General features: G+C 54.6%; 55 protein-coding genes and 1 CRISPR repeat array. Of the genes, 25 read left to right on the forward strand and 30 right to left on the reverse strand.

Annotation, left to right across the window (positions count from 1 at the left end):
• The 4 genes from MVO87_RS00660 to acs all read right to left on the reverse strand — a co-directional run.
• Positions 1-353: metallophosphoesterase family protein (locus MVO87_RS00660; protein ID WP_297551859.1), on the reverse strand; the 353-nt coding region annotated here is incomplete at its 3' end.
• Positions 354-385: 32 nt separating this feature from the next.
• Entirely contained in the window at positions 386-1174 is a 789-nt protein-coding gene (locus MVO87_RS00665; protein WP_297512562.1) for a hypothetical protein, read from the reverse strand.
• Positions 1171-2022, reverse strand: a complete 852-nt coding sequence (locus tag MVO87_RS00670; RefSeq protein ID WP_297512560.1) for a hypothetical protein — start codon at positions 2020-2022, stop codon at positions 1171-1173. The genes MVO87_RS00665 and MVO87_RS00670 overlap by 4 nt, the downstream gene beginning before the upstream one ends.
• A 75-nt stretch (positions 2023-2097) precedes the next feature.
• The gene (gene acs / locus MVO87_RS00675; RefSeq protein ID WP_297551839.1) at positions 2098-3489 is read right to left on the reverse strand and encodes an acetate--CoA ligase alpha subunit; all 1392 of its coding nucleotides are present in this window, start codon (positions 3487-3489) and stop codon (positions 2098-2100) included.
• A 222-nt stretch (positions 3490-3711) separates the two neighbouring features.
• Between acs and MVO87_RS00680 the strand changes: the two genes are divergently transcribed.
• Together MVO87_RS00680 and fen are read left to right on the forward strand one after the other, a co-directional pair.
• Positions 3712-4167 carry a phosphate-starvation-inducible PsiE family protein gene (locus MVO87_RS00680; RefSeq protein WP_297512556.1) on the forward strand — a complete coding sequence of 152 codons (456 nt, stop codon included), beginning with the start codon at positions 3712-3714 and terminating at the stop codon, positions 4165-4167.
• Positions 4168-4265: 98 nt separating this feature from the next.
• Complete coding sequence (fen, locus tag MVO87_RS00685; RefSeq protein ID WP_297512590.1) at positions 4266-5285, forward strand: flap endonuclease-1; 1020 nt, start codon at positions 4266-4268, stop codon at positions 5283-5285.
• On the opposite strand, the gene MVO87_RS00690 is transcribed toward fen, so the two are convergent.
• From MVO87_RS00690 to MVO87_RS00720, 7 genes are all read right to left on the reverse strand, one after another.
• Entirely contained in the window at positions 5282-6181 is a 900-nt protein-coding gene (locus tag MVO87_RS00690) for a transcription initiation factor IIB (RefSeq protein WP_042690374.1), read from the reverse strand. The two genes, fen and MVO87_RS00690, sit on opposite strands and share 4 nt — an antisense overlap.
• A gap of 22 nt (positions 6182-6203) precedes the next feature.
• Positions 6204-6497 (reverse strand): hypothetical protein, encoded by a 294-nt coding sequence (locus MVO87_RS00695; protein ID WP_042690371.1) that lies wholly within the window; start codon positions 6495-6497, stop codon positions 6204-6206.
• Positions 6498-6511: 14 nt separating this feature from the next.
• Positions 6512-6850: a DNA-binding protein gene (locus tag MVO87_RS00700; protein WP_297514813.1), complete on the reverse strand. Its 339-nt coding sequence runs from the start codon at positions 6848-6850 to the stop codon at positions 6512-6514.
• 73 nt (positions 6851-6923) lie between these two features.
• Entirely contained in the window at positions 6924-7376 is a 453-nt protein-coding gene (locus MVO87_RS00705) for a 30S ribosomal protein S19e (protein WP_015858810.1), read from the reverse strand.
• A 3-nt stretch (positions 7377-7379) separates the two neighbouring features.
• Entirely contained in the window at positions 7380-7790 is a 411-nt protein-coding gene (locus MVO87_RS00710) for a YhbY family RNA-binding protein (RefSeq protein WP_297551861.1), read from the reverse strand.
• Between the two features lie 58 nt (positions 7791-7848).
• Positions 7849-8247, reverse strand: a complete 399-nt coding sequence (locus tag MVO87_RS00715) for a type II toxin-antitoxin system VapC family toxin (protein ID WP_297514818.1) — start codon at positions 8245-8247, stop codon at positions 7849-7851.
• Positions 8244-8492 carry an AbrB/MazE/SpoVT family DNA-binding domain-containing protein gene (locus MVO87_RS00720; protein ID WP_297514843.1) on the reverse strand — a complete coding sequence of 83 codons (249 nt, stop codon included), beginning with the start codon at positions 8490-8492 and terminating at the stop codon, positions 8244-8246. The genes MVO87_RS00715 and MVO87_RS00720 overlap by 4 nt, the downstream gene beginning before the upstream one ends.
• Positions 8493-8570: 78 nt before the next feature.
• Here MVO87_RS00720 and MVO87_RS00725 point away from each other — a divergent pair, with 78 nt between their 5' ends.
• Entirely contained in the window at positions 8571-9185 is a 615-nt protein-coding gene (locus MVO87_RS00725; RefSeq protein WP_297551863.1) for a DUF7411 family protein, read from the forward strand.
• On the opposite strand, the gene rpl18a is transcribed toward MVO87_RS00725, so the two are convergent.
• The 7 genes from rpl18a to MVO87_RS00760 all read right to left on the reverse strand — a co-directional run bounded on the left by rpl18a (position 9169) and on the right by MVO87_RS00760 (position 14290).
• Positions 9169-9402: a 50S ribosomal protein L18Ae gene (gene rpl18a / locus MVO87_RS00730; RefSeq protein WP_297514820.1), complete on the reverse strand. Its 234-nt coding sequence runs from the start codon at positions 9400-9402 to the stop codon at positions 9169-9171. The genes MVO87_RS00725 and rpl18a overlap by 17 nt on opposite strands.
• Positions 9403-9447: 45 nt before the next feature.
• On the reverse strand, positions 9448-10134 hold the full coding sequence (locus MVO87_RS00735) for a translation initiation factor IF-6 (protein WP_297514823.1): 687 nt from the start codon (positions 10132-10134) through the stop codon (positions 9448-9450).
• A 27-nt stretch (positions 10135-10161) separates the two neighbouring features.
• Positions 10162-10434: a 50S ribosomal protein L31e gene (locus tag MVO87_RS00740; RefSeq protein ID WP_297514826.1), complete on the reverse strand. Its 273-nt coding sequence runs from the start codon at positions 10432-10434 to the stop codon at positions 10162-10164.
• A 10-nt stretch (positions 10435-10444) separates the two neighbouring features.
• On the reverse strand, positions 10445-10600 hold the full coding sequence (locus tag MVO87_RS00745; protein WP_042690350.1) for a 50S ribosomal protein L39e: 156 nt from the start codon (positions 10598-10600) through the stop codon (positions 10445-10447).
• 80 nt (positions 10601-10680) lie between these two features.
• Positions 10681-12084, reverse strand: a complete 1404-nt coding sequence (locus MVO87_RS00750; RefSeq protein ID WP_297551840.1) for a DUF3858 domain-containing protein — start codon at positions 12082-12084, stop codon at positions 10681-10683.
• A gap of 80 nt (positions 12085-12164) precedes the next feature.
• Complete coding sequence (locus tag MVO87_RS00755; protein WP_297514834.1) at positions 12165-13451, reverse strand: dicarboxylate/amino acid:cation symporter; 1287 nt, start codon at positions 13449-13451, stop codon at positions 12165-12167.
• Positions 13452-13576: 125 nt separating this feature from the next.
• On the reverse strand, positions 13577-14290 hold the full coding sequence (locus tag MVO87_RS00760) for a biotin--[acetyl-CoA-carboxylase] ligase (RefSeq protein ID WP_297551841.1): 714 nt from the start codon (positions 14288-14290) through the stop codon (positions 13577-13579).
• Between the two features lie 93 nt (positions 14291-14383).
• Between MVO87_RS00760 and fba the strand changes: the two genes are divergently transcribed.
• The 12 genes from fba (at position 14384) to MVO87_RS00820 (ending at position 25233) form a co-directional block, all read left to right on the forward strand.
• Positions 14384-15229 carry a class I fructose-bisphosphate aldolase gene (fba, locus tag MVO87_RS00765; RefSeq protein WP_297512688.1) on the forward strand — a complete coding sequence of 282 codons (846 nt, stop codon included), beginning with the start codon at positions 14384-14386 and terminating at the stop codon, positions 15227-15229.
• Between the two features lie 86 nt (positions 15230-15315).
• Complete coding sequence (locus MVO87_RS00770) at positions 15316-17097, forward strand: pyruvate/oxaloacetate carboxyltransferase (RefSeq protein WP_297551865.1); 1782 nt, start codon at positions 15316-15318, stop codon at positions 17095-17097.
• Positions 17098-17268: 171 nt separating this feature from the next.
• Positions 17269-19002 (forward strand): carbon starvation CstA family protein, encoded by a 1734-nt coding sequence (locus MVO87_RS00775; RefSeq protein WP_297551842.1) that lies wholly within the window; start codon positions 17269-17271, stop codon positions 19000-19002.
• Between the two features lie 40 nt (positions 19003-19042).
• Complete coding sequence (locus MVO87_RS00780; RefSeq protein WP_015858559.1) at positions 19043-19324, forward strand: DUF7990 family protein; 282 nt, start codon at positions 19043-19045, stop codon at positions 19322-19324.
• Between the two features lie 9 nt (positions 19325-19333).
• Positions 19334-19615, forward strand: a complete 282-nt coding sequence (locus tag MVO87_RS00785) for a DUF7990 family protein (RefSeq protein ID WP_015858560.1) — start codon at positions 19334-19336, stop codon at positions 19613-19615.
• Positions 19616-19625: 10 nt separating this feature from the next.
• The gene (locus MVO87_RS00790; protein WP_297551867.1) at positions 19626-20636 is read left to right on the forward strand and encodes an ArsA family ATPase; all 1011 of its coding nucleotides are present in this window, start codon (positions 19626-19628) and stop codon (positions 20634-20636) included.
• On the forward strand, positions 20614-20916 hold the full coding sequence (locus MVO87_RS00795) for an iron-sulfur cluster assembly protein (protein ID WP_297551869.1): 303 nt from the start codon (positions 20614-20616) through the stop codon (positions 20914-20916). Before MVO87_RS00790 ends, MVO87_RS00795 begins: the two co-directional genes overlap by 23 nt.
• 18 nt (positions 20917-20934) lie before the next feature.
• On the forward strand, positions 20935-21591 hold the full coding sequence (locus MVO87_RS00800; protein WP_297551845.1) for a hypothetical protein: 657 nt from the start codon (positions 20935-20937) through the stop codon (positions 21589-21591).
• A 58-nt stretch (positions 21592-21649) separates the two neighbouring features.
• Positions 21650-21925 carry an AbrB/MazE/SpoVT family DNA-binding domain-containing protein gene (locus tag MVO87_RS00805; RefSeq protein WP_342765080.1) on the forward strand — a complete coding sequence of 92 codons (276 nt, stop codon included), beginning with the start codon at positions 21650-21652 and terminating at the stop codon, positions 21923-21925.
• Entirely contained in the window at positions 21922-22329 is a 408-nt protein-coding gene (locus MVO87_RS00810; protein WP_297514591.1) for a type II toxin-antitoxin system VapC family toxin, read from the forward strand. Before MVO87_RS00805 ends, MVO87_RS00810 begins: the two co-directional genes overlap by 4 nt.
• A gap of 1 nt (position 22330) precedes the next feature.
• On the forward strand, positions 22331-23113 hold the full coding sequence (locus MVO87_RS00815; protein WP_297551871.1) for an alpha/beta hydrolase: 783 nt from the start codon (positions 22331-22333) through the stop codon (positions 23111-23113).
• A gap of 68 nt (positions 23114-23181) precedes the next feature.
• Complete coding sequence (locus MVO87_RS00820) at positions 23182-25233, forward strand: hypothetical protein (RefSeq protein ID WP_297514588.1); 2052 nt, start codon at positions 23182-23184, stop codon at positions 25231-25233.
• On the opposite strand, the gene MVO87_RS00825 is transcribed toward MVO87_RS00820, so the two are convergent.
• Positions 25226-26245, reverse strand: a complete 1020-nt coding sequence (locus tag MVO87_RS00825; RefSeq protein WP_297514585.1) for an adenylosuccinate synthetase — start codon at positions 26243-26245, stop codon at positions 25226-25228. The genes MVO87_RS00820 and MVO87_RS00825 overlap by 8 nt on opposite strands.
• A gap of 157 nt (positions 26246-26402) precedes the next feature.
• On the opposite strand from MVO87_RS00825, the gene MVO87_RS00830 reads away from it, so the two are divergent.
• Entirely contained in the window at positions 26403-26696 is a 294-nt protein-coding gene (locus MVO87_RS00830; protein ID WP_167728225.1) for a hypothetical protein, read from the forward strand.
• A gap of 31 nt (positions 26697-26727) precedes the next feature.
• Positions 26728-27648 (forward strand): SDR family oxidoreductase, encoded by a 921-nt coding sequence (locus tag MVO87_RS00835; protein WP_297514579.1) that lies wholly within the window; start codon positions 26728-26730, stop codon positions 27646-27648.
• On the opposite strand, the gene MVO87_RS00840 is transcribed toward MVO87_RS00835, so the two are convergent.
• From MVO87_RS00840 to MVO87_RS00850, 3 genes are all read right to left on the reverse strand, one after another.
• A complete protein-coding gene (locus MVO87_RS00840) occupies positions 27633-28994 on the reverse strand; it encodes a DUF2341 domain-containing protein (protein WP_297514600.1) in 1362 nt (453 codons plus the stop codon). The genes MVO87_RS00835 and MVO87_RS00840 overlap by 16 nt on opposite strands.
• Positions 28995-29158: 164 nt before the next feature.
• Positions 29159-31672, reverse strand: coding sequence for a CDC48 family AAA ATPase (locus MVO87_RS00845; protein WP_297551847.1), 2514 nt, complete (start codon positions 31670-31672; stop codon positions 29159-29161).
• Positions 31669-32424 (reverse strand): hypothetical protein, encoded by a 756-nt coding sequence (locus tag MVO87_RS00850; protein ID WP_297551873.1) that lies wholly within the window; start codon positions 32422-32424, stop codon positions 31669-31671. Before MVO87_RS00850 ends, MVO87_RS00845 begins: the two co-directional genes overlap by 4 nt.
• 122 nt (positions 32425-32546) lie before the next feature.
• Between MVO87_RS00850 and MVO87_RS00855 the strand changes: the two genes are divergently transcribed.
• The gene (locus MVO87_RS00855) at positions 32547-32687 is read left to right on the forward strand and encodes a hypothetical protein (RefSeq protein WP_297516220.1); all 141 of its coding nucleotides are present in this window, start codon (positions 32547-32549) and stop codon (positions 32685-32687) included.
• A 73-nt stretch (positions 32688-32760) separates the two neighbouring features.
• On the forward strand, positions 32761-33963 hold the full coding sequence (locus tag MVO87_RS00860) for a molybdenum cofactor synthesis domain-containing protein (protein ID WP_297551849.1): 1203 nt from the start codon (positions 32761-32763) through the stop codon (positions 33961-33963).
• Here the strand turns inward: MVO87_RS00860 and MVO87_RS00865 are convergent.
• The gene (locus MVO87_RS00865) at positions 33960-35045 is read right to left on the reverse strand and encodes an ATP-binding protein (protein ID WP_297551851.1); all 1086 of its coding nucleotides are present in this window, start codon (positions 35043-35045) and stop codon (positions 33960-33962) included. The two genes, MVO87_RS00860 and MVO87_RS00865, sit on opposite strands and share 4 nt — an antisense overlap.
• A 117-nt stretch (positions 35046-35162) precedes the next feature.
• Between MVO87_RS00865 and serS the strand changes: the two genes are divergently transcribed.
• A complete protein-coding gene (gene serS / locus MVO87_RS00870; RefSeq protein ID WP_297512348.1) occupies positions 35163-36530 on the forward strand; it encodes a serine--tRNA ligase in 1368 nt (455 codons plus the stop codon).
• A gap of 102 nt (positions 36531-36632) precedes the next feature.
• Complete coding sequence (locus MVO87_RS00875; protein ID WP_297512345.1) at positions 36633-37889, forward strand: ATP-binding protein; 1257 nt, start codon at positions 36633-36635, stop codon at positions 37887-37889.
• Here MVO87_RS00875 and MVO87_RS00880 read toward each other — a convergent pair.
• Positions 37886-38590 carry a nucleotidyltransferase domain-containing protein gene (locus tag MVO87_RS00880; RefSeq protein WP_297551853.1) on the reverse strand — a complete coding sequence of 235 codons (705 nt, stop codon included), beginning with the start codon at positions 38588-38590 and terminating at the stop codon, positions 37886-37888. The genes MVO87_RS00875 and MVO87_RS00880 overlap by 4 nt on opposite strands.
• Positions 38591-38672: 82 nt before the next feature.
• On the opposite strand from MVO87_RS00880, the gene MVO87_RS00885 reads away from it, so the two are divergent.
• A complete protein-coding gene (locus MVO87_RS00885; RefSeq protein ID WP_297513374.1) occupies positions 38673-39095 on the forward strand; it encodes a hypothetical protein in 423 nt (140 codons plus the stop codon).
• Here the strand turns inward: MVO87_RS00885 and MVO87_RS00890 are convergent.
• From MVO87_RS00890 to minD, 6 genes are all read right to left on the reverse strand, one after another.
• Entirely contained in the window at positions 39082-40272 is a 1191-nt protein-coding gene (locus MVO87_RS00890) for a hypothetical protein (RefSeq protein ID WP_524540262.1), read from the reverse strand. The two genes, MVO87_RS00885 and MVO87_RS00890, sit on opposite strands and share 14 nt — an antisense overlap.
• A 52-nt stretch (positions 40273-40324) precedes the next feature.
• Positions 40325-41344: an L-threonylcarbamoyladenylate synthase gene (locus MVO87_RS00895; RefSeq protein WP_297516505.1), complete on the reverse strand. Its 1020-nt coding sequence runs from the start codon at positions 41342-41344 to the stop codon at positions 40325-40327.
• A gap of 40 nt (positions 41345-41384) precedes the next feature.
• A complete protein-coding gene (locus MVO87_RS00900; RefSeq protein ID WP_297516507.1) occupies positions 41385-42413 on the reverse strand; it encodes a glycosyltransferase family 4 protein in 1029 nt (342 codons plus the stop codon).
• Positions 42414-42434: 21 nt separating this feature from the next.
• Entirely contained in the window at positions 42435-43874 is a 1440-nt protein-coding gene (gene asnB / locus MVO87_RS00905) for an asparagine synthase (glutamine-hydrolyzing) (protein ID WP_297516511.1), read from the reverse strand.
• Positions 43875-43970: 96 nt separating this feature from the next.
• The gene (locus MVO87_RS00910) at positions 43971-44711 is read right to left on the reverse strand and encodes a PRK13768 family protein (RefSeq protein ID WP_297551857.1); all 741 of its coding nucleotides are present in this window, start codon (positions 44709-44711) and stop codon (positions 43971-43973) included.
• The gene (minD, locus tag MVO87_RS00915) at positions 44708-45445 is read right to left on the reverse strand and encodes a cell division ATPase MinD (RefSeq protein ID WP_297513242.1); all 738 of its coding nucleotides are present in this window, start codon (positions 45443-45445) and stop codon (positions 44708-44710) included. Before minD ends, MVO87_RS00910 begins: the two co-directional genes overlap by 4 nt.
• A gap of 69 nt (positions 45446-45514) precedes the next feature.
• On the opposite strand from minD, the gene MVO87_RS00920 reads away from it, so the two are divergent.
• The 3 genes from MVO87_RS00920 (at position 45515) to MVO87_RS00930 (ending at position 48397) form a co-directional block, all read left to right on the forward strand.
• Positions 45515-47323: a PINc/VapC family ATPase gene (locus MVO87_RS00920; RefSeq protein WP_297551875.1), complete on the forward strand. Its 1809-nt coding sequence runs from the start codon at positions 45515-45517 to the stop codon at positions 47321-47323.
• 48 nt (positions 47324-47371) lie between these two features.
• Positions 47372-47740, forward strand: coding sequence for a hypothetical protein (locus MVO87_RS00925; RefSeq protein ID WP_297514763.1), 369 nt, complete (start codon positions 47372-47374; stop codon positions 47738-47740).
• A 99-nt stretch (positions 47741-47839) separates the two neighbouring features.
• Positions 47840-48397, forward strand: coding sequence for a Maf-like protein (locus tag MVO87_RS00930; protein ID WP_297514738.1), 558 nt, complete (start codon positions 47840-47842; stop codon positions 48395-48397).
• Positions 48398-48852: 455 nt separating this feature from the next.
• A CRISPR array of direct repeats spans positions 48853-50092; the repeat unit is 30 nt; unit sequence GTTGCAATAAGACTCGAAGAGAATTGAAAG.
• Positions 50093-50122: the final 30 nt, after the last annotated feature.

Consider the following 50122-nt stretch of genomic DNA (forward strand, 5'->3'; position numbering starts at 1 on the left):
AGGTAACTCCTACCCGTGTCGTCAGTGAAGATTTGCCTCACTGGAAGTCGCCTGAGGAACTCAAGGTTCTCGACTGTCATGACGCGCTGGTGCCACCTTACGGCCTGCCTCGCGTAGGGGTTGAAGCTCCAGTCCGCGCCGAAGGCTATGGCGTTGTCGTGGTTTCCTCTGACGCAGAGAAAGGTTCTTTTCTCCATTTGCTTCCGCACAAACTCAACGACCTCGTTTGGGCTTGCCCCGTAGCCGACCAGGTCACCCATGCAGAGAATCGCATCGGCGTAATCTATCTCCTCCCACACGGCTTCGAGGGCTTCAAAGTTCGAGTGGATGTCACTGATGAGCGCTATGATCAAGGTCATCACCAAATGAAAATGGGAGAATGGACTTAAAACTTCATCCCGTAGGTGAAGAGGGCGATGCCCGCGAGCATGAGGCCGAGCCCAAGGGGAAGCTGGTACTCCGGGGAGCCGCTGGCCCTGCAGGCCTCAACAATTTCCCGGTAGTGCTCGGTGCAGTTCTTGAACTCAAAGTACGCGTCCGGGTCATCGTAGACCACGAAACTGGAGACCTTTGCTCCTGAAAACACCCGGATTCCGGCGAGGGTGCGGGAATAGAGAATATCATCCGTTTGGAGTGTTCCATTGGCGTAGCTTGCTTTCACTTCGTTGAATGCGGGGACGTAGAAGATGTTGAACCAGTCGCTAACGTTGGCTCCTATCAGCCCGGAAGTCTCGATGTAAAACGCACTGAGCCCGAGGGAGTAGTTATCAAGGAAGACGAAGTAATTGCCATCGTAAGTGAGGTTTGGAGGGGCAACGTTCGAAAAGTACGTGCCAACCGCGTGGAGCGTCAGGTTTCCCCTGCATCCGGGAACGTAAAAAACGTCAAAGTACCGCATAGTATCCGCAACGTAGATAGAACCCTCCCTGCGGAACAAGACATGGCCGTTCTCGGAAATTACCTCGTAGACGTCCTTGTCACAGGGGCCCTCAAAGGCAAGGACGTAAGCATGCACGTCCTCCCCGTTTTTTATGTGATAACTCGAAAGCTCGAGTACGGGAAAGACCGCCCGACAGGCTATACCCGAGCAGTTGGGAACGTGATACGTCAATACAAGCAGTGTGCCCAGGAGAAAAACGATTGCCCCCATTTCCTTCAACGTCCTGCCTTTCATCGTTCCCTCCTCCCAATCAGGAACATTGATACCCCGACCATTACGAGGAATGCACCCCTCCATCCAATGGAGTGCCTGGTTTCGCATTGCTCAGAGCTACCACCATCGTAGAGGGCCAGCGAGGCAAACAGAAAACCCTTCTCAATCCTCACGGAGGCTGAGTTATCAGCGGGGACCCTGTGAAAGTACCATTTCGTGGTGCCGTTGGACCTGACGTTAACCCTGATGAGAACGCTGGACCCGTTGAGAACTTCCTTAATTTCAAGCGAAACGGGTGTTCCGGGTATTTCATCGTCAATTGAAGGAAACTCCACCAACTCATTTCCCAGAACCACGGTGAAGTTCTCCTGCCCAATAACTTCGAGGACGCCCTTGGGTTTAGTTATTTCGAGATGGAAACCCCTCCCCACGGGGTATTCGGTCGTGGTAACGTACAGAAAGCCCCTGGGGGTTGGCACGAACTCAGGGACATCACAGGCAATAGCCGTGTACGGATTCTGCCAGTAAACCCTTGCAGTTCCGTTTCCCAGCTCCTTAATCCTGAGCATCTCAAAGGGGCAGGTCAGGTTAAGCGGATAGTAGAGCCCGTTCCTCCGCACGTAGACATCAGAACACCCCGATTCAGGGTCTAACACAGTTACGTTCGGCCTGTCAAGGGGAAGCCCAACGGCCAGGACATAACCCCCGACGAATCCACCGTTGGTTACGTTTATGATTTTTACCTCCATGACCGTTGTTGCGGGGCTCACCGAACAGCCCGCAGTCGTTCCGGAAGTGTAGTCCCATGTGGCCAGAAGCAGGCCCGCGAGAACGAGAACGGCGCCGAGTATGAGAGGACCGGACTTCATGCAATCCCCCTGAGAAATTGCACTGAGGCTCCTAAAAACTTTTTGTAGTAAAGTTGAAATGAAGAGGGTAAAAAATCACCCCTGCTTGGCCTTCCACCTGCTCCAGCGGTAGAGCGCCGCGAGGGCCTTGATAGCGCGCTCGGGCTCGGGGTAGGCAGGTATGCCCTCCTCGTTGAGCCTGTCAATTGCTTCCTTGGCCTCGATTCCGCCGACGATGGCAACGACGAGGGGCTTCTTCCTTCCGCTGGCGTTGTACTCGCGGATGACTATGTCTGCCAAATCCCTCGGGTCAAGAACTGCAGTCTGGCAGTAGAGGACCGCTATACTGTGCATCTCCGGGTGTGCGAGGGCGTCTCTAATGGCTCCCTCATAGCTCTCCGCCCCGGCCATGCCGGTCAGGTCAACCGGGTTCTTGTAGGAACCGAAGGGAGGCATGTGGTTGGCGAAGACCTTGAGCTCCTCAAGGTTGTCGTAGAGGTGCAGACCGGCTTCCTCAGCTGCATCTGTGGCCATGACGCCTATTCCACCGCCGTTGGTTAGTATGACGAGGTTCTCTCCCTCGGGCTCGGGGAGGTTGCTGAGGGTTCTCGCGTAGTCGAAGGCCTCGCCGATTGTGTAAGCCCTTATGACTCCTGCCTGCTTGAACGCTGCATCATAAACCTTGTCGCTTCCCGCGAGTGAGCCGGTGTGGGAAGCTGCAGCCTTGGCACCGCGCTCGCTCCTTCCGGCCTTGATGATGACTATCGGCTTGACCTTGCTGACCTCCTTCGCGGTTTCCATGAACTTTCTTCCGTCCTTGACGCCCTCCATGTAGATGAGTATGGCCTTGGTGTTCTCATCCTCCTTGAAGAACTCAAGTAAATCGGCATCGTCTATGTCGCTCTTGTTTCCAACGCTAACGACAGCTGAGAGGCCGACCTTCTCAAGGATAGTCCAGCCCATGAGGGCTATTCCAAGCGCTCCGCTCTGGCTGATGAGCGCGAGCGGACCCGGAAGGACGTCGGTCGGTCCGAAGGTGGCGTTGAGCTTCTCGGGCGTGTAGACGACGCCGAAGATGTTCGGGCCGAGGATTCTCATGCCGTACTTCCTGGCGGTCTCAACGAGCTGCTGCTCAATTTTCTTGCCCTCCTCTCCGAGCTCGCCGAAACCGGAACTTATAATCGGGAGAACCTTGACACCCTTCTTTCCGCACTCCTCAACGACCTGCGGGACGAACTTGGCAGGAACGACTATAACGGCCATGTCAACCTCGTCGGGAACCTCAAGAATGCTCTTGTAGGACTTGAAAACGCGGTTGCCAATCTTAATCTCAACGCCCTTGATGTTGACGGGGTATATTTTGCCCTCGTAGCCGTACTCCACGAGGTTCTTCATAATCGCGTACCCTATCTTACCCGGCTTCTCGGAGGCGCCTATCACGGCGATGCTCTTCGGCCTGAAAAGGGCTTCGATGTTCGGGTCAACCATTTTTATCACCTCGGATGACATTTACACGTTTACGTCTGTAAAAGGCAGTTAAAACCTTTCCCTTCTCTTTTTGCCGATATCAGACTCGACGGACGTTAAAACACCTGAAGTTCCCAACTGATGTTTCAAAATTCTCGGCGGGGATTTCTTAGGCTTTCAAAGAACCCTTAGGTTTGCCGAAAAGTTTTTAGCGAATGGGCCTAGGATTGGTTGGGTGTGTAAATGGGAAGGAAGCACCATGACGTCGGCATCGTTGAGAACCTCCTCCTGAAGTGGCTCAGCGTGCTCTTTGACATGGTTGTCATAGGCCTTGCAACCATAACTATGGGTTACGTCGTTTACCTGATGTTCAACCTAATCACCGAGAGCTTCCACGCCTTCAACATCGAGGAAATCCTGCACCAGATAGTTCTCGTTGTAATCTTCCTTGAAATCTTCGAACTGCTCACCATGTACGTCAAGGAGCACCACGTCAGCATGAGGAACGTCGTCGAGCTCGGCGTTCTGGCGATGGTAAGGAAGATTATAATAACCCTAGACTACAACCAGCTCGGCTGGCAGACCCTCTTTGGGATGGCAGCCCTGATATTTGTGATGGGCTGGATTTATGTGCAGGAGAGGCAGAGGAGAACAAGGCACGAGGAGTTCCTCATCACCCATGGAATCAAGAAAGTTTAGCCGATGACGACCCTTCCCCTCCCTGAGATGTGATGATAACCCGGTAGGCCGAGGCAAACCCTAAATACTCCTTTCCCCACTTTTCTTTGGTGGTGAAGGTGGGAGTCCAAATCGGCGAGCTGATTCCAAGGAATGAAATCGAGCTGGAGAGGCTTTACGGGAAGAAAGTGGCTATAGATGCATTCAACGCCATGTACCAGTTCCTCTCGACCATAAGACAGCGCGACGGGACGCCCCTAATGGATTCGAAGGGCAGGATAACTTCTCACCTGAGCGGGTTCTTCTACAGGACGATTAACCTGATGGAGGCCGGCATAAAGCCTGCCTACGTTTTCGATGGTGAGCCACCTGCTTTCAAGAGGAGAGAGCTTGAGAAGAGGCGTGAAGCCAGAGAGGAGGCCGAGGAGAAGTGGCATGAGGCCCTTGAGAGGGGCGACATAGAGGAGGCCAAGAAGTACGCGATGAGGGCGACGAGGCTCAACCAGACCCTCATAGAGGACGCCAAGAAACTGCTTGAGCTGATGGGCGTCCCCGTCGTCCAGGCCCCGAGCGAGGGCGAGGCCCAAGCTGCCTATATGGCCTCCAAGAAGGATGTCTACGCCTCCGCGAGCCAGGACTACGACAGCCTTCTCTTCGGGGCACCGAGGCTCGTCAGGAACCTCACGATAACCGGAAGGAGAAAGCTCCCTGGCAAGAACGTCTACGTTGAGGTTAAGCCAGAGCTGATAATTCTCGAAGAGGTTCTCAAAGAGCTTGGCGTAGACAGGGAGAAGCTCATTGAGCTGGCAATTCTCGTTGGAACAGATTACAACCCGGGTGGAATCAAGGGAATCGGACCCAAGAAGGCCCTGACGATAGTCAAGCGCTCGAAGGACCCTCTGAAGAAGTACCAGAAGGAGAGTGACGTTGATTTGTACGCGATAAAGGAGTTTTTCCTGAATCCGCCGGTCACGGATGAGTATGAGCTCAAGTGGCGCGAGCCTGACGAGGAAGGAATCCTAAGATTTCTCTGCGATGAGCACGACTTCAGCGAGGAGCGCGTTAAGAACGGCCTCGAAAGGCTGAAGAAAGCAGTAAAGGCAGGAAAACAGAGAACGCTCGAGAGCTGGTTCCGCTAAAGCGGTATCTTGAGGTTCAGCTTGTCAACGAGCTCCTTGTAGCGGTTCCTTACCGTGACCTCTGTGACGCGAGCGACCTCCGCAACCTCCCTCTGCGTCCTTTTCTCCCCTTCGAGCAGTCCCGCTATGTAGAGCGCCGCCGCGACCAGGCCGGCCGGGCTCTTTCCGCTCGTGAGGCCCTTCTCGTAGGCCTCCTCGAGTATCTGGATTGCTCTCCGCCTCACCTTCTCGCTCAGTCCGAGCTCGTCGGCGAACTTGTTCACGTAATCGGTCGGTTTAACGAAGAGCTTCTTCGGGGTGAGGTTGAGGTGCCTCGCTATGAAGCGGAAGCTCCTTCCGATTTCCTTCTTGTCAACGCGCGATATGTCGGCTATCTCGTCGAGCGTTCTGGGAACCTTTAAAAGTCGGCAGGCTGCATAAACGCAGGCCGCTATGACGGCCTCTATCGAGCGACCCCTTATGAGGCCCTTTCTCACTGCTTCTCTGTAGAGCCTTGCTGCCTCTTCCTCCACGTGCCTCGGGAGCTTGAGCTGGCTCGCTATCCTGTCGAGCTCGCTGAGCGCGAAAGCTAAGTTCCTCTCGGCGGCGTCGCTGACCCTTAAGCGGCTCTGCCACTTCCTGAGGCGGTACATCTTCTCCCTCATCAAGCCGGTGAGGGAACGGTCTATTCCTATGTCGGTCGAGAGACCCTTATCGTGGAGGAGTATGCTCTCCGGCGCTCCAACGCGCGCCCTCTTCTCCCTCTGGCTGGGGTCAAAGGCTCTCCACTCGGGACCCTCATCGACGACGTTTTCCTCGATGACGTAACCGCAAACCTTACAGACTATTTCACCCCTGCTGGGGTCGTAGATGAACTCGGTAGAGCCACAGACGGGACACACTCTCTTCCCGCTCACTCAAACACCCCCGGCCGGCGGGCTATTTTGCAAGCCCCTTATAAACCTTAACTTTTGGAAAGACGAACTTCAACAGCCAGAGCAGGTCCTCCTTCTGGAAGGTTATCCTCTCCAAAACCCGGACGTCCCAGTCGTCCTCAACTATGTTGGCGTAAATCCAGAGGAAAACGGGGTTCTCCTCACTACCCACGTGCCGGTTCTTGTAGAGGACGTCCGCCGTGCCGTCCTCGTTTTTCCTCACGGAGACGACCTTCCAGGTGTCGAGACTGACCTCTCCCTTTTCGTCGAGAATCTTCACTATCTCCCGCGCGTCCATCAATGCACCGTCCGCTACCACTTAATCCTGAACTCCCTTCTCGTCCTCGCGTCAATCTGGGCCAGTATCTTCTTCAACTTGGCATCGTCTATCGGTTCCCTTATCTGGCCGGCTTGATAGAGCTGAACGAGGACGAGCTCAACCTGTCTCGCGAGTTCTGGTCTAACGAGCTTAACGCGACCGAGCCTCTCCCTCGCGTCAGGAGTCAGGATTTTCCTCATTATGGCATCGAGCTGGGCCTGGAGCTCCATCTCCTGCTTTATTGCCTCCTCCTGGGCCTTCTGCTGTTCAAGGTACTTCTTCTGGAGCTCCATGAGCTTGCGCTTCCTAATCTCCTCAATATCCTCGGCCATGCCCCTCACCTCCGGTTCAGGCTCAGAAGCGGGAGTTAAAAAGGTATTGGGTGGGATGTGAGAAAAGGGGAGCTCAGTACTTCTTGAGCTCCGGAATCTGCTCCTCGAGCTCCTTCTTGAGCTCGGTAGCAATCTTGTCAAGGAAGCTCTGGCCCTTCGGGGTTATGACCCTTCCCTCTCCCGGAACCTTCTGGACGAAGCCAGCCGCCTCAAGCTGCTGGAGGGCCTTCCTGATTATGCTTCCGCCAGCCTTGTAGAAGTGCTCCGGGGCGTGTCCGCGGTTCTTCCTGCCTCCATACCAAGTCCTGAGCCTCTCGATTCCGACGGGGCCGTCGATGTAGACCTTTCTGAGTATGCTGGCAACCCTGTAGTACCACCAGTCCTCCTGCTCGGGAAGCCTCTCCTTGTGTCTTCCGGTCTTGACGAAGGGCGCCCACTCCGGGGGCTTTATCTCCTCAATCTCCTTGAGCTTCTGGGCGACCCTCTCGACGAGCAGGTCACCGGGAACGTCATAGACAGTCGCCATCTTTCAATCCCTCCCCTTTCTAAACTTCTTCCTGAAGTTAGCGATGTCGAGCCTGACTTTACGGACGGGCTTCTCCCGCCTCTCAGCCGACGCCTTTCTTTCAAGGCGCCTTAAATACCTTTCCCAGCCTTCCCTCGGTTTGAACAATATAAACCTTTTGCCCCTGACGTCTATCAGCTCGCTATCGGTGAGCTCGGCTACCTTCTCCGCTATGGTCTTCCTGTCCATTCCGGTCGAGATGAGCGCTCCCTTCCTTATCTCAACCTTAAGGACACCGTCCTTCTCAAGCTGGGTGTTTATCTCCTCAATCACGCTCTCGGCGAGACCCTTCTTACCAATCCACGCTCGCGGTTCGATATCGTAGTATCTCGCGCGGAGCGACCTTCTCACCTTACCTGGTAAGCGCTTCTCCATCTCTCTCACCTCTTAACCTCTCGCCCGAAAGGGCCTTAAAAAGGTTGGCCTTTTAAAGCTATTTACCGAACCTCTTCATCGCTTCCGCAGGTGTTATCACGTCGGGCAACCAGGCAAAGTGCCTTTTGTTGTAGGTGACGAGTGGGGCGTTGAGCTTGAGGGCTAGGGCGCCTATCATGTAATCCCTCGCGTTCTTTGAGAAGTCCCAGCGACCGATGGCGCTTTTTGAGGCTATCTTGGCCGACTCAACGTCAAAGGCCACCACATCAATCCCTACAGTCCAGAGAAGGGTCTCAAAGTTTTCCAATGCAATTTGAAAGTCGCCCGTCTTCTTGGCGAGGTGGTACAGGTACTCCGTGTAAACCACGGTGTTTATGACCGGTTTGAGATGCGAGGATTTCAGCCACTTTAGGAACTTCCAGTTGTTGAAGACGTTTGTATCAAGGACGACTCTCATTCTTCCTCCCCCAGCTCCTTCAGAGAGCGTGCAATTCCCCTGGCGAGTCCCTTTCTTACTTCTTCAACTGTTTCGTCCACATCTTTCATAACCTCGGCCATCTCTCGCAGGAAATCATCGAGGGGCTTTATCACGTAGCCCTCCTTTGTCCTCACGAAAACCACCTCATCCCCTGCCTTTATTCCAAGCGCTTCCCTAACCTCCTTGGGTATCGTGACCTGGTATTTCTTCGTGACGACTGGCATTACCTTCACCAAAAGAGTATTACCCTCAACCCTTAATAACCCCTGCGGTCGCTAATAAGCCCGGGAAAGGTGATGAGGATGAAGGTTCACCACTTATACTCGGGCGGAAAGGACTCAAGCCTGGCCGCGTGGATTCTAAGCCAGCTCGGCTACGAGGTCGAGCTCGTAACGGTCACCTTCGGCCTGCTCGACAACTGGAGGTACGCGAGGGAGACCGCTGAAAGGCTCGGCTTTCCCCATCGAGTTCTGGAGCTTCCCCGTGAAATCCTCGAAAAAGCAGGGGAGATGGCCATAAGCGACGGCCACCCGAACAACGCGATACAGTTCATCCACGAGAGGGCTTTGGAGGCCTTAGCGTCCCTTCCCGAAGTAGAAAGGGTGAGCGATGGAACCCGGAGGGACGACAGGGTTCCGCTCCTCGATTTGCCTAAAGCGAGGTCACTGGAGGACAGGTTTGGCGTTGCCTACATAAGGCCCCTCCTCGGCCTCGGCTACAAGACGATACGCGAGCTGACAGAGAAGCTCTTCATCGTGGAAATCAGGGAAAGCGAAGAGCTACAAAAGGCTGACTACGAAGTTGAACTGAGGTATCTCCTCAGGGAGAAGGGCATAGACCCGCTCGAAATATTCCCCAAGAGGCATTACCAGTCGAGGGTTTTGGGGTGGAAAAGAGAAATCAGAGCTCAAGGCTGAGCCTTCTGACTATCGGGTTCTCGGCCTCTTCGGGGCTTATCTCCTCGATGCTTTCAATCCATATCTTGGTCCTCGGAACGCGGTGCTTGCTCCCTATCTCGGAGTAGACGAGCTCCTCCACGTGCTCTGGCTTGAGGGCGCGGTACTCCTTGGTGAAGGGCTGCTTGAGCTTACCCCTCTGGAAGATTCCCTTAACGCGGTAGACCTTGACCTCCATTTCCATCCCTCCTTCAGCGGGCCTTTGAAGGCGAACTTTTAAGCTTTATCCGAGGAAGCCCAAAGCTTCTTCAATCTTCACTATCTCCGGACCCGTCGTCAGGTGTCCGACGACGACGCCGTGCGAGTTGGCTATCATGCACGAGCCGACGAAGGGAACGCCCATGTTGGCGGTTCCGACGTAGACGTCAACCTTGAAGAGGTCGCTCAACCACTCAAGCTCCTCGTCGGTCGCCTCGGGATGCACGAGACCGCCTTTGTTCGTGACGACGCCAACGCTTCCAACCGCTGTATAGTCTGCGATAACCCCCCTCTCAACGGGGACACCGAGTATGTCCTCAATCTTCCTCGCTTCTTCCCTCGTGAAGTCCTTGCTAACTAAAGCGCCCTTGTCGTTGGCAAGAATCAGGTTTCCGAAGGCGGTGAGCCTGCTCTGGAAGGGAACGACCTCCATGTCAATTCCGTACTCCCTGAGCTGGGCGTTTATGAAGTCGAGCTCGGCATCCCAGATGTACCAGGGGACTATCAGGGCGTTGGAGTTGCCAGCAACGAATATGCCGACGATACGCGACTTCATGACGCTCGTCTCAATGAGCGGGACCTTCAGAACTTCCCTGAGGACCTCCAGCTTCTTCTCGCCGAGGCCCTCTCTAATCACCGCTACCCTGTCGGTGGCGAAGCCGTAAACGCCGAGGTATGGGGAGTTTTCAAAATCGAGCCTCTCGATGTGCATCTCTTCACCTCTAAAAAGTGGTTAAAATCAGGCCAGAGAGACCTTCGCAACCCTCTTGCCGTCAACTACCTCGACGACGACCTTAACGCGGAGCTTGTTGGGTGGCTTCTCAGCCCCGCGCTCCCAGAGCTTCTCGTTGACGGCCGGGTCGAGCTTGACCTCCTCGGCCTTGGCGTGTCTCGCTATCCACTCGCGGACGAAGCGAGCCGCTCTCGGGGCCCTCTTCCAGCGCGGAATGCGCTTCTTTATCTTCCTGATGGGAACGACGAATATGACTTCCTGACCGGGTTCAATCGGCATTTACATCACCTCACTCCTTGAGTTTGGTTCTCCTCCAGTGCCTCCTCTTCGGGTGGGTGAGAACCTTTCTGTTCGTCTTAACGATAACCCAGACGGGAACGCGCCTGTTCTGCTTGTTAGCCTTCGCGAGCCTGAGCTTCTTTGCGAGTGGCTTGTTCCTTGACATGGTCACACCTCCCCTCACAATGCCTGTTGATGCTTTGGGAATGCGTTTTTAAGCTTTTTCGTGTGGGAAAGAAAAGAGGGTCAGCGCCTCTTCCTGAGGAGGAGTGGCAGAACGGCGAGGCCAACTATAAGGGCCGGTCCGCAGATGCCGTTTCCTTCTTCGGCTTTGACAACGTATTTGAACTCGACGTTGTCGGGAACTTGGGCCATAAGAGCCTTGTAAGCATCGGCTGGAACGCCGTAGCGGATGTACACGTTGCTCTCTATGAGAACCTCATGGTCGTTGAGCTTGGTTACCTTCATTACGACGCTGCCTGCCGTTGTTTTGACCTCTATGCTCTTGGGGAGTGAAACGAACTCGTAGCCTTCGGGGAGCTTAATCCTGGTAACCTTCGTCTCATTGATGGCCGCGTTGAGTCTGTACGGAAAGCTCATGTTTCCGAGTTCAAGCTTCGGGTCGTAGTCGTAGATGTATGTGTCGTTGACCTTGCTCACGAACCCCTGAAGAACCCAGTGGTATTTCACAACCAACGGCCCCGTTGAGTTAACGTTGAGTATTGAGACGTTGCCGGAGATGACCTTTATGCCTTTGCTCTGGAACATCTGGGCGTATCTCTGGTAAAGACTCTGCTCTGCCTGCTGAAGTCCATGGTAGGCGAACTGGACTTTTATATAGTTAATGTATGCCTCCGGCTTGACGTACTCCTCAACGGTGTCGAGGATTGTTTTGTCGCCCTCGACGGTTATGTTGTTGTATATCCTCATCTCCCATGTGGTGTAGTTCTCCACACCGGCTTTTCCCGTGTACTTAATCATGACCGGCTCAAGCCTGGCGTACAGAACCTTTAGGTCATCCTTTGTAACCCCCTTCTTAAGGTAGATAATTGAGTGGGCCGTAACGGTGTCCCCGGTCACGTTGACGTCCAGCTGGATGTAACTGCCGTTGGACTCAACTTTGAAGCCCCTGGTCACGTTTTCAATCTTGGCTCCTGGGGGAAGGTGCACTGTGAAGTAATTCTCAAGGTACATCGAGCCGTTAACTGCCGTCGGGTCAATCCTCGAGAGGTCCGCTATGCGTAGGGCATCGAGTGAAATCTCCCAGGCGCTGTCGTAGGAGTAGTAGCGCGCAAAGTTGGGGATGGTGCCGTTTATCACAGTCACGAGGGGCCCGGTTGTGTTGTATCCTATGATTTCAGCCGTTGGGTTTTCCAGGGTAAGACCGAGCTGTGAGAGGGCCTGCTGTTCCTGGCTGATGAACAACTGCGTCGCGTTTTCGAGCCCCATTTTAAGTATGCTCTCCTTGGTCTGGTTCAGCATCTCTTCGGGACTGTAAAATATCGTCTTCAGAGTTACATTGGCACTTCCGTCCCATGAAACCCAGTACTCGTTCTCCTGAACTTCTTTGTAGTCGTTGGACGCTGAAACTCCTCCCGCGATAATTCCGACGAGCAGAAGAGCCACTGCCAAAAATCCAAACTTCCTCATGTAACTTTACCTCCAGTTGTCCTGGCCTTAAAAACGGGAGAGGGTATATTAAGTTTGCCCAAAATTAAAGGAGGGAAGAATCAGTCGCGCCACTTGCTCTCGTCGAGCTCTCCCTCGGTCTTGGCAACTATGGTAGTTCCCGCGAGGTCTCCAGTAACGTTGACCATCGTCCTGCCCATATCGAGTATCGCGTCAATGCCGAGAATCATCGCATAGGCCAGGGCAACCGGACTTCCCGCGGTGAGGTCGAGGCCGACGCTCTGAAGAACCATCGCGAGCATTATTGCGCCCGCCCCTGGAACTCCTGCCGTTCCTATCGAAGCCAGCACGGCAGTGAGGACAACTATCAACTGCTGGCTCAGCGTGAGCGGGTGACCGATGGCGTTGGCAACGAAGAGCACGGTTACGCCCTGATAGAGGGCAGTTCCGTCCATGTTTATCGTCGCCCCGAGGGGTAGGGTGAAGGAGTAAATTCCCCTGTCAACTCCCATCTCCTCGTCTGCTACGCGCATGGTCACTGGTAGGGTTCCGCTCGAGCTCCTCGTGACGAAAGCGGTAAGCATGGCGTCCTTCGCCTTCTTGATGAACTTAATTGGGTCAATTCCGAAGACCTTGAGCAGGATGAAGTAGGTTATGACAATCTGCAGGAAGAGGCCGAGGTAAACCGCGAGTACGACCTTTGCAAGAGGGCCGACGACCTTCAACCCTTCCTTGGCCATGACGTAGGCTATCAGCGCGAAGACACCTATCGGCGCGTACTGCATGACACCGCCGACGATGAGGTACATCGCCTCGGCCAGGCCGTCGAAGACCCTCAGCAGGGTTTCCGCCGACTTTCTGACGCGCTCCTCCTGCCTGTTCATGAGGTAGGTTATCGCTATTCCAAGGACTATGGCGAAGAATATCGTTTGGAGGACCGCACCGTTTGAGAGGGAGGCAAACGGGTTCGTCGGCACTATGTTGAGGAGCGTCTGGACGAGGGAGGGGCTTTTAGCTTCAATCGCCTTGCCCGTTCCCGAGCCGAGGTGGACGTTTGCTCCGACGTTGAAGAGCCTGCCGACGATGAGGCCGAAGAGCACCGCCATAGCGGAGGTAGCGAGGTAATATACGATTATCTTGAGGCCAACGCGACCGAGGCGGGCGGGGCTTATGCTCGCCGCACCGACGACGAGCGATGCAAGTATAATCGGCATCACGAGCATCTTCAGCAGTCTGACGAACAGGTCACCGAAGGGTTTGATGTACGTTGCTACAAAGCTCGTCCAGCCGAAGTGGCCCGCTATCAGTCCGAAGACCGCACCCAAAATCAAACCGTAGAGTATCTTCCAGAGCACCGGATAGTCGAGGTACTTCCTCAGTAGCCCCATCTTTTCACCTCCGACCAAAAGTTGTTAGCATACCTGAATGCCAAACCAAAAGTACATGAAAAATAGAACCTTTTTTAACTTTTTCAGAAAAAATTTGTCAAAAAGACAATTCAGGAACGGAAGACTTAAAAGACGCGGAGCGAAACGTCCCCGTAGAAAACCCTCTCAACGCCGTTCTTTGTCTCCACGAGAAGTGCGCCTGAGTCGTCTATGTCGAGGGCCCTTCCCTCAACGAGCACCTCGTCCCCCTCAACAACCATCACGTGCCGTCCAATCACTGCGCTCTTTCTCCTCACCGCGTCAAGGATTTCGTAGTGTCTGCCCCTCTTGAAGAGGCTGTACCAGTACGATAGAGCCCTCAGAACGTTACTCAGGACGTCATCAAGGTTCAGCTCAAAGCCCGTGAGTTCCCTCATCGAGACGGCCTTATCGAGCAACTCCTCGGGAACTTCGTTGTTCACGTTCAGTCCTATCCCGAGAAGGGCGAAATGGTTGAACTTGCACTCACTGAGGACTCCAGCTATCTTCTTTCCATCAACGAGAACATCGTTTGGCCACTTTACCTCCGCGGGAATGCCGTACTTGGCGAGGGCATCTACCACCGCAAGCGCCCCAACGAAGACCAGCTTTGGGACGTGCTCAGGGCTGGACTTCGGCTTCAGAATCGCCGTCATCCAGAGGCCTCCCTCAGGGGAGGCCCATCTCCTTCCATTCCTCCCACGTCCGGCCGTCTGTCTCTTCGCCACCACCACAGTCCCTTCGGGGGCCGTTGGGGCTATCCTCCTGGCGTACTCGTTGGTCGAGTCGACCTCATCGAGCGTTATGATGTTCCACTCCATTTCTTATCCCTCCCCTCTTTCTCAACCCCTTTTATACAGTTTCCGGGGAAAACCTTAAATTCTTCTTCAAATATATCACTCACGGTGATGTAAATGGATGCGTACCAGAGCGTCGGTATTAGGAGAAGGCTCAGGCGGTTTTTCAGGAGGGATGGGAGGGCGTTAATCTTCGCAATGGACCACGGCTTCGAGCACGGGCCGACCGATTTTGAGGAGCACTGGGAGCACGTTAACCCGAGGGTAATCCTCCGCAAGGTCGTCAGAGCGGGAATAGACGGCGTGATGATGCTCCCAGGAATCGCGAGGATTGCCGGCGACGAGGTCAAGCCCAACGTCGGTTTGATGATAAAGCTTACCAGCAAGACAAACCTCCGCCCGAAGGATGAACAGCTCCTCCAGAGCCAGCTGGGCTACGTTGAAGACGCCATAAAGCTCGGCGCCGATGCGATAGCTGCGACCGTCTACTGGGGCTCGCCTCAGGAGGACGTTATGATGCGCCAGTTCGCGGAGATAGCGAGCTACGCCCACGACCTCGGCTTCCCGGTTGTGCAGTTCGCCTATCCGCGCGGACCGTACATAAACGAGAAGTACGGCAGGAAGGAGGACTACCGCGTCGTCATGTACGGGGCGAGAGCTGCGGCAGAGAGTGGCGCGGACATGATAAAGACCTACTGGACCGGCTCAAAGGAGACCTTTGCAAAGGTCGTCGATGCAGCAGCTGGCGTTCCCGTCCTGCTGAGCGGTGGGGCAAAGAAGGAAAATCCAGTTGACTTCTTGAAGGTGGTTTGGGAGGTCATCGAGGCCGGTGGCTCTGGAGCCGTCGTCGGTAGGAACATCTTCCAGCGCGAGAACCCGGAGCCCTTCATAAAGGCCCTTCTTCGCGTTGTCCACAGAAACGAGGACCCGGAGGAGGCGGCTAAGGCAGAGGGCCTGCTCTGATTTCGACAGCTGTCTAACTCTTCTTCTTTCTCCGTCGTAAGGCTTTTAAAGGCTCCGCTTCTGTGGGCATTAAAAGGGTGAAGAAAATGGCAAAGGTTGACATAATTGACACAACCTTTAGGGACGCTCACCAGTCACTAATAGCCACCAGACTAACGACTGATGATATGCTGAAGATAGCGGAGACCATGGACAGGATAGGCTTCTATTCAATGGAGGTCTGGGGTGGAGCGACCTTCGACGTCTGCATACGCTACCTTAAGGAAGACCCGTGGGAGAGGCTCCGCCTCCTCAGGGAGCACATAAGGAAGACGAAGCTCCAGATGTTGCTGAGGGGCCAGAACGTGGTCGGCTATAAGCACTATCCCGACGATGTTGTAGAGAAGTTCGTCGAGCTGGCCCACAGGAACGGAATAGACATATTCAGGATTTTCGACGCCCTCAACGACGTCCGCAACATGGAGGTCGCGATAAGGAAGGCCAAGGAAGTCGGGGCGGAGGTTCAGGGGGCGATAGCCTACACAACCGGCAAAGTCTTCACGCTGGAGTACTACATGAAGAAGGTCGAGGAGCTCCTAAAGCTTGACGTCGACGTCATAACGATTAAGGACATGGCCGGTCTGCTTACTCCCTGGAAGGCCTACGAGCTGGTCAGCGAGATAAAGGAAACCTACGGCGTCCCCGTTAACGTCCACACCCACTCGACGACCGGAATGGCAGTGGCCGTCTATCTGAAGGCTGTTGAGGCGGGTGCCGATTACATAGACACTGCGATAAGCCCGCTCGCCTTCGGAACGGCTCAACCAGGAATCCAGACGATATGGCACGCCCTTCCCGAAGCGGTCGGGAGCCACCTCGACAGGGAGCTGATCCACAGGGTCTCCCGCTACCTGAAGAAACTGCTCGAGGAGAAGTACTGGGGACTGCTCCACAAGGAGACGCTCATGGTGAACCCCTACGTCCTCAAGTACCAGGTTCCCGGCGGGATGTTCTCTAACCTCATCGCCCAGCTCAAGGAGATGAACGCCCTCGACAGACTCGATGAGGTCCTCGAGGAGATTCCCCGCGTTAGAGAAGACCTCGGCTGGCCCCCGCTCGTGACGCCGACGAGCCAGATAGTTGGAACTCAGGCGGTTCTCAACGTCCTCTTCGGGCGGTACAAGCAGATAACGCAACAGGTTAAAGACTACATCAGGGGCCTCTACGGAAGGCCTCCAGCGGAGATAAACCCCGAGCTCAAAAGGCTCGTCCTCGGCGACGAGGAGCCGATAAAGGAGAGGCCGGGGAGCCTGCTCAAGCCCCAGCTTGAGGAGTGCAGGAGAAAGCTCGAGGAGCTCGGCTACCTCCACAAGGAGGAGGACGTTCTAACCTACTGCCTCTTCCCGGAGGTTGCCCTCGAGTTCTTCAGGGCGAGGGCTGAGGGGAGGGTGAAGGTCGAGCTTCCAAAGACGGCATCGAAGGTCAAGGTTTACGTCAACGGCGTCGAGTTCGAGGTCGGCATCGAAGGTGTTGATTTGAGCGCTCTCAAGTACCTGTCGAGGGTCCAGGGAATTACCCCCGCTCAGACCGGTTCCCCTGAGCCTGTGCAGGTTTCGGCTCCTGCTCCTGTGAGTGCTCCGACTCCTGCCTCTACTCCAGCTCCTGCGAGTGCTTCGCCCAACACCGTTACGGCTCCAATGCCGGGTAAGATTCTTAGGGTCCTCGTGAAGGAGGGGCAGGAGGTTAAGGCAGGCCAGGGTTTGCTTGTGCTTGAGGCTATGAAGATGGAGAACGAAATTCCCGCTCCGAAAGACGGTGTTGTTAAGAAAATCTACGTGAAAGAAGGCGACGCCGTAAACACCGGCGACCCACTGGTCGAGCTTGAATAGCCTTGATGGCCCTAAATGGTTTAAACCTAAAATATGAATTTGAATTTTTTTCATTTTGGATAATTCCTCCAATTTTAAGTTAAAAGTCGAAATTCTTTCAGCCTATTGCCGAAAGACATTTAAGTAGACAAAGTGTACGTTAATGTGCAAAATCTAATAGGGGGTGCAGAGATGAACTCGGCTGTTGTAATCCTGATAGCCGCCGCCATATACGTCAGCATGTACTACACCTACGGTAAAAGCCTGCAGAACAAGGTCGTCAAGGCCGATCCCAACAGGCCAACTCCAGCACACAGGCTCTACGATGGCGTTGACTACGTTCCGGCGCACCCGCTCGTCCTCTATGGACACCACTTCGCTTCAATAGCAGGGGCTGGGCCAATAGTCGGTCCGGCGGTGGCAATGGCCTGGGGATGGCTTCCGGGACTTCTTTGGGTCTGGTTCGGAAACGTCTTCATCGGTGCGGTTCACGACTATCTGGCACTGATGTCATCGGTTCGCTACGATGGAAGATCCATCCAGTGGATTGCAGGAAAGCTCATGAGCAAGAGGACGGGAGTTGCGTTTGAGCTTTACATCTGGTTCGCCCTGCTCCTCGTCGTGGCGGCATTCACTTCGGTCATAGCGGGCATCTTCACCAAGACCCCGGAGGCAGCGACTGCAGCACTGCTCTTCCTTGTATCAGCGGTAATCGTTGGATACCTGATGTACAAGACAAGCCTTCACTTCGCAGGGGCTACGGCAATAGGACTTATCCTCGTGGCCCTCTCAGTGTGGCTCGGCTTCAAGTTCCCGATTCAAGCCACATACCACCAGTGGGCCCTGTTCCTGCTCGTATACATCATCGTTGCAGCGTCCCTTCCAGTGTGGGTACTATTGCAGCCCAGGGACTACCTCAACGCCTACATTCTGTGGTTCGGCCTCATCCTTGGTGGCCTCGCGTTCATCCTGATTGGGAGCAAGGGAACGTTCACGGCCCCAGCCTACACCAGCTGGAGCGCCCACGTCGTCGGCGGAAAACCCTCGCCATTCTGGCCCACTATACCGCTGGTCATCGCGTGTGGGGCTTTGAGCGGATTCCACTCTATCGTCGGTTCGGGAACTTCGTCAAAGCAGCTTGACAACGAGCTCCACGGTCTGCTCGTTGGCTATGGTGGAATGTTCACCGAGGGCTTCCTGTCAACGATTGTCATAGCCTCGATAGCAGTCTACGGAATCAAGGTCTTCGCCGACGCTGGAATCGACATAAACGCGTCCAACTGGGCGGCCATCTATGCCCCCAAGGTTGCCAAGGAGATAGGCAAGGTTACTATCTTTGCCAAGAGCTACGCCTACGGTCTCAACGACGCCTTTGGAGTACCTCTTAAGACGGGAACTGTCTTCGCCAGCCTCTGGGTCTCGGCCTTTGCCCTGACGTCCCTCGATACAGCCACGAGGCTCGGTCGCTTCGCCTGGCAGGAAGTCTTTGGAATGGTCGTTGACACCAGCGAGGGAATCTGGAAGATAATCACCAACAAGTGGGTAGCTTCTGCCGTAATCGCAGTTCTCGGCGTGATACTCGCGTGGGGCAACCAGTGGCTCATCCTCTGGCCGGCCTTCAGCGGCATGAACCAGATGCTCGCGAGCATTGCAATGATGACCGCTGCCCTCTGGGTCACCAAGGTTCAGAGGGCTGGCAAGTGGAGCTGGGCCGTCCTTATTCCAGCACTCTTCCTGTGGATTACAGTGACCCTCGCCCTTGGGTGGTTCCTCGTGGTGGTGGTTCCAGGAATAAGCGATGCCTTCACCAAGTACTCGGTCGGACTGATAACCCTAATCGGCCTGCTCCTGAACCTCCTGCTGGCCTGGGACTTCTACGTTGCCTGGCAGAAGCCAGCAGAGGAGTACGAGGTAGCGAAGGCCTGAAGAGCTTTCTCCCTTTATTTCTTTACCGGAGGAAAAAGGAATGGATGTAAGAAAACTTCTCTACTGGATTTCAACCCCAGTTAGAGTCCTGTGGGAGTTCCACAAGGGTTTTCAGCTGTATTACCTTCAGGGGATTAAATGGGAGGAAGAGGAGCTGGAGAACATCTTCGCGCTCATACTCTTTGGTGACTACATAGGCCTTCCACACCCTCCAACCGATTTAACCTACCGCCTGTTGCCCTACGTCGTGAGGGAGCTATACGTGATGCAGGAGAAGAGCACGAAGGATATTTCCCTTAAGACCGGCTGGATAGGTGTATGAGGTGGGAGTATGGTAAAGAAGGTTATCGAGGACGTAAAAGCCTTTCTCAGGGGTTTTGGAGAGGCATTTAAGCATCAGTCAACCGAATACATAGAGTTCGAGGAGAGGGAGCTTGAGAACGTCTTCGCGCTGATTCTAATGGGGTCATTCATAGGGATTCCAAGTCCACCAACCACGCTCGTGGTGAGGCTCATGCCTCACATGGTCAGGGAGATATACGTGATGCAACAAAGGGCCGTTAACCTCGATGACATCTTCGGGGAAATAGCGGGGATGTTTGACATCGACTGAGGTGGTGAAGATGAAGGACTTCCTCCTTCCAAAGAAGGGGTTCAGGACGATTTTCGTCATAGGAAAGGGTGGTGTCGGAAAAACAACAACAAGCGCCGCCCTCGCAACGGCACTCGCGAAGAGGGGATACAAGACGCTGATAGTTTCCCTCGACCCGGCCCACAACCTGGGAGACGTCTTCATGATGAAGCTAAGCGACGAGCCAAAAGAGCTCGCAGAGAACCTCTACGCAAGTGAACTCGACATGGAGAAGCTGATACAGAGCTATCTGAAGCACCTCGAAACGAACCTCAAGAACATGTACAAGTACTTGACGGTGATAAACCTTGAGAAGTACTTCGAAGTCCTGAGATTCTCTCCAGGAATAGAGGAGTACGCCACCCTCGAGGCCATAAGGAACATCCTCGGCAGGGGTGAGGAGTGGGACATAATAGTCTTCGATACGCCGCCCACTGGCCTGACCCTTCGCGTTTTGGCCCTGCCGAGGATTTCACTCATCTGGGCGGACAAGCTGATAGAGATAAGGCGGAAAATCCTCGAACGGAGACGCATGATAGCCAAGATACAGGGCGAGCAAAAGTTCCAGATTGAGGGACAGGAGTTCGTCCTTCCGAAGGAGGAGGAAGAGGACCCCGTTATGAGGGAGTTAAAGAGCTATCGCGAGGAGATAAAGTTCGTTGAGGACGTCATAACGGACCCAGACAAGACGTCTGTTGTAGCGGTCATGAACCCCGAAATGCTCCCCCTTTACGAGACCGAGAGGGCCTATGAAAGCCTTAGGAAGTTCAAGGTTCCCTTCAACATGGTTATTGTCAACAAGGTCATAACCGTGGGGCGGGAGATTCCCGAGATAAGAGTAAAGCTTGAGGCGCAGAGGAAGGTGCTCGAGGAAATTCCCAAGAAGTTCCCGAACGTCGAGATAATAAAAGTCCCCATGTTCCCGAGGGAGCCGAGGGGCCTTGAGGAGCTTGAGAAACTCGGAGGTATGATACTTGAAGGTGGGAAGGAGGGAGATACTTGAACTCCTGAAGAGCGTCAAGAACCCCTTCACGGACATGGACATCGTCAACGAGGGGCTGGTAACGAAGGTCGAAATAGACGAAGTTGAAAACAAGGTCAGGATATACGTTGCCTTCGCGAGGCACACCCCACCGCATCCGTTTGTAATGGCCGTGAACTGGCCCCTTCAGGCGAAGATAGTTAGGGACATGGTAAAGGTTTTAGAGGACAAGGTGGGATACCTTGAAATACTCGATGACACAACCCTTCAGAGGTACTACCCTCTGAACAATGAGGAATGATAAAATGGGGGTTGAAGAATGGAGCTTACATCCGGTTTGTTGCTGGCGATAATGGTGCTCGCTGCTGTTTCATCGATTCAGTTTTACAAGGGGAGAAAGCTGAATCTGCAACTTATGCAGCACTACCTCCGCTCGATTGAGGAAGTGGTGAAGCCCGAGGACAAGGACTACGTGTGGCTCGGCGGCTACATCGGCTTCAGGGCGAGCTATAAGGTGAACCGCGACAACCTAAGGAAGTTCGAATACACGCTAACGCTCCTCCCGAGGCACAGCATCCTTTACTTCCCGATAGCGCTCCTTACGAGCAGACACGACAAGATTTACTTCGTAATCAGGCCCTTCGCCGAGATTAGGCGCGAGGCACACCTCATCCAGAAGGGCTACTACAGGCTAAAACCGAAAATCGAAAACGAGGACTTTCTCCAGAGGGACACCATTGAAATAGCCGGTAAAGAGTACGAGGTCCTCTTCGAAAAGAGGAGGGACGTTGAAAAGCTCAAGGAGCTCGTCGAGAACCTTTCCAGGCCCCACAACGTCAAGCACGTCTCCCTGACGCCGAAAACCAACGTCTTCTACGTTTTCATGAAACCCGAGCCCGACACTATAGGGGAAGACGTCGAAAGGCTTGTCCGCTTCACCAACGAGAAGCTCAGGGAGAGTCCGTTTTCCTCCTAAGCTCTTTTCTCTCGAAAGCTTTATTTTGTTGAACCGCGAGTTATACATGGTGATACCTTTGGTTAGCATACGCCTCAAGGTTGGCCCCAAGGGGCAGATAGTCATCCCCAAGGTTTTCCGTGAGGCCTACGGTATAAAAGAAGGCGGGGAAGTGATAGTCGAGCCTACGGAGGAGGGCCTCGTTATCAAAAAGCCGCCGAGCAAAGAGGAACTCCTAAGAAAGCTCAAGGAGTATCACAAGAAGCGAAAAGGTACTAAACCCGCCAAGCTTGGAGAGCTCAAAGGGATAAGCCTCGAAGACGAGTTCGACGAGGTCTGGGGGATTGAGGAATGAAGCTCTTCCTTGATACCAACCTTTTCGTTTACCTTAACTCGAGAATTCCAGAGGATATCGCCGATGAGCTCGATGAATTCTACGCGGACCTTACTCAGAAGCATGAGCTCTACACGGATGTGCTGGTTCTCGATGAGCTAATCCACGTCTCAAAGCGCAAGTATGGAATAGCTTACAAGGATACTCTCGAATTCATAGACGACATTGTTCTGCCCGCGGTTAGAGTCCTTCCCCTGACATTTCAGGACTATTTAACAGCCAAGGGAATTATCCTCCAATATAACCTCCGCCCTTCGGATGCCCTTCACGTTGCGGTTATCGAGAACAACGGCCTGCAGGCGATAGTAAGCGAGGATGAGGATTTTGACGTTCTTCCCCTCAAACGGGTCTGGCTGGGTGGTTGAGATGGAGGTTTACAGGGCCAAGTTCGGCGAACCTGAGCTCGGTTGGGTCGTTCTCGTTCACGGCCTTGGAGAGCACAGCGGAAGGTACGGACGACTGATTAGGGAGCTCAACGAGGCCGGCTTTGCCGTTTACACCTTCGACTGGCCCGGGCATGGCAAGAGCCCCGGAAAGAGGGGTCACACGAGCATTGAAGAGGCCATGGAAATAATTGATTCCATAATTGAGGAATTAGGTGAGAAGCCCTTCCTCTTCGGCCACAGCCTCGGCGGTTTGACCGTTATTCGATACGCCGAGACGAGACCCGATAGGATTAGGGGGGTGATAGCTTCATCTCCTGCCCTCGCCAAGAGCCCCGAGACGCCTGGCTTTATGGTGGCCCTCGCGAAGTTCCTTGGAAAGGTCATCCCAGGCCTTGTTCTCTCCAACGGCATAAAGCCCGAGCTTCTCTCAAGGAACAAAGATGCCGTGAGACGGTACGTTGAGGACCCGCTCGTCCACGACAGGATTTCGGCGAAGCTCGGAAGGAGCATCTTCGTTAACATGGAGCTGGCGCACCTTGAAGTGGGGAGAATAAAAGTCCCGGTTCTCCTGCTCGTTGGTACTGCGGATGTTATAACACCACCGGAAGGCGCGAGGAGGCTCTTTGAGGGGCTTAAGGTGGAAGACAAAACGCTCAAGGAGTTCGAAGGTGCCTATCATGAGATATTCGAAGACCCCGAGTGGGCGGATGAGTTCCATAGGACAATTGTTAGGTGGCTCGTTGATAGGGCTTACTCGGGGTGATAATTAACCCTTTTTTACGGGCCATAAACTATTTATTCTCCACATCCCAATCTCTATGGGGAGTCACTATGCCATGGGAACCTTCGATAATACTGCTCGCGCCAGAGGATTTCATAGTTGAGGGACTGGCCGAGCTCCTCAGCAGGGCCGGCTTTAATGAAACCGGAAGGGAATACAAGAGAAGAGGTAAATCGCGCCTCATAATAGTCACGGGGGAAAGAGAAGACCCATTTCATGGAAAAGAGACGCTTGCCGTTGCACTGTTGCGTGGAAAGCCCCGGAGGGACTGGCTTGAAAAGGCGCTGTCCGGGCACGGCAGGGTTGTTTTGATAGCCCTCGACGGGCTTGACTACGGTCTCGAGGGTATTACTGTGCTTGGGCCAGAGTGGCTTGCGGAGGCCTTCAATCGCTACTCCATAGAGCCCCCACGAACCCTTCTTGAGAAGTTCATTCCCGAGCGTGAGAGACCCGAACAGCTGAAGGAATTCGTCCTCGATGGTCCCCTCGTGGAGCCCGTTTCATCTCAAAAGCTCGTGGACGAAGCTAAGAGGGTTGTATCTTATAAATTCAGCGTTCGACAGGAGGAGCTCAAGATTGAGGGTCTGAAACTGAAGTTCAGACCTGTCTACGTCGTCTCGTGGTCAAGGGAAAACGAGAGTGGTAAGGCGTTTTATGATGGCAAAAAGCTTGTTCTGAACGTTGACGGCGAGCTCAAGGGACTTGCGATGAAAGTTCTCCTTGAGGACGTTGCAACAGTTCTGGCGACCGAAGTTGAGGTCGGAGAGGAAACAGACCCAACGAAGCCCGTCGTTGAGGAAGCCGCTCGGCGCGGTTGGCTTGACTTGAGGGTTCTTCACTCGAGGAAGGCTTACGTGCCGGAAGGAGCAGAAATTCTGTTCTCCATTGGGCCCCGGACAGTAAAGGTTTCCTTCGACTTCACGGTCGGTCGCGTGAGTGCTGAGGGGGAGCCACTCAGCGAAGAGGAGCTCGTTAAGCTGGCTAAGGAGCGCGTCAGGGCGGAACTCGGTGAAGAGCCCCTTGCCCTGGAAATCGTCCGCAGGGGACGCTTTACCTTGATGAGGGGCAGGACCAAGAGGTATCTCTTCGAGATAGAGCTGAACTCCTACAGCGGAAGCGTTAGGAGATTTCAGCCAGCGCTCACCGAGGAGGCAATGCTTGAGGTCGTTCTTTCAAAGTACAGCGATGGTCACGTCATAGGCGTTGAAAGGCGCCCCAGTGCGGTCTTCGTAGACCTTCTGGCGGGAGGAAGGGTTCTCGTCTTGAAACTCAACCAGAAGACGGGCGAAATCGTTGACACGAGGGACCTGGGCTCCCCGGAGGAGTTCCTTAAGAAGACCGCCGGTGAAATCCTGGAGGTCGTCAAGGACCTCGAGCTGAAGTCCTGTCAGGTTATGGACCATGAGGTCGTCAGGGCGGAGTTCGAGGGCAGCGGTCTCCGTGCGTACCTGGCATACGACGGTGAGACTGGAGAAATTCTTGAGAGGGCCCTTGAGATAGGCTCCAGCGTGGCGGTTGAACTCGCGGTCAGGAAGTACCGTAGTTACAGTATCCTCTTCACCGAGGAGTCGGGGGAGGGTTTCATGCTCACGCTTGAGGGCGACAGGGACGTCGTTAAGGTATTCGTCTCCCGCTCCGGCGAAATCCGTGAGCTCGACCGCTTCCTCAAGAAGGAGGTCGTTGAGGAAATCGCGCTCTCCAAAATCCGCGAAGTTGAGCCGAGTCCCTCAATTGAAGGCCTCAAGCTGTCCGACCACTGGGAGGTGGAGTTCACCGGTGTAAAGGCCTTTGGAAGGCTGACGGTTCACAGGACGAGCGGGGAGGTCCTTGACTTCGACTACCAGTACATCGAGAGCGTCATAACCAAGGCCTTCACGGAGTTCGTAAAGAAGAGCTATGGTGACACAATAGATGTAGAGTGGATAGCACACAACCTTGAGGAGGGCTACGCGGGAATAAAAGGAGTCGGAAAGAGGGGAATCTACTTCGGCAAGTACAACACCCTCACCGGAGAGCTAATCGAGCACGACTTCGTTCCCAGCAGCGGCATCACATCAAAGCTCAAGCTGGCCCAGGTCGAGGGCAAGTACGCCGTCAAATGACGTCTCGCCTGTCGATAATGTGCTCCAGCTCGGGCCCGGTCTTTATGAGCCCGACGGGGACCCCAACCCTCTCCTCTATTTCTTCCACGAACTCCTTCGCCTTCCTCGGCAGTTTATCGTAATCGGTTACGCCGAAGGCGTTCTTATCGTACTTGTCGAGCATCGTCAAAGCGAGCATCGTCGCTCCGTTGATTCTTGCGGAGTAGCGGGCGAACTCGAAGTCGAACCAGCCGACGCGCCTTCTCCTTCCAGTTACAGTTCCGTACTCGACGAGGCCAAGTTTTTCGGCTTCCTCCTGGCTCATCTCCGTCGAAAAAGGTCCAGCACCGACCCTCGTCGGAAAGCTCTTGAAGACGACTATAACGTCGTCAACCCTTGTCGGGCCTATCCCGACGTCGCTCGCTATGGCGGAGGCTGTGGTGTCCTTGGAGGTCACGTAGGGGTAAGTGCCGTAGTAGAGGCTCAGCCCGAAGCCCTGGGTTCCCTCGATGAGGACGAGCTTTCCCTCGTCGAGCGCGTCGTTAACTTCTTCCGCAACGTCCGTCAGGTAGGGCTCGAGCTCCGGAATATCTCTCGCGAGCTTTGCCTTCCTCATGACCCTGTCGGCGTTTGCCGGCCCGCAACCGCTTCCCGTCGTCCCTATCTTCTCGTGGAGGTGGCTGTTGGAGCGGTCGAGTTGCTTGTGCTTTTCCTCGATTATCGCGCAGCGGTGGTCTATCCCAACCCTCTCAGCGACGTTGAAGTCCCTGAGGTGTTCGAGCTCGTGGAAGAAGACCTCCGGGTCAACGAGGACGCCGGCTCCGACGAGAAGCCTCGCCTTCCTTTGCATGAAACCCGTTGGAAGCTGTCTTACCGCGTATTTCTTTCCATTGATAAAAACGCTGTGCCCCGCGTTCGTTCCAACGCCACCGCGTGCTATGACTTCGGGCTCGTCCTTCAGGGCAAGGTACGCTATGATGGAACCCTTTCCCTCGTCTCCCCATTGACCGCCAACAACGATGTAGCTCGGCATGGCTCCTTACCAATGTTTAAGTTAATAGGGGCCTTATAATGGTTTCGAAATTAACAGAAATTTGTTAATCCCCTGCCGGTGGTCTTGAGAATTTCAACGTCCCGGAGCACAATCTTAAAGTACGTTGGTGCCCAATGTAGTAATGTGATGCCCAATGATGAAGGCCCCAAAGGTTAACGTTAGGGTTGTCCTGGAAAACGGCAAGTTGCTTCTCGTCGAGTGCCCAAGTGAGGAGATAATCTGCGAGTTCACCCTGGACGACCTTGCGGAGATTATTGAGTTCCGCTACGCAACGCCTTGGAACAAAAGCAAGGATATTCTAGAGAAGCTCGCCATAATCATAAACGACCTCGTTGATGCTTACTCAAACGTCCCAGAGAGACCCCCCACGAAGGACGACCTGATGAAGGCCGTGAAGCTCAGGATGAGCTACTCGGAGAAAGAGACTTAAGGGGCCCGGTTCTACTCCCCCGGGGTTGAACATGAGGAACAAGTTAATCGTAGTCACAGGGGGAGCCGGCTTCATAGGCTCGCACATAGCCTGGGAGCTGGTCAAGGACAACGAGGTCATCGTTATTGACAACCTCTACACCGGGAAAGCCGAGAACGTTCCGCCCGGGGCGAAGCTGGTTAAGGCCGACGTAAGGGACTACGAGGCGATAGCCGAGCTGATAAGCAATGCCGACTACGTCTTCCACGAGGCGGCCCAGGTGAGCGTCGTCGATAGCATACGTGACCCAGTCTTCACCGAGGAGGTCAACGTTCTCGGAACCCTCAACATTCTTAGGGCCCTTCTTGAGGGACACGGAAAGCTCATATTTGCATCATCGGCGGCTGTTTACGGCGATAACCCCAACCTCCCGCTGAAGGAGACCGAACGGCCGAGACCGCTCTCGCCCTACGGCGTGACGAAGGCAACTGCCGAGGAATACCTTCGCGTTTACCACGAGCTCTACGGTCTGCCCGTGGTTTCTCTCCGCTACTTCAACGTCTTTGGGCCGAGGCAAAGTGCCAACCAGTACGCGGGAGTGATAAGCATCTTCATAAACCGGGCCCTGGCCGGGGAGCCCCTCGTAATCTTCGGCGACGGCAAGCAGACGAGGGATTTTATTTACGTGAAGGATGTCGTTAGGGGAAACCTTCTCGTTGCCGAGAGCAAGCGTGCCAACGGAAGGGTCTTCAACGTTGCAACAGGAAAGCAGACGAGCATCCTCGAACTCGCGATGAAAATCATCGAGATAACCGGGACGACGAGCTCGATAATCTTCGACAAGCCCAGACCAGGGGATATTAGACACAGCCTCGCAGACATAACTGAAATCAAAAAGCTCGGCTTCGAGCCGAAGTGGAGCCTCGAAGAGGGACTCAAGAAGACGGTGAAGTGGTATCAGGGGCGGAAATAGAGGGTGAAAGTGTATTCCCCACCTCCGATACTCGCCCCACAGTCAGATGGGACTATAACCCTTGGTGCGGGATATGCAATTGGCCTTACCCCTACCCATTCATATACGCTTGGTCCCCCATACCGCTGTCCTAACATGAAATACCTTGCTAAAGTTTGGCTACCGGTCCAGTATCCAGCAATAAACTCGGACAGCTCAAAGTACAACCTCGTGTGCACTCCGGCATTGTAAATGTAATTGACAATGGAATAAACGCCAGGTCCCCATGAGGGTAACGTTCCTACTGGGGCTCCACCGTTGTTAACTCTGTCCGGTGCGCTTCCCTCAACTACATAGATTGAATCGTTTCCCGTGGCCCCCAGGCCATAGTAGTATCCGGCGTCATCTACAACCGATATGAAATAGGGCCCAAGCCATGTAGGGAGGACTATACTGCCCAATGACGGTTTGCCCAAAGTAGCGTTTGTGTCTACTGCATACCCATCATAACCTGCGTTCAAGAAGTTGGAAACAGGATAATCGAGGACGTAGATATTCCCTGAGAGAAGGCCTCCCTGTATTGAAAGAGTGATATCGTTAAAGTACCAGAACACTCTGTTCGGGTTGAAGTACTGACTTGTTCCCGTCCCGTTGAGGTGTATCATTATCTCCCGCACGGAGTTAGCTGGCACGGTGTAGTTCACCCAGAACCATATTTTTCCATTGGTTGAATCGTTGAACGCCCAGAAATACAGCTGTTTCCCGGAGGAATCCGTTACGTAAACCTTGGAGAGGTCCGGAATGCACGATGGAGAAACTGTGAAGTTAATCACGTAGTTTCTCAGTTCTGGATTTCCAGTGTTGTTTACAGTTATTCTAATCTCGCTGACGTTCAGTGGAGGTGGCGAGTAGCTCGTTGAACCAGTGCCGATTCCCTCGGATACAAGGGAAATCTCTCCCGGACACAAAGCAGTCCCGCCAGCTACAGTTCCTATAGCATTAACAATTTCCGGTTCTGGGAGATTAAAGAATGGGGACACTGCATAGTTAGGACTGGCGTTCAACGTGAGCCGATACACTGCCCCCGCTGAGATACCCGAGTTTGTTGAAAAAGTACCCTTGACTATGTCAGTGGTTGGGGTAGAGTCCCCAAATGAACGGTACCCCTGGATTTTAATCTGAACCGTAAAATTGAACTCTCCATGGACATCATTGGAGAAAACAACGGAGGCGCCAGTGAGCGTCCACGTTTGAATAATTCCCCCTGATTTTGACCAGTAAAGGGTAATCGTCGCCCACGTAACAGGGCTCTTAACTTGGCATTCTCCTAAGCCGAGGGGCTGAACCTTCACACTAATGTCCGGCACAGCCAAGCTTAACCCAATGAGTAGCACTGCAATTAGAACGCCTGATAGAGCCCTTCTGAGTAATTTAACCGAATGCATCGTTATTCATTATGGTTGGAAAGTCCTTAAATCATTAACCTTTTTTGGAGAAAAAGAAGTTAGAAAAACTTCCGGTTGTAAAAAGGTCAGAAGGTGTAGTAGTCCACGCCTCCGCGCTCCTTCTCATGTCTCCGCTTCCTGCCCTCTTCGAAGTTCTTGTAGTACTCAATCATGTATGGCGTTATGCTGGGCTTGACTTTCTTCATGGCCTCCTCGAAGTCCCTCCTCGAAACCTTTAACCTTTCAAGGAACTCCTCGCTCTCGCTCTCAACGAGCTCGCTCGGAAGTTCGCGCATGACCCTGCGCATCGCTATTAATGCGGCTTCCCTGACCAGCGCCTCTAAGTCAGCTCCAGAGTAACCCTCTGTTTTCTTGGCGAGTTCGGCAAGGTTGACGTCCTTCGCGAGGGGGACGCGCCTCGTGTGGACCTTCAGTATCTCCAGTCTCGCTTTCTCGTCGGGCGCCGGGACGAGCACGAGCCTATCGAATCTTCCTGGCCTGAGCAGGGCCGGGTCGATGATGTCCGGCCTGTTGGTGGCACCGATGACGACGACACCGCTGTTCCGCTCTATGCCGTCCATCTCGGTGAGGAGCTGGTTGATGAGCCTGTCCGTAACACGGTCGCCCTCCGCTCCTCTCGCGGGCGCTATCGCGTCAATCTCGTCGATGAATATCACCGTCGGAGCGGCCTGGCGAGCCTTCCTGAATATCTCCCTTATTCTCTTCTCGCTCTCGCCGACCCACTTGCTCAGAACTTCTGGCCCGCGGATTCCGATGAAGTTGGCCTCGCTCTCGTTCGCTACTGCCTTCGCGAGGAGGGTCTTACCGGTTCCCGGCGGACCGTAGAGGAGTATGCCCCTTGGGGGCGTTATGCCGAGCCTCTCGAACGCCTTTGGGTACTTGAGTGGCCACTCTACTGCCTCGCGGAGCTCCTGCTTGACATCCTCAAGGCCTCCGATGTCCTCCCAGCGGACGTTTGGCACCTCGAGGAGGACCTCCCTGAGCGCTGACGGCTCGACCATCTTGAGGGCCTCGTAGAAGTCCTCCTTCCTGACGCGGAGCTCCTGAAGGACCTCCGGCGGTATCTTCTCCTGCTCGGGGCTTATCTTGCCCTCGTTTATCAGCCTCCTCAGGACGACCATAGCGGCTTCCCTTGCGAGGGCCGCGAGGTCCGCTCCAACGAAGCCGTGCGTCTTGTCGGCAATCTCCTCGAGCATCTTGTCGATGAGCCTGCTTCTCACTTCAGCGTAGATTTCGCCCTCGCTCTTGAGGGCCTCCTTGGCCTCCCCTTCGTCCCTTGCCTCCTCAACCCTGCGAATCAGCGATTCAAGCTTTTTCTCATCGAAGGAGCCTTTGGACTTCATTTCCCTCAGAATCCTGAGGACGGTGGCCTTGTCGTAGTCCGGTTCAAGGGGCATTCCCCTGGTGTGTATCTGGAGTATCTCCTTTCTGCCCTGCTTGTCGGGAACGCCAACCTCAATCTCCCTGTCAAAGCGCCCAGGTCTCCTAAGCGCGGGGTCAATGGCGTCGGGCCTGTTGGTTGCGGCGATGACTATGACCTTGCCCCTGCTCTTCAGACCGTCCATCAGCGTTAGAAGCTGTGAAACAACCCTCTTCTCGACCTCTCCAACGACTTCCTCCCTCTTCGGAGCTATTGCATCAATCTCATCGATGAAGATTATGCTCGGGGCGTTCTCCTCGGCCTCTTTGAAAATCTCCCTTAGGCGCTCCTCACTTTCGCCGTAGAACTTGCTCATTATTTCTGGACCGTTGATGGCTATGAAGTGGGCGTTTGCCTCGTTCGCTACGGCCTTGGCCAGGAGAGTCTTACCCGTTCCCGGTGGGCCGTAGAGCAGGACGCCCTTCGGCGGCTCGATACCAAGCCTTTCGAAGAGCTCCGGGTGCTTGAGGGGAAGCTCGACCATCTCGCGAATCTTCTGAATCGCGTCGCTTAAGCCACCTATGTCCTCGTAGGTGACCTCCGGAATGCTCTCCTCGCGAACTTCAACCGCCTGCGGGAGAACCTCCACTTCGGTGTTGTAGGTTATTTGAACTATTCCCTTGGGAACAGTGTTTACAACCACGAACTTGAGCTCGCCGAAACCGAGGGGCATTGCCTCGAAGAGACCGCGCAGGAGGTCGTCGAAGGGGGAGCCGCCGTAGTAGGTCTCGTTCCTGTTGCTTGCAACTAGGAGGTCGCCCTTGACGACGGGCCTGCCGAGGAGGTTCTGCTTGACCAAATCGCCGGGAATCTGGATGAATACTCCCTTCTGGGCCGGTGCAAGCACTACTTTCTTCGCCTCCTGGACTTCGGCCCTTCTAACCGTCACGTAGTCGCCTATGCTCACCCCCGCGTTCCTCCTGATGTAGCCGTCCATCCTGATTATGTCGAGTCCCCTGTCGTCCGGGTGCGGATTCGCCACTATCGCTGCTGTCGTCCTCTCGCCGACGAGCTCGACGATGTCGCCCGGTTCAACACCGAGTTGCCTTTGGTACTTCCTGTCAAAGCGAACTATTCCCCTGCCGACATCCCTTTTCAGGGCCTCGGCAACCCGGAGCTTAATCTCCTCAACTTTCTCTTCTTTTCCTCCGAATATCATCTTGAACGCCTCCTGTGAAGTTCAATCGCCTCCTCAAGGGTCAGGTTCCCGAGGGCAACCTCCCTTGCGAGGCTTGAGGGGATTGTTATGTTACCGCTCAGCTCCCTACTCCTCCTCTTAATATCCTCGATTTCCCTTTTCGTGGGTTCTTTTACCTCAAGGAGCTCCCCTATCGTCGTTTCCCTTCCGCCCCTCAGGCCGATGTTGATTGACGCAACTATATCAACGACCGAGGAGCTTTCGATTCCTCCAACTTTTGGCGTCGTTCTGAACTCGTTGACGACGATTATCGGGTAATCGTAGCCGAGCATCTCGCCGAGGGCCTTGAGGGTCATCGTCCTGTGCCTTTTGGCGCCGTGGCCGATTTTTATCCTCGCACCTGGGTACTTCTCAAGCAGGTCAACAACGATTTCAACGTCCCTCGGACTCCCAAGGCGGTGGACCTCTATAACCCTCCCATCAGCCACCACGCTCAAACCGGGTCTCGCTCCGGGGTCTATTGCGATGAAGACGTTCTTAAACCTCTCCCTCCCTTCGAGCTTCGCGAGGAGTTCGTCTATGAAGTTCTCGTCGTGAACGATGACCTTAACCGGGAAGTCCACCTTATCCCTCTCACCCGTCAGGACGACCTCAACGTCGTAGGGAATCCTCTCGCCAACGCGCAGGCTCAGGAAGGGGATTCGGTACTCCTTCAGGACCTTTGTTGCGGTGTAGTAGACCCGCGCGTCTCCTGTGACAATCGCAACCCTCATGGTCTCCACTTCTCACGGGGATATAAACCTTTTTCGAAATCCCATCGGGAGCGTTCAAGCCTTTTAAACTTTTGGAATAAAGTTTATAGGTCATTGAACTAAATTCCGGGCGAGGGGAGGGTATGGAGCCACCCAAGAAGAAGAAAGTGATAGATGAAGAAGAGGAGTTCCTCGACGAGGAGTTCGAGCTGGAGGAGTGGGAGGACGAGGACTGGGAGGAAGAGTGGGAGGACGAAGACTGGGAAGATGAGGACGAGTGGTGAGCTTTCCGGTTAAACGTTCTCGTTTACGCAACCCATTTATACGCCAAGGCTTTTCTTTTCTCCCGGTGATAGAATGGCGTTCCTCAAAGTCGTGCCCCTTGAAAAGGCCCTTGAGGTCATAGACTCCTTCCCGCTCGAACCGGAAGTCGAGAGGGTTCCTATTTCTGAGGCCCTCGGCAGGGTTCTTGCAGAGGATATCGTTTCGCCGATAAACGTGCCCCCCTTTGACAGGGCCACCGTTGACGGCTACGCGATTAGGGCAGAGGACACCTTCATGGCGAGCGAGAGCGAGCCCGTCAGGCTCAAGGTAATCGGCGAGGTGAACGCAGGTGACTATCCCGACTTCGAGCTGAGGCCCGGCGAGAGCGTCTACATCTCCACCGGAGCGCCCCTCCCGAAGGGCGCCGACGCGGTGATACAGTTCGAGGACGTTGACAGGGACAGCGACGAGGTAATCATCTACAAGCCCGCCTATCCTGGTCTCGGTGTCATGAAGGCCGGAGCCGACATACCTGCCGGCAAGCCCCTCCTGAAGCGCGGGACGAGGCTCGGCTTCAAGGAGACGGCCCTTCTATCTGCCGTTGGTTTGGCAGAGGTTCCCGTCTTCAGGAAACCGAAGGTTGCCGTCATAAGCACCGGAAACGAACTCGTTCTCCCGGGCGAGGAGCTAAGGCCGGGCCAGATTTACGACATCAATGGAAGGGCAATAGCCGACGCCGTCAGGGAGCTTGGAGGTGAGGCGGTTTTCCTCGGCATAGCCAGGGACGACCGCGAGAGCCTGAAGGCCCTGATAGAGAAGGGTGTTGAGTGCTGTGACATCGTGCTCCTCAGCGGTGGCGCGAGCGGTGGGATAAGGGATTTGACCAGCTCGATAATCGAGGAGCTCGGCGAGGTCAAAATCCACGGCATAGCGATTCAGCCAGGAAAGCCGACGATAATCGGCTTGATAGACGGAAAACCGGTCTTCGGTCTGCCCGGTTATCCCACGAGCTGTCTGACGAACTTCACCCTGCTCGTCGCCCCGCTCCTGAGAAGGCTCATCGGAAGGGAGAGAGAGGTCAGGAAGGTCAAAAAGAGGCTTGCCCACAAGGTCTTCTCGGTAAAGGGCAGGAGGCAGTTCCTCCCGGTGAGGATTGAGAGTGATAAGGCAGTTCCAATACTCAAGGGAAGCGGTGCCGTCACGAGCTTTATCGATGCGGACGGCTTCATCGAGGTTCCCGAGAACGTGGAGATATTAGAGGCCGGGGAAGAGGTTGAGGTTACATTCTTTGGCTAAACGCCGTACTCCCTCGCCCACTTTTCGTATTTCTTCAGCAGTTCCCTCCTGATGGGACTCTTTACCCTTTTGAACGCGTAGCGGAAGTCCTTTGCCTCAAGGGGCCTTATCGTGAGTTCCTTCCCCGCTATCGAGCCCACCTTTAGGGGGTCGCTCAGCTCGGGGTTCATCTCCTCCAGCATGTGGAGAACCGCGAAGGTGCAGGCGTTAGCTATCTCCCTTCCCGAGTAGAGCCTTCTTACCGCTACCCTAGCCAGGGATTCCAGCGTTACCCTCAGGGGAAGCCCCCGCAGGTGAATCGCGAAGATTTCTCGTGCGCCTTCCTCATCCGGCAACGGCACGTAAATCCTAAGCGGGAAGCGGGATAACATGGCTTCGTCGAGGTCCCAGGGTGCGTTGGTCGAAGCGAGCGTGATTACCCTCCCGGAGTCCTGAAAGCCATCCATCTCGGCCAAAATCGTGCCCAGGAGCCTCCTGCCGGCGTCCTCCATCGAGGAACGCTTCATTGCGAGCGCATCAAACTCGTCGATGAAAACGACGCTTGGAGCCTTCTGCCTCGCGAGGGCGTAGATTGACGACGCTATCTTGCTCGACTCGCCGAAGTACTTGCTGAGGACATCGCTGACCTTGACGCCGATAAAGGTGGCCTTCATACTACCGGCGAGGGCCTTTGCGAGGAGTGTCTTTCCCGTTCCGGGCGGGCCGAAGAGGAGGATACCTTTCCAGGGCTTGAAGTTTCCGGGAACCTTCGCCATCGTCATTCCGACGGCCTGGGCGAGGAGCTTTTTGGCTTCCTTCAGCCCGCCGACGTCCTCCCAGGTTACGTTGGAGGTAGTAATTAGCCTCTCAACCCCGTTCGAGCGCTTTTTAACGTCCACCTCGACGTTCTCTGCCTTCCTTTCCCAGTCCTCAGCCAGCTTGAGGTAGTAATGTGAGAACTGCAACTCCTCGGATGCGAGCTTTCTCAAGAGGCCGGCGCACTGGAGGGCGAAGAAACGCGCCTTTCCCGCGTTGCCCTCCTCAAGGGCCCTCTCGTAGAGGCGCTCGTACCTGTGGAGAAGCGACGAGTAAGCTACCTTCATCGCGCCGGCCCCTCTGAGGACTTCGGCGCGCGCTCTTATAGCGCTTTTGTGTAGGTGGTTGTGTAGCTTAGGAAACCTTTTTTAAAGGCCTCCCCGTTCTTTGATTAGGTGTTGGCTATGCTCGACATAAAGCTCATCCGCGAAAAGCCCGAGGTCGTCAAGAAGGACCTCATCAAGAGGGGCGAAACCGAGAAGGTCAAATGGATTGACGAAATCCTCGAACTCGACAGGAAGTGGCGCGAGAACCTGAAGAAAATCAACCAGCTCAGAAAGGAGCGCAACCAGCTTGCCGTACAGATAGGCAAGCGCAAGAAGGCTGGGGAGCCAATAGACGACCTCCTCGCGAGGAGCAACGAGATAGTGAAGCAGATTGAGGAGCTTGAGAAGGAAGTTGAAGAGCTGAGGAAGAAAATCGACTACTACCTCTGGCGCCTGCCCAACATCACCCACGAGAGCGTTCCCATAGGCAAGGACGACAGCGAGAACGTTCCAATAAGGTTCTGGGGCAAGGCCAAGGTCTGGGAGGGCTTCCTCGAAAGCTTTAAGGAGCAGAGCCTTGGAAAGATGGAGTACGAGCTTTTGAGCTGGAGGCCGAGGCTCCACGTTGATATGCTCGAGCTCCTCCGCGGTGCAGACCTTGAGAGGGCCGCGAAGGTGAGCGGTGCGAGGTTCTACTACCTCCTCAACGAACTGGTCATACTGGATTTGGCTTTAATCCGCTTCGCCCTTGACAAGCTCATCGAGAAGGGCTTCACCCCTGTAATTCCGCCCTACATGGTGCGCCGCTTCGTCGAGGAAGGCGCTACCACCTTCGAGGACTTCGAGGACGTCATCTACAAGGTCGAGGGCGAGGATTTGTACCTCATTCCCACCGCCGAGCACCCGCTCGCCGGAATGCACGCCAACGAAATCCTCGACGGTAAGGACTTACCGCTCCTCTACGTCGGCGTTAGCCCCTGCTTCCGTAAGGAGGCCGGAACCGCGGGAAAGGACACGAAGGGAATCTTCAGGGTGCACCAGTTCCACAAGGTAGAGCAGTTCGTCTATTCGAGGCCTGAAGAGAGCTGGGAGTGGCACGAGAAAATCATAGCGAACGCCGAGGAGATATTCCAGGAGCTTGAGATTCCTTACAGGGTTGTCAACATCTGCACCGGCGACTTGGGCTACGTAGCGGCCAAGAAGTACGACATCGAGGCCTGGATGGCAGGCCAGGGCAAGTTCAGGGAGGTCGTCTCCGCCAGCAACTGTACCGACTGGCAGGCGAGGCGCTTGAACATCCGCTTCCGTGACAAGACCCACGAGAAACCGAAGTTCGTCCACACTCTCAACTCAACTGCTATCGCGACGTCGAGGGCCATCGTCGCCATACTCGAGAACCACCAGACGGAGGAAGGCATTGTCAAGCTCCCGAAGGCCCTCTGGAAGTACACGGGCTTCAAGGAGATTCTGCCCGCGAGCATGAAGGAGAAGTGCTGTGGAGAATGAGTTCCTTTCTCCTTTTTGTTTGCTCATAGTCCCTCGCTTCTTGGACTGTGTGTAGTACAAGGGTTTATAAAGGGTTGTACTGTATGTAGTCCATGATGAGTCATGATTGAGAGGGAAACCTGGGCCGAGGTCGTTCTCGATTACCGTTCGCTTCCCTTCGAGGGCATAGAGCGAGAAATCGAGGTAAAGATTCCCAACACCCAGATGGCGGTGGCGATAATCGGGCCGAGGAGGGTAGGGAAGACCTACCTCATGCGCCAGATTATGGAGAGGCTTAAGTCCGAGGACGTCCCAGAGGAGGGCATCGCCTACGTGAACCTCGAGGACCCAAGGCTTGTTGGAGCTTCCCTTGATGACCTGATGACCCTGCTCGAAGTTCTGAGGGAGATGGGAGGAGAAAAGTTCTACCTCTTCCTCGATGAGGTTCAAGCCGTTAAGGGCTGGGAGCGCTTCGTTCGATATCTTCTTGACACAGGCCACAGGGTCTTTGTCTCCGGCTCTTCCTCAAAGCTCCTTTCGAAAGAGATAGCGACCCAGCTGAGGGGGCGTTCCATAGCGGTTCGTGTCTTTCCCTTCTCTTTCCGTGAGTTTCTGAAGGCCAGGGGATTCCAGTTCAAGCGCTACCTTTCGAGCGCCGAAAAGGCCCGTCTCAGGGCGCTTCTTGGGGAGTACCTGGAGTGGGGAGGCTACCCAGAGGCAGTCCTCAACCCCCACATGAGGATTGAAGTCCTGAAGGGAATCCTCGACCTTGCGATATACCGCGACATCGTGGAGCGCTGGGAGGTCAGGAACGTCTCCGCTTTACGTTTGCTCCTCAAAATCCTCGCTCGCTCAAGCCACCTCACGCTCACAAAAGCGTATTCGACAATGAAGAGCCTCGGAATCTCGATAGGCAAGGGCACTGTTGCGGATTACCTTGAATACCTGAGCGATGCACTCATCATGTTCCGCCTTCCTCCCCACGTGAAGTCATACAAGAAGGCCGAACTGCTCGGCTTCAAGCCTTACCTCGTTGACAACGGCTTGCTCAGGATTATGGGGGTCCGAGACAGGGGAAGGTTGCTCGAAAACCTCGTTATGGTCGAGCTCCTCAGGAGGGGCTTTGAGCCGGGGGAGGATTTGTTCTACGTCCCCGGTGATAGCTGGGAGGTGGATTTCCTCGCTGGAGACGAGCTTATTCAGGTTAGCTACGAACTCCACCCACTAAACAGGGAGCGTGAGCTTGGGGCGCTCGCGAAGGCGGTGAAAAGAATCGACGCCGAGAGGCTCACGGTCGTTACATTCGCGGATAAGGAGAGCGTTGAGGTGAATGGAAAACGGATTGAAGTCGTCCCGCTCTACGAGTGGCTTCTGCGCTAAACTCCTCCCCGCTCTCGCACCTTCCTCCTGACGTTCGGGTCGCGGTCGGCGATGATTTTCAGGGCCTCCTCGAAGGTCATCCAGTCAGGAACCTCTTCGTTGAGGTAGATGCCAGTCCTTCCAATCGCGTCCCTCCTCGTGAGGACGTGCACGCGCTCGGTAACGACCTCAACGCTCACGCCGAGGATTTTGGCGACTTCACTTTCCCTTCCAACAACTTCGCTCTCGATGTGGCCCCTCTCGGTGGGAATTATCAAAATCAGCTTCTTATTGACGCCCGGAACGCGCTCCTTCGTCTTGACGCCCCACAAATCAACGGCCCCTCCCCAGCGGTAGAAGTCCAGCTCCCTGTCGGTCGGCTCGATGAGTGGAAACGTCACGGTCGTTTCTTCGTCAATCTCGATAACTCCCTTTATCAGGTGCCAGGGAGTTGCCATGACTATCTTCCTTCTCCTCACGAGACCTTCCAGGGCCAGCTCTATGAGGTAGCTCGGAACCTTAATCGGGATGAATATGTCTATGTCGCTGTCTCGTCTCACGTCACCCCTTGCGACGCTCCCGTAGAGCAAGGGGTCAAACTGGGCTAAACGCTCCATAATCTTGAGTGCCTTCTCGCGCTTCTCCCAGAGGTAGCGCCACCTCTTGGGAGTATACACAACTTCCCTCTCGTCCCAGACACGGACAACCTTTTCCCTCGGCATCGGTGCAACTTCGGCGGGAACTTTTAAAGGCCTACCGATATCGTTTTATACAACTCTGTTGACTTCGGGGTGGTGAAAGGAGATGCCGGTGTTGGGCTACAACATAACGAAGGTTGAGATGGAAAAGCTGACGTCGAACATCCCCCCGGGACAGATTGAGGTCAAGCTCTCCCCGAAAATCGAGGAACTTCGCCTCGGTGAAATAAGGACTCCTACCGGGAAGATGAACGGAATCGAGGTTCTTTTCGACTTCCAGGTCGAGTACAATCCTCAGATTGCCAGGGCCTCTGTGAAAGGGGCAATACTCTACATGCCTCCCCAGAAGGACAAGATTGATGACATACTTACAGCATGGGAAGACGAAAAGAAACTGGACTCCGTTCTGCTCGTTGAGGTCGTTAACTTCCTCTCAATGGAGCTCACTCCGATGCTGACAGTAATAGCAAAGGAGATGCGCCTTCCCTACCACGTCCCGATTCCGAGGGCCGAGCTCAGAACTCAGTGATGCCCTCTGCCTCGAGTATTTTCTTTCTTATCTCCGCCAGCTCGTCTCTCTTTTCTAGTATCTTGTCAGCGACCTCAAAGGCCTTGGGGAGGTTGTTCTTCTTCAGATGGAACTCAACCACGTCAACTTCATCAAGAACCTCCGCGGAGCCTTTCTGAGAGGCGTAGACCTTCGCAACCGCGAGCCTCACGCGGGTTCTGTGGTGAAGTCCGCTCATCAGTTCAAGGGCGCTCTTGTAGGCGTTCATTGCTTCCTCAACCTTTCCAACGCCTATCAGTGCCTCGGTGGCCTCCATGAGCTTGTGGGAGGCCATTTTATCGTTCCCGGACGCGCGGTGAGCGCTGACGACCTGGTTGAGCATCCTGATGGTGTTGATGCCTATCAGCTTTGCCCTTCCGCTGTTTCCGGCCAATAAATAAGCGTACTGGGCCTTAACGAGGTAGCTTGTGGTTCCGTCGAGGTCGCCCTCAGAGTATGCCAGCTTGCTTGCCCTCTCGTAGTTCTTCGCGGCAGTATCCATCATCTCCTTGAAGTGGGCGTCGTAACCGAATATTACCTTCGTGTAGCGCGCCAGTTCGTAAAATGCATCTGCCGCCGCGCCTGCGTCCCCTTCTCCGAGTTTTGCCTCGGCAATCTGGCCGTAGAGGCTTATAAGTTTCTCCGCAACCTTTCTTGCCTCTTCTTCAGAGCCCGCCAGCCTGTAATATCGGAACGCTGACTCGTAGGCTCTTATTGCGAGTGGTATGTCGCTCGCCTCCTCGTAGGAGTTCCCGAGGTCCTCGTAGATGCTGGCGAACTCCAGTGCGTACTTGCCAAGTAAGCGGGTGTCGTTGAGGGTAGCGAAGACCTCAAGAACGCTGAAGCAGTAATCGTCGAGGACGTCTATGTCCACCTCGGGCTTGGAAATCTCTTCCTCGATGAGGTCTATGTAGAGGTAAGCGCTTTTGAGGAGAGAGGGCCTGGCCTTCTCGATTCCAGCCCGCTTGGCGAGGAAGTATCCCAAATAACGGTACAGTCTCGCGGCGTTCTCCTTATCTCCTCTCGCCTCGTACCCCTTGGCCGCCCGAAGGATTAGTTTAAGCCCTTCTTTGGCTTTACCCTCATCTACGTATTTGAACCCGAGCTCCTCAAGTTCTTCAGGTGAAGAGTCAATACCCGGCGAAATCAAAGTCCTCACCCCGCCCACTCGAATCGGGTTGATTTAATCGAAAGCAATATTTAAGCGTTGCCTAAGCGCGAATTATTCGGTAACCCGAAGCCTTTCTCAGCCTGTTCATTACAGCTAAGCCCAAACCCCGCTCTTCAACTCCCTCGGCGATTATAACGTCAACTCCGCGCCTGTCGAGCTCCCTAAGGGCCCTAAACAGGTTCTTGGCAACGTCCTCAACGGTTTCCCCAAGGTGGAAGAACTCGTCGGCCTCGAACTCTTCGGTGGCCATTACTCCCACGCGGTAGCCCTTCGAGCGGTACTCCGTAACGAGTTCCTCAATCTTTTCTCTAACCTTATCCCTCGGCCCCTCAACCACCACAACCGGGGCGTTCGGTGAGTAGTGCCTGTACTTCATTCCCGGCGCCCTCGCGAGGTCAACGGCCTTTCCCTTAACGGCCGGGTGAATCTCGACTGGGCCGATGACCTTCTCAATCTCCTCAAGGGGCAACCCACCGGGCCTGAGGAGCGTCGGCCTCTCGGAACTGAGGTCTATAACCGTTGACTCGACACCTACCCACGTTGGTCCGCCGTCGATTATCGCCTCTATCCTGCCGTAGAAGTCATCAACCACGTGCTCCGCCAGGGTTGGACTTGGCTTCCCGCTGATGTTGGCGGAAGGTGCCGCGATAGGTGTGCTGGCCCTTATCAGTGCGAGCGCTATAGGGTGGGCCGGCATTCTTACGGCAACGGTGTCGAGTCCACCGGTAGTAACGAGCGGAACTTCTTCCCTCTTCGGCAGGACGAGGGTTAGAGGTCCCGGCCAGAACTTCTCTGCCAAAAGTCTGGCCTCCTCTGGAATCTCCCTCGCGAGCTTCTTCAGGTCGTTGAAGTCTGCGATGTGGACGATGAGCGGGTTGTCGGCAGGCCTGCCCTTGGCCTCGAAAATCCTCCTCACGGCGTTTTCGTTCAGTGCATCTGCACCGAGTCCGTAAACCGTCTCGGTCGGAAAGGCAACGAGCTTTCCCTCTATGATGAGCCTCCCGGCGACCTTAATCTTCCTATCATCCAGACCGTCTCGCATGTTTATTACAATCGTCATGCTCTCACCCTTGGAAATCCCTAAAAAAGCCGTTAAAAACCTATCCCGTGAGGGACTCGTAAAGGGCTTCAACCTCCCTCGCGACTCTATCCCACGTGTAGAACCGGGCGACGCGCCTTCCGATTGCTCCGGCCTTTCGGTTCACCTTCGGCTCGAGGAGCGTTCTAACGGCCTCGACGAGCCCGTCAAAGCTTTCAAAGGTCAGCCCGTTCTTCCCCTTACGTATCAGCTCTGGAATAGCACTCACTCGCCTTCCAACGGCCGGAACACCGAGGGAGTTTGCCTCCAGAATCACGAGTCCAAAACCTTCCCTCCTCGAGGGGAGAACGAGCAACCTGCTCTCTGACAGGATTCTGTTCACGTCCCTCCTGTATCCAAGGAAGCGGATGTTGCCCGGGGCTTTCTCTTCAAGCCCCTTCCTCAGCGGGCCGTCGCCAACGACGAGGAACTCTTCCCCCGGAAAGTGCCTCGCGAGCTCGATGAAGGTTTCGGGCGACTTGTACTCCCTGAGCGCCCCGATGAAGGTGATGTATCTCCTCTCCGCCGGGATTTCTTCCATCTCTTCGACGCCGTTGGGGATTACCCTGACGTTTTTTGCCCCAAGTCTCTGGGCAAGTTTGGCGAGGTAGTGGCTGACCGTTATAACGGCGTCCGCCCCCTCGAGGCTTTTTCTAACGTAAAGCCCCCCAAGCGTCAGCTTTGCGGTGTGCTCCAAATCGCTTCCGTGGGCGGTAACGACGAGCGGAAGGTTAAGCCTCTCCTTCGCTAGAACCCCGGCGAAGCTGGTCGTTCCAACGAAGTGGGTGTGAATTATGTCAAACCTGAAGCGCCTGTGGAGCCGAACTATCTTCCTCGCGCCGAGGAATGCGAAGCTCGTCCCCCTCAGCCCGTAAACCGGCGGAACCCTAACTTGGTGAACTAAATTTCTCTCGAAGTCCCTCGGCTTGACCGGGCCATAGGTGAGAACGTGAACCTCGTGTCTCTTTCTCAACTCCCTGACGAGGTTGTCAAGGTGCCTCGCAACTCCCCCGCCGTGAGGGGGATAGTGGCCGACCATGAGGATTCTCATGTGTCGGGATTGGAAAAGGGGTTAAAAAGCGTTTGGAAATGTCTCACGAAAGAGCCTTTCGGTAAATTCTCTCAGCGAGAGCCCTTCTCTATTCGCGAGCTTTTCGAGGAGCTTTTGAGCTCTGCTACCATACTGCATGGCCTTCTTCTCCCGGTTTGCTATCCACTCAGGGACTCCGAGCCTTAAAGCGAGCCTCCTGAGGATTACCTTCCTCTCCCCTCCTGCTATCTTGAGCTCGCCCGGAGTTCTCAGGGCTATGCCAACCACGGGAAGCGAGAGGAAGGGGAAGCGCCCTTCGACCCCGTTGAGCATCGCTATCTTGTCGTCGCGCGCGAGGTTCCGCTCGGCTATGCTGAGCAGGTCCTCCCACATGAGTTCGGGCCTCTCGATGTACTTCGCGTAGCCCCCGAAGAGCTCGTCCGCTCCCTGCCCGCTCAGGAGAACCTTTACACCGTCCCTTTTGGCAAGCTCTGTGGCGAAGTGGAGGGGGATTCCTATCGCCAGGTTCATCGGGTTCGGCTCTTCAATGGCAAAGATGACCCTCCTGACGGCTTCTTCCACGTCGTCCAAGTCGAAAATCCTCTCCCTCAGCTCCCAGCCGAAGTGGTCGGAAACCCTCCTCGCCCACTCCAAATCCGGACTGTCCTCGGTTCCGGCAGTATAAAGGACGAGGTCTGAGTGCTTCGACGTGAGGTGGGCAATGAGCGTGCTGTCGAGCCCGCCGGAGAAGAGGATTCCAGTCCTCTGGGCACTCCTGAGCTTCACCGCGTAGTCAAGGACGTTTTCGAGTCCCTTCAGAACGCTCTCCCCAGGAAGGGGCTTTCCCTTCAGGCACTCCAGTGAGAACAGCCTCGCGCGCCGGACTCCATCTCCCAGAACGACGAGCTCGCCGGGCTCGACCGGAATCGCTTTCTCCCCAATCGCCCAGAGAACCTTCTTCTCGCTGGCGAAGAAGCCGTTGGGCGAGAAGTAGAGGGGCCTAACTCCAACCGGGTCCCTGAACAGGTAAATCCTCTCCCCGTCTGAGAAAGCCACCGCGTAGTCACCTTCAAGCCAGTGCATGGCTTCTTTAACCGCGTGGGGGAAGCTCAAACCCCTCTCCTTCAAAAACTCGATTAGGCGAAGTATTACCTCAGTGTCAACGTCGCTCTCAAAGGAAACGCCCTTTCCCTCAAGGAACGCCCGAATCTGAGTGTGATTGTAGATTTCGCCGTTGTGGACGAGGGCTAACTCGTTAACGAAGGGCTGTGTAAAGGTTTTTGAACCGGTCATGGCCAGCCTGCACTGGAGGAGGCCTATCCTTCCGTCAGGAACCTCGCTCAGCCTTGAGAAGTCGCTTGACTTGAGCACTCCCCCGTCCGTCCAGACGCCGAAGCTGTCTGGCCCGCGGTGTTTTCCGGCTAAGGCCATCCTTATGAGCCTCTCCCTGACCTCACCGATTCCACCGGCGATAAGGCACATGCTCTCACCCATCTTCCTTCGAGAGGGAGGAGAAAAGCCTTCGCCCTTCCCACTTGGGAGAGTTTGCAGGGAAAAGAATGTTTCCTGAACGCCCGTTCACGTCAGGTCTCCGCAGGTGCAGTAATGCTCATAGGCAGCCGTCTCAAGCTCGTCGAAGCCTTCCCTCGTTTTGGCCGAGAGGTAGAGAACCCTCGTCGGCGGGGCCAGCTCCGGAAGCGTTGAGCAGAGCTTGTAGGCGAGCAACCCCTGCGTTGAGGGTTCAAGCTTGAGCCTCGCCGTAAGGTATTCAACGTCGTCGAGGTACTTCCTCAGCTCGTCAATGCTGACCGTGTCAACTTTACTAAGCGCCGGAACGGTCGTTATTCCGAGCCTGAGGTCTATCATGAGGCCGAAGAAGAGCGCGAAGCAGAAGTCGGTCGGCTTCCTCAGTATCTCCGGCGAGAACAGGTAGACGCCGAGGGCGTCGGGAAATGCCTCCATGAGCTTTACCCCGAACTCGTGGAAGAGGAAGGTCTCCATCTGACCGGGGGTGTCTATTAGGACGTAGTCGCTTCTTCCGTCAAGCTCCCTGATTCTCTCAGCGTACTCGTTGACCTTCGGGACGATGAGGTCGTAGCTCCTGACTATCGCCCCGTTGGGACCCAAACCTTCCTCCATGAGCTCCCATGCGGTTATTTCCTCGCGCACATCAACGTTCGGCCGGTAGGGGAGCTTTCTAACTCCCGTGTCGAGGTTGACGTACGAGACCGAGTAGCCGTTCTCCTCCAGGTATTTTCCGAACTCGGCCGTCAGGGTTGTCTTTCCGCTCCCCGCGGTGCCTATAAACGCCAGAATCATCCCATCACCCTCGCCTTGAAGCCCGCTATCCTCACGACTGTCTCGGCCAGCTCGTAGAAGGCCTTCGCGCCGTCGGAGTCGGGGGCGTACTCGACGACGGGAACTCCCTCAAGCGTCGCCTCCCTGACCTTCGGGTCCTCCGGGACGACGACCAAAAGCGGGACCTCCATGACCTCTTCGGCAACGTCAGGGGGTATGTCGTTGTCGCTCCTGCCGTAGCGATTGAGGACGAAGCCGAGAACTGCCAGACCGGCCTTCTTGAGGACGATTCCAACCTTCATGGTGTCGGTTATGCATGAGATTTCCGGGTTCGTGACGAGGATTACCTCCTCCCCGCTCATCATGGCGTTCATCGCGTCCATCTGGAGCCCCGCGGGGCAATCAATGATGATGAAGTCGTAGTGGGGTTTGAGGGGCTTTATCGTGCCCGGTAGCTTTCGGGGGTCTGCCCTTATGACGTGTTCCCAGTCAACGGCGGCGGGAACGAGATAAACGTTATCGTAGCTCGTCGCGTAGATTGCATCATTAATCTGGGCCGTTCCGGCCAGAACATCATGAATCGTCGTCTCGGCATCGTCTATTCCCATGACAAGACTCAGGTTTGCCATCGTTAGGTCAGCGTCAATCGCCAGAACCTTGTAACCCATCTTGCCAAGGGCTATAGAAAGGTTCGCGGTGGTGGTCGTTTTCCCGGTTCCACCCTTCCCGCTCGCAATCGAGATTAATCGGCCCATCATCCCACCCCTTTAAGGTTGGCCTAAACCTTTATGAACCTTTAGCCTCAGCGAAAAGCGGTGAGAGAGATGAGAGTGTTCGTTCCAGACACGAGCGTGATAGTTGATGGGAGACTAACGCAGTTCCTCTCAACCCTCGACGAGAAGGTCAAGGTCGTCGTTCCGGAAGCGGTCATAGCCGAGATAGAGCACCAGGCCAACGAGGGGAAGGCGATAGGACATACGGGCCTTGAGGAGCTTAAAAAACTGCGCGACATGGCCGACAGGGGAGAGATACTCCTCGAGTTCTACGGCGAGAGGCCGGAGCTCTGGCAGATTAGACGGGCCAAGGCCGGCGAGATAGACCACATGGTCCGCGAGACGGCGAAGCAACTTAACGCAACGCTCATCACCGGCGACCAGGTGCAGAGGGACATAGCCATAGCGAAGGGCATCGACGTGATTTACCTGACGGCAAAGAGGGAGGTTCGCCACCGCCTTGAGGACTTCTTCGATGAAACGACGATGAGCGTCCACCTCAAGGCTGGAGTTAAGCCTCTCGCCAAGAAGGGGAAGCCCGGTGAGTGGAGGCTCGTTCCAATCCGCGACGAACCGCTGAGCGACGAGGAGCTGGAGGAGATAGCCGACGACATAGTGGAGAGGGCCAAGCGCGAGCCCGACAGCTTCATAGAGCTCGACGAACCAGGTGCTACCGTCGTTCAGCTCAGGAATTACCGTATCGTCATAGCCAAACCGCCCTTCGCCGACAGGATAGAGATTACCGCCGTCAGGCCGGTTAAAAAACTCAGCATAGAGGACTACGAGCTGAGCGATAAGCTCCTTGAAAGGCTCAAGGACAAGGCGGAGGGAATACTCATAGCCGGAGCGCCCGGTGAAGGAAAGACAACCTTCGCCCAGGCTTTAGCGGAGTGGTACGCGAGCATGGGCAAGATAGTGAAGACGATGGAGAAGCCGAGGGACCTGCAGGTGAGCGAGGAGATAACTCAGTACACCGCCTTAAACGGTAAGATGGAGCTGACCGGTGACATACTCCTCCTCGTGAGGCCCGATTACACGATATTCGACGAGATGAGGAAGACGAGCGACTTCAAGATTTACTCCGACCTTCGCCTGGCTGGTGTTGGAATGGTTGGAGTGGTTCACGCGACGAAGCCTATCGATGCCATCCAGCGCTTTATCGGAAGGGTCGAGCTCGGAATGATACCGCAGATAGTCGACACGGTTCTCTTCATCAAGGCGGGCAGAGTTGCGAAGGTTCTAACCCTTGAGTATCTCGTTAAGGTCCCGAGCGGAATGAAGGAGGAGGACCTCGCGAGGCCCGTCATAGAGGTTCGCGACTTTGAGACTGGAGAGCTTGAGTACGAAATCTACACCTACGGCGAGGAGATAAGCGTCGTTCCAGTCAAGAAGGAGGAGAAGGCCCCGGCACTGAGGCTCGCCGAGAAGAGGCTCAAGCAGGAGATTAAGAAGTTCCTGCCAGACGTTTACACCGAGGTCGAGATAGTTAGCCCGCACAAGGCCGTGATTTATGCCGACGAGTTTGACATTCCTGCAATCATAGGCAAGAAGGGCAAGCGCATCACCGAGCTGGAGAAGAGGATAGGCATAAGCATAGACGTCAAGAGCTTCGCCGAGAGGGAAGCGCAGAAGCCCAAGGAGAAGATACCCGTCGAGGTCGAGGAGAAGAAGAAAACGATTGTCCTGAGGGTCTCGCCTGACTACGCGAAGAAACCGCTCAAGTTCTACGGTGGCGAGCAGTACGTCTTCACGGCAACGCCGAGCAAGAAGGGCCTCATAAAGGTGAGCAAGAGCACGCCGATAGGCAAGGAACTCAAGAGGCTCATCGATGCGGGAATTCCGATTTGGGCCAGCACCTGAGTCCAAAGCTTTTTAATTCCCCCTCCCATTCTTTTTCAGGTGGTGTCCATGAAGTACGACGTCGTCATCATCCCGGAGAGCTTCCACCGCTTCGACAAACACAACATGGAGCACATCTGCCCCCCGATGGTAATCGGCGACAGGAGCTACGACATAGCTATGGAGATAGTGAACGGTGTTGACAAGGTCCTAAGGGCCAACTTCAACGCGAGCGTCGAGGAGCTCGAGGGCGAGGACTGCGACGTTCTCTACAGGAAGTACACGCTCGAAAAGGAGGGTACGAAGGGCATCGTCCACGTCAAGCTGAGGAGGATAGCCGAGAACTGCCCGCCGATAGAGGGAAACCGCTGTTCGGTCCTCGAGTTCGAGAGGGACATCGAGTGTATAGGCAAAGCCATTGAGGAGTGCCTCGCTTAGGCTCGGTTGCGAGGGTACTCATCACCGTTCAGCTAGCGAAATTGTCGTCATCGCCCGTCCAACTTGGGCGCTTTCCTTTTAACGTTTGGGGGTGTGGGAATGCTCGTTCTGGCGTCAGCTTCACCGAGGAGACGGGAGATACTATCGCGCTTCATCGCCGACTTCCACGTAATCCCGAGCAACGCGGAGGAGAGGTGTTCAGGAACTCCCGAGGAGTGCGCCGTCGAGCTCGCGAGGCTGAAGGCGCGGGAAGTTTACTCTCGAGTAGGCGGAACCGTCATCGGCGCTGATACAGTCGTCAGCATTGATGGAAGAGTCCTTGGGAAGCCGAAGGATGAGGGAGAAGCCTACGAGATGTTAAAGTCCCTCAGCGGAAGGGTTCATCGCGTCACTACCGGCTACTGCATAATCCACGAGGGAAAGGAGATAGCTGGCTCCGTGACGACCGAAGTCAAGTTTAGGGAGCTCGACGATGAGCTAATCTGGGCCTATATAAGAACCGGCGAGCCGATGGACAAGGCCGGAGCCTATGGAATTCAGGGAAAAGCGGGCCTCTTCGTCGAGTGGATTAAGGGTGACTACTACAATGTCGTGGGCTTTCCGATGGAGATTATCTGGAAGCTTAGGGAGCTCGGCTTTGAGGTGTTATTATGCTGAAACTGAAGAGTTCTTGGATTTCGAGCGTATTCCGCCATGTTTTCAAATTTGGCCTGCTGTCCGGGTCTTGGAAATCGATTTTGACTTCTCCAAGAATGTAACGTTTTGTACCAAACTATGGTTTGAACCATAATGAAATTTCTTCGAAATGCGAAACAAAGTATTTAGACCCAGTGGATTTTGTTAAACTCCGTTGGAATTGCGTCTCATTTAGTCTGACCTTCTTAAGGGAGTTCGTTTTGGGTTTACTGCCTGATTATAGCTTTAGAAATCGATACGTAGCTATTTTGCATGGAAATTTTGAGGCTCGTTATGTCCCCGCGAGTCCCGTTTCACATTCTGAAGGCCTCGATTTGCGGTCTTTATTTGGCCTTTCATGGACCAATTTTCAGAAAGCCTTAAATATTGAGGCGTTTTTCTTTTTCTGTTGAACGAACTGGAGGAATTTTCGCCCTGTTGCAATAAGACTCGAAGAGAATTGAAAGCCAGGTCCCTGGAGGAGACCACTCCCCTGGAGGCTATGGTTGCAATAAGACTCGAAGAGAATTGAAAGTGCTCCTTCAAAGTTCGAGATAAAGGGCTATATCTCGTTGCAATAAGACTCGAAGAGAATTGAAAGATGTTGGGAGCTCAATAACACAAAGTCCAGGAGGTGGGTTGCAATAAGACTCGAAGAGAATTGAAAGGTTGGCGACGGCTGGATTGGAGCATTCTTCGTTTGGGAGTTGCAATAAGACTCGAAGAGAATTGAAAGGGCGTCAAGATAGTCGCTGCGAGAGCTGGAACAAGAGTTGCAATAAGACTCGAAGAGAATTGAAAGGTGTGGCTGAGTTCATCTCGTCAACCTCTTCATCGCGTTGCAATAAGACTCGAAGAGAATTGAAAGAGGTAATAACGCCCGTCATCACTTGGATTAACTACCGGTTGCAATAAGACTCGAAGAGAATTGAAAGGTCTTCTCGCCGAACTGGAATTCTGAACCGCTCTTTAGAGTTGCAATAAGACTCGAAGAGAATTGAAAGTTGGAGCGAGGTATCCTGTCCGTCAAAATACGCCCGTAGTTGCAATAAGACTCGAAGAGAATTGAAAGTATGTATCTGATCCATCCTCTTCAGCTTTGCCTCACGTTGCAATAAGACTCGAAGAGAATTGAAAGAGTATTACGATGTCATGAAAGTGCTCCTTGGGAGTTGCAATAAGACTCGAAGAGAATTGAAAGCAGCAGAGGCTCTCAGGACGGATTCATAGTCAGCAGGGTTGCAATAAGACTCGAAGAGAATTGAAAGTGACAGTCATCATATAGTCGTCCTTATACTCGAACTCGTTGCAGTTGCAATAAGACTCGAAGAGAATTGAAAGCAGAACCAGTCGCTAATTTGGCTTCGAGGCGCTTGAGCGTTGCAATAAGACTCGAAGAGAATTGAAAGGGGCTTTGAAGAATTCTTTGAGAGTGAGTTTTGGGGGTTGCAATAAGACTCGAAGAGAATTGAAAGCGATATTGCCCCTAAAGACGAGCTTTCCGTCTAAAGGTTGCAATAAGACTCGAAGAGAATTGAAAGCCGATTTCGCAGAATGGGCAGAGATGGTAACGGCTCCAGGTTGCAATAAGACTCGAAGAGAATTGAAAGCATACCACTTGACCATTCGGCGAACTTGGTCATAAGTGTTGCAATAAGACTCGAAGAGAATTGAAAGGTCGACCTGTCAAAGCTGACGGGGTGGATT

This window comes from Thermococcus sp., from assembly GCF_027063845.1.
Classification (GTDB): domain Archaea; phylum Methanobacteriota_B; class Thermococci; order Thermococcales; family Thermococcaceae; genus Thermococcus.

Coding starts and splice junctions, on each gene's coding strand:
- MVO87_RS00780 (WP_015858559.1), top strand. CDS start 19,043: ATGGATGTAAGAAAACTTCTCTACTGGATTTCAACCCCAGTTAGAGTC.
- MVO87_RS00695 (WP_042690371.1), bottom strand. CDS start 6,497: ATGGACGCGCGGGAGATAGTGAAGATTCTCGACGAAAAGGGAGAGGTC.
- MVO87_RS00885 (WP_297513374.1), top strand. CDS start 38,673: ATGCCGGTGTTGGGCTACAACATAACGAAGGTTGAGATGGAAAAGCTG.
- MVO87_RS00930 (WP_297514738.1), top strand. CDS start 47,840: ATGCTCGTTCTGGCGTCAGCTTCACCGAGGAGACGGGAGATACTATCG.
- MVO87_RS00825 (WP_297514585.1), bottom strand. CDS start 26,245: ATGCCGAGCTACATCGTTGTTGGCGGTCAATGGGGAGACGAGGGAAAG.
- MVO87_RS00790 (WP_297551867.1), top strand. CDS start 19,626: ATGAAGGACTTCCTCCTTCCAAAGAAGGGGTTCAGGACGATTTTCGTC.
- MVO87_RS00705 (WP_015858810.1), bottom strand. CDS start 7,376: ATGGCGACTGTCTATGACGTTCCCGGTGACCTGCTCGTCGAGAGGGTC.
- MVO87_RS00800 (WP_297551845.1), top strand. CDS start 20,935: ATGGAGCTTACATCCGGTTTGTTGCTGGCGATAATGGTGCTCGCTGCT.
- MVO87_RS00910 (WP_297551857.1), bottom strand. CDS start 44,711: ATGATTCTGGCGTTTATAGGCACCGCGGGGAGCGGAAAGACAACCCTG.
- MVO87_RS00775 (WP_297551842.1), top strand. CDS start 17,269: ATGAACTCGGCTGTTGTAATCCTGATAGCCGCCGCCATATACGTCAGC.
- MVO87_RS00740 (WP_297514826.1), bottom strand. CDS start 10,434: ATGCCGATTGAACCCGGTCAGGAAGTCATATTCGTCGTTCCCATCAGG.
- MVO87_RS00855 (WP_297516220.1), top strand. CDS start 32,547: ATGGAGCCACCCAAGAAGAAGAAAGTGATAGATGAAGAAGAGGAGTTC.
- serS (WP_297512348.1), top strand. CDS start 35,163: ATGCTCGACATAAAGCTCATCCGCGAAAAGCCCGAGGTCGTCAAGAAG.
- MVO87_RS00900 (WP_297516507.1), bottom strand. CDS start 42,413: ATGAGAATCCTCATGGTCGGCCACTATCCCCCTCACGGCGGGGGAGTT.
- MVO87_RS00700 (WP_297514813.1), bottom strand. CDS start 6,850: ATGGCCGAGGATATTGAGGAGATTAGGAAGCGCAAGCTCATGGAGCTC.
- MVO87_RS00820 (WP_297514588.1), top strand. CDS start 23,182: ATGCCATGGGAACCTTCGATAATACTGCTCGCGCCAGAGGATTTCATA.
- MVO87_RS00845 (WP_297551847.1), bottom strand. CDS start 31,672: ATGATATTCGGAGGAAAAGAAGAGAAAGTTGAGGAGATTAAGCTCCGG.
- MVO87_RS00750 (WP_297551840.1), bottom strand. CDS start 12,084: ATGAGGAAGTTTGGATTTTTGGCAGTGGCTCTTCTGCTCGTCGGAATT.
- MVO87_RS00875 (WP_297512345.1), top strand. CDS start 36,633: ATGATTGAGAGGGAAACCTGGGCCGAGGTCGTTCTCGATTACCGTTCG.
- MVO87_RS00860 (WP_297551849.1), top strand. CDS start 32,761: ATGGCGTTCCTCAAAGTCGTGCCCCTTGAAAAGGCCCTTGAGGTCATA.
- MVO87_RS00810 (WP_297514591.1), top strand. CDS start 21,922: ATGAAGCTCTTCCTTGATACCAACCTTTTCGTTTACCTTAACTCGAGA.
- MVO87_RS00755 (WP_297514834.1), bottom strand. CDS start 13,451: ATGGGGCTACTGAGGAAGTACCTCGACTATCCGGTGCTCTGGAAGATA.
- MVO87_RS00680 (WP_297512556.1), top strand. CDS start 3,712: ATGGGAAGGAAGCACCATGACGTCGGCATCGTTGAGAACCTCCTCCTG.
- MVO87_RS00735 (WP_297514823.1), bottom strand. CDS start 10,134: ATGCACATCGAGAGGCTCGATTTTGAAAACTCCCCATACCTCGGCGTT.
- MVO87_RS00665 (WP_297512562.1), bottom strand. CDS start 1,174: ATGAAAGGCAGGACGTTGAAGGAAATGGGGGCAATCGTTTTTCTCCTG.
- MVO87_RS00920 (WP_297551875.1), top strand. CDS start 45,515: ATGAGAGTGTTCGTTCCAGACACGAGCGTGATAGTTGATGGGAGACTA.
- MVO87_RS00710 (WP_297551861.1), bottom strand. CDS start 7,790: ATGGAGAAGCGCTTACCAGGTAAGGTGAGAAGGTCGCTCCGCGCGAGA.
- minD (WP_297513242.1), bottom strand. CDS start 45,445: ATGGGCCGATTAATCTCGATTGCGAGCGGGAAGGGTGGAACCGGGAAA.
- fba (WP_297512688.1), top strand. CDS start 14,384: ATGGATGCGTACCAGAGCGTCGGTATTAGGAGAAGGCTCAGGCGGTTT.
- MVO87_RS00760 (WP_297551841.1), bottom strand. CDS start 14,290: ATGGAGTGGAACATCATAACGCTCGATGAGGTCGACTCGACCAACGAG.
- MVO87_RS00715 (WP_297514818.1), bottom strand. CDS start 8,247: ATGAGAGTCGTCCTTGATACAAACGTCTTCAACAACTGGAAGTTCCTA.
- MVO87_RS00745 (WP_042690350.1), bottom strand. CDS start 10,600: ATGTCAAGGAACAAGCCACTCGCAAAGAAGCTCAGGCTCGCGAAGGCT.
- MVO87_RS00835 (WP_297514579.1), top strand. CDS start 26,728: ATGAGGAACAAGTTAATCGTAGTCACAGGGGGAGCCGGCTTCATAGGC.
- MVO87_RS00670 (WP_297512560.1), bottom strand. CDS start 2,022: ATGAAGTCCGGTCCTCTCATACTCGGCGCCGTTCTCGTTCTCGCGGGC.
- MVO87_RS00865 (WP_297551851.1), bottom strand. CDS start 35,045: ATGAAGGTAGCTTACTCGTCGCTTCTCCACAGGTACGAGCGCCTCTAC.
- MVO87_RS00785 (WP_015858560.1), top strand. CDS start 19,334: ATGGTAAAGAAGGTTATCGAGGACGTAAAAGCCTTTCTCAGGGGTTTT.
- MVO87_RS00770 (WP_297551865.1), top strand. CDS start 15,316: ATGGCAAAGGTTGACATAATTGACACAACCTTTAGGGACGCTCACCAG.
- MVO87_RS00815 (WP_297551871.1), top strand. CDS start 22,331: ATGGAGGTTTACAGGGCCAAGTTCGGCGAACCTGAGCTCGGTTGGGTC.
- MVO87_RS00895 (WP_297516505.1), bottom strand. CDS start 41,344: ATGACGATTGTAATAAACATGCGAGACGGTCTGGATGATAGGAAGATT.
- MVO87_RS00880 (WP_297551853.1), bottom strand. CDS start 38,590: ATGCCGAGGGAAAAGGTTGTCCGTGTCTGGGACGAGAGGGAAGTTGTG.
- rpl18a (WP_297514820.1), bottom strand. CDS start 9,402: ATGGAGGTCAAGGTCTACCGCGTTAAGGGAATCTTCCAGAGGGGTAAG.
- asnB (WP_297516511.1), bottom strand. CDS start 43,874: ATGTGCCTTATCGCCGGTGGAATCGGTGAGGTCAGGGAGAGGCTCATA.
- MVO87_RS00925 (WP_297514763.1), top strand. CDS start 47,372: ATGAAGTACGACGTCGTCATCATCCCGGAGAGCTTCCACCGCTTCGAC.
- MVO87_RS00725 (WP_297551863.1), top strand. CDS start 8,571: ATGAAGGTTCACCACTTATACTCGGGCGGAAAGGACTCAAGCCTGGCC.
- MVO87_RS00830 (WP_167728225.1), top strand. CDS start 26,403: ATGAAGGCCCCAAAGGTTAACGTTAGGGTTGTCCTGGAAAACGGCAAG.
- MVO87_RS00720 (WP_297514843.1), bottom strand. CDS start 8,492: ATGCCAGTCGTCACGAAGAAATACCAGGTCACGATACCCAAGGAGGTT.
- acs (WP_297551839.1), bottom strand. CDS start 3,489: ATGGTTGACCCGAACATCGAAGCCCTTTTCAGGCCGAAGAGCATCGCC.
- MVO87_RS00850 (WP_297551873.1), bottom strand. CDS start 32,424: ATGAGGGTTGCGATTGTCACAGGAGACGCGCGGGTCTACTACACCGCA.